Source organism: Tannerella forsythia (genome assembly GCF_003860135.1).
Classification (GTDB): Bacteria; Bacteroidota; Bacteroidia; order Bacteroidales; family Tannerellaceae; genus Tannerella; species Tannerella forsythia_A.
On record NZ_RQYN01000008.1, the window covers coordinates 1 to 57,671 of the forward strand.

At 50.5% G+C, this 57,671-nt stretch carries 49 protein-coding genes and 2 pseudogenes (1 of these 51 running past the window's edge); 20 read left to right on the top strand and 31 right to left on the bottom strand.

What is annotated here, in order from left to right:
- Positions 1-139 precede the first annotated feature (139 nt).
- Positions 140-931: a M48 family metallopeptidase gene (locus EII41_RS03515; RefSeq protein ID WP_124789451.1), complete on the bottom strand. Its 792-nt coding sequence runs from the start codon at positions 929-931 to the stop codon at positions 140-142.
- A 472-nt stretch (positions 932-1,403) separates the two neighbouring features.
- On the opposite strand from EII41_RS03515, the gene EII41_RS03520 reads away from it, so the two are divergent.
- From EII41_RS03520 to EII41_RS03530, 3 genes are read left to right on the top strand one after another with little or no spacing between them, the layout of a single operon-like run.
- Complete coding sequence (locus EII41_RS03520; protein ID WP_124789452.1) at positions 1,404-1,796, top strand: acyl-CoA thioesterase; 393 nt, start codon at positions 1,404-1,406, stop codon at positions 1,794-1,796.
- 22 nt (positions 1,797-1,818) lie between these two features.
- Entirely contained in the window at positions 1,819-2,931 is a 1,113-nt protein-coding gene (gene dprA, locus EII41_RS03525; RefSeq protein ID WP_124789453.1) for a DNA-processing protein DprA, read from the top strand.
- 6 nt (positions 2,932-2,937) lie between these two features.
- Entirely contained in the window at positions 2,938-4,677 is a 1,740-nt protein-coding gene (locus EII41_RS03530; protein ID WP_124789454.1) for a sulfatase-like hydrolase/transferase, read from the top strand.
- Positions 4,678-4,891: 214 nt separating this feature from the next.
- On the opposite strand, the gene EII41_RS03535 is transcribed toward EII41_RS03530, so the two are convergent.
- The gene (locus EII41_RS03535) at positions 4,892-5,695 is read right to left on the bottom strand and encodes a LytR/AlgR family response regulator transcription factor (protein ID WP_124789455.1); all 804 of its coding nucleotides are present in this window, start codon (positions 5,693-5,695) and stop codon (positions 4,892-4,894) included.
- A gap of 3 nt (positions 5,696-5,698) precedes the next feature.
- Positions 5,699-6,391, bottom strand: coding sequence for a LiaF transmembrane domain-containing protein (locus EII41_RS03540; protein ID WP_124789456.1), 693 nt, complete (start codon positions 6,389-6,391; stop codon positions 5,699-5,701).
- A gap of 179 nt (positions 6,392-6,570) precedes the next feature.
- Between EII41_RS03540 and EII41_RS03545 the strand changes: the two genes are divergently transcribed.
- Together EII41_RS03545 and EII41_RS03555 are read left to right on the top strand one after the other, a co-directional pair.
- Complete coding sequence (locus EII41_RS03545; RefSeq protein ID WP_124750471.1) at positions 6,571-7,932, top strand: TrpB-like pyridoxal phosphate-dependent enzyme; 1,362 nt, start codon at positions 6,571-6,573, stop codon at positions 7,930-7,932.
- Positions 7,933-8,982: 1,050 nt separating this feature from the next.
- On the top strand, positions 8,983-10,521 hold the full coding sequence (locus tag EII41_RS03555) for a YifB family Mg chelatase-like AAA ATPase (RefSeq protein WP_124789458.1): 1,539 nt from the start codon (positions 8,983-8,985) through the stop codon (positions 10,519-10,521).
- Between the two features lie 9 nt (positions 10,522-10,530).
- Here the strand turns inward: EII41_RS03555 and EII41_RS03560 are convergent, their stop codons facing one another.
- Genes EII41_RS03560 through rsmA form a run of 3 tightly spaced genes read right to left on the bottom strand, consistent with a single transcriptional unit; the run spans position 10,531 to position 13,770 of the window.
- On the bottom strand, positions 10,531-11,982 hold the full coding sequence (locus EII41_RS03560; protein ID WP_124750469.1) for a potassium/proton antiporter: 1,452 nt from the start codon (positions 11,980-11,982) through the stop codon (positions 10,531-10,533).
- Between the two features lie 21 nt (positions 11,983-12,003).
- Entirely contained in the window at positions 12,004-12,951 is a 948-nt protein-coding gene (gene corA, locus EII41_RS03565) for a magnesium/cobalt transporter CorA (protein ID WP_124789459.1), read from the bottom strand.
- A 3-nt stretch (positions 12,952-12,954) separates the two neighbouring features.
- The gene (gene rsmA, locus EII41_RS03570) at positions 12,955-13,770 is read right to left on the bottom strand and encodes a 16S rRNA (adenine(1518)-N(6)/adenine(1519)-N(6))-dimethyltransferase RsmA (RefSeq protein WP_124789460.1); all 816 of its coding nucleotides are present in this window, start codon (positions 13,768-13,770) and stop codon (positions 12,955-12,957) included.
- Between the two features lie 176 nt (positions 13,771-13,946).
- Between rsmA and EII41_RS03575 the strand changes: the two genes are divergently transcribed.
- Positions 13,947-14,963, top strand: a complete 1,017-nt coding sequence (locus tag EII41_RS03575; RefSeq protein WP_124789461.1) for a lysylphosphatidylglycerol synthase transmembrane domain-containing protein — start codon at positions 13,947-13,949, stop codon at positions 14,961-14,963.
- Between the two features lie 17 nt (positions 14,964-14,980).
- Here EII41_RS03575 and xerD read toward each other — a convergent pair whose 3' ends face one another.
- Positions 14,981-15,886 carry a site-specific tyrosine recombinase XerD gene (xerD, locus tag EII41_RS03580; protein WP_124789462.1) on the bottom strand — a complete coding sequence of 302 codons (906 nt, stop codon included), beginning with the start codon at positions 15,884-15,886 and terminating at the stop codon, positions 14,981-14,983.
- A 79-nt stretch (positions 15,887-15,965) separates the two neighbouring features.
- Between xerD and aroQ the strand changes: the two genes are divergently transcribed.
- The 9 genes and pseudogenes from aroQ (at position 15,966) to EII41_RS03620 (ending at position 25,092) form a co-directional block, all read left to right on the top strand.
- Positions 15,966-16,385, top strand: coding sequence for a type II 3-dehydroquinate dehydratase (gene aroQ / locus EII41_RS03585; protein ID WP_124789463.1), 420 nt, complete (start codon positions 15,966-15,968; stop codon positions 16,383-16,385).
- Entirely contained in the window at positions 16,382-17,827 is a 1,446-nt protein-coding gene (gene pyk, locus EII41_RS03590) for a pyruvate kinase (protein WP_124789464.1), read from the top strand. Before aroQ ends, pyk begins: the two co-directional genes overlap by 4 nt.
- A 17-nt stretch (positions 17,828-17,844) precedes the next feature.
- On the top strand, positions 17,845-18,474 hold the full coding sequence (locus tag EII41_RS03595) for an O-methyltransferase (RefSeq protein WP_124789465.1): 630 nt from the start codon (positions 17,845-17,847) through the stop codon (positions 18,472-18,474).
- A gap of 157 nt (positions 18,475-18,631) precedes the next feature.
- The gene (locus EII41_RS03600; protein ID WP_124789466.1) at positions 18,632-20,887 is read left to right on the top strand and encodes a S41 family peptidase; all 2,256 of its coding nucleotides are present in this window, start codon (positions 18,632-18,634) and stop codon (positions 20,885-20,887) included.
- A gap of 225 nt (positions 20,888-21,112) precedes the next feature.
- A complete protein-coding gene (rbfA, locus tag EII41_RS03605) occupies positions 21,113-21,448 on the top strand; it encodes a 30S ribosome-binding factor RbfA (protein WP_124789467.1) in 336 nt (111 codons plus the stop codon).
- A 7-nt stretch (positions 21,449-21,455) separates the two neighbouring features.
- Positions 21,456-22,673: pseudogene (locus EII41_RS14505) on the top strand (FtsX-like permease family protein); the annotation flags it as partial.
- A 99-nt stretch (positions 22,674-22,772) separates the two neighbouring features.
- Positions 22,773-23,555, top strand: a pseudogene (locus tag EII41_RS14510) (metal ABC transporter solute-binding protein, Zn/Mn family); the annotation flags it as partial.
- Between the two features lie 12 nt (positions 23,556-23,567).
- Positions 23,568-24,323, top strand: coding sequence for a metal ABC transporter ATP-binding protein (locus tag EII41_RS03615; RefSeq protein WP_124789469.1), 756 nt, complete (start codon positions 23,568-23,570; stop codon positions 24,321-24,323).
- Positions 24,324-24,723: 400 nt separating this feature from the next.
- Complete coding sequence (locus EII41_RS03620; protein WP_124750818.1) at positions 24,724-25,092, top strand: YccF domain-containing protein; 369 nt, start codon at positions 24,724-24,726, stop codon at positions 25,090-25,092.
- 9 nt (positions 25,093-25,101) lie between these two features.
- Here the strand turns inward: EII41_RS03620 and EII41_RS03625 are convergent, their stop codons facing one another.
- The 9 genes from EII41_RS03625 to ribD form a co-directional block, all read right to left on the bottom strand.
- Complete coding sequence (locus EII41_RS03625; RefSeq protein ID WP_260425466.1) at positions 25,102-25,782, bottom strand: M15 family metallopeptidase; 681 nt, start codon at positions 25,780-25,782, stop codon at positions 25,102-25,104.
- 15 nt (positions 25,783-25,797) lie between these two features.
- Complete coding sequence (murI, locus tag EII41_RS03630) at positions 25,798-26,625, bottom strand: glutamate racemase (RefSeq protein WP_124789470.1); 828 nt, start codon at positions 26,623-26,625, stop codon at positions 25,798-25,800.
- Positions 26,626-26,705: 80 nt separating this feature from the next.
- Entirely contained in the window at positions 26,706-27,200 is a 495-nt protein-coding gene (locus tag EII41_RS03635) for an OmpH family outer membrane protein (RefSeq protein WP_124789471.1), read from the bottom strand.
- Between the two features lie 65 nt (positions 27,201-27,265).
- Complete coding sequence (locus tag EII41_RS03640; RefSeq protein ID WP_124750821.1) at positions 27,266-27,784, bottom strand: OmpH family outer membrane protein; 519 nt, start codon at positions 27,782-27,784, stop codon at positions 27,266-27,268.
- A 79-nt stretch (positions 27,785-27,863) separates the two neighbouring features.
- Positions 27,864-30,527 carry an outer membrane protein assembly factor BamA gene (gene bamA, locus EII41_RS03645; RefSeq protein ID WP_411292574.1) on the bottom strand — a complete coding sequence of 888 codons (2,664 nt, stop codon included), beginning with the start codon at positions 30,525-30,527 and terminating at the stop codon, positions 27,864-27,866.
- A 54-nt stretch (positions 30,528-30,581) separates the two neighbouring features.
- Positions 30,582-31,328, bottom strand: coding sequence for an isoprenyl transferase (locus EII41_RS03650; RefSeq protein ID WP_124789472.1), 747 nt, complete (start codon positions 31,326-31,328; stop codon positions 30,582-30,584).
- 15 nt (positions 31,329-31,343) lie between these two features.
- Positions 31,344-32,063: a DUF6089 family protein gene (locus EII41_RS03655; protein ID WP_124750824.1), complete on the bottom strand. Its 720-nt coding sequence runs from the start codon at positions 32,061-32,063 to the stop codon at positions 31,344-31,346.
- A 69-nt stretch (positions 32,064-32,132) separates the two neighbouring features.
- Positions 32,133-33,491, bottom strand: coding sequence for a DUF6242 domain-containing protein (locus EII41_RS03660; protein ID WP_124789473.1), 1,359 nt, complete (start codon positions 33,489-33,491; stop codon positions 32,133-32,135).
- A 112-nt stretch (positions 33,492-33,603) separates the two neighbouring features.
- Positions 33,604-34,677: a bifunctional diaminohydroxyphosphoribosylaminopyrimidine deaminase/5-amino-6-(5-phosphoribosylamino)uracil reductase RibD gene (ribD, locus tag EII41_RS03665; protein ID WP_124789474.1), complete on the bottom strand. Its 1,074-nt coding sequence runs from the start codon at positions 34,675-34,677 to the stop codon at positions 33,604-33,606.
- 47 nt (positions 34,678-34,724) lie between these two features.
- On the opposite strand from ribD, the gene prmC reads away from it, so the two are divergent.
- The 3 genes from prmC to EII41_RS03680 are packed head-to-tail and all read left to right on the top strand — an operon-like array spanning position 34,725 to position 36,746.
- Positions 34,725-35,576: a peptide chain release factor N(5)-glutamine methyltransferase gene (gene prmC / locus EII41_RS03670; protein ID WP_124789475.1), complete on the top strand. Its 852-nt coding sequence runs from the start codon at positions 34,725-34,727 to the stop codon at positions 35,574-35,576.
- Positions 35,561-36,076, top strand: coding sequence for a regulatory protein RecX (locus EII41_RS03675; protein WP_260425467.1), 516 nt, complete (start codon positions 35,561-35,563; stop codon positions 36,074-36,076). Before prmC ends, EII41_RS03675 begins: the two co-directional genes overlap by 16 nt.
- Positions 36,057-36,746 carry a ComF family protein gene (locus EII41_RS03680; protein WP_124789476.1) on the top strand — a complete coding sequence of 230 codons (690 nt, stop codon included), beginning with the start codon at positions 36,057-36,059 and terminating at the stop codon, positions 36,744-36,746. The genes EII41_RS03675 and EII41_RS03680 overlap by 20 nt, the downstream gene beginning before the upstream one ends.
- Positions 36,747-37,038: 292 nt before the next feature.
- Here the strand turns inward: EII41_RS03680 and EII41_RS03685 are convergent, their stop codons facing one another.
- The 15 genes from EII41_RS03685 to EII41_RS03755 form a co-directional block, all read right to left on the bottom strand.
- A complete protein-coding gene (locus EII41_RS03685; RefSeq protein ID WP_124789477.1) occupies positions 37,039-39,993 on the bottom strand; it encodes an Ig-like domain-containing protein in 2,955 nt (984 codons plus the stop codon).
- Positions 39,994-40,331: 338 nt separating this feature from the next.
- Complete coding sequence (gene pruA / locus EII41_RS03690; RefSeq protein ID WP_124789478.1) at positions 40,332-41,963, bottom strand: L-glutamate gamma-semialdehyde dehydrogenase; 1,632 nt, start codon at positions 41,961-41,963, stop codon at positions 40,332-40,334.
- 230 nt (positions 41,964-42,193) lie between these two features.
- Positions 42,194-43,069, bottom strand: a complete 876-nt coding sequence (locus EII41_RS03695) for a nucleoside phosphorylase (protein ID WP_124789501.1) — start codon at positions 43,067-43,069, stop codon at positions 42,194-42,196.
- A 12-nt stretch (positions 43,070-43,081) separates the two neighbouring features.
- The gene (locus EII41_RS03700) at positions 43,082-44,509 is read right to left on the bottom strand and encodes a tetratricopeptide repeat protein (RefSeq protein WP_260425468.1); all 1,428 of its coding nucleotides are present in this window, start codon (positions 44,507-44,509) and stop codon (positions 43,082-43,084) included.
- A gap of 86 nt (positions 44,510-44,595) precedes the next feature.
- The gene (miaA, locus tag EII41_RS03705) at positions 44,596-45,495 is read right to left on the bottom strand and encodes a tRNA (adenosine(37)-N6)-dimethylallyltransferase MiaA (RefSeq protein WP_124789480.1); all 900 of its coding nucleotides are present in this window, start codon (positions 45,493-45,495) and stop codon (positions 44,596-44,598) included.
- Between the two features lie 3 nt (positions 45,496-45,498).
- Positions 45,499-46,062, bottom strand: a complete 564-nt coding sequence (locus tag EII41_RS03710) for an IS1096 element passenger TnpR family protein (protein ID WP_124789481.1) — start codon at positions 46,060-46,062, stop codon at positions 45,499-45,501.
- A gap of 18 nt (positions 46,063-46,080) precedes the next feature.
- Complete coding sequence (gene lpxA, locus EII41_RS03715; protein WP_124789482.1) at positions 46,081-46,863, bottom strand: acyl-ACP--UDP-N-acetylglucosamine O-acyltransferase; 783 nt, start codon at positions 46,861-46,863, stop codon at positions 46,081-46,083.
- 1 nt (position 46,864) lies between these two features.
- Positions 46,865-48,250, bottom strand: coding sequence for a bifunctional UDP-3-O-[3-hydroxymyristoyl] N-acetylglucosamine deacetylase/3-hydroxyacyl-ACP dehydratase (locus tag EII41_RS03720; protein ID WP_124750835.1), 1,386 nt, complete (start codon positions 48,248-48,250; stop codon positions 46,865-46,867).
- Between the two features lie 15 nt (positions 48,251-48,265).
- Positions 48,266-49,300, bottom strand: a complete 1,035-nt coding sequence (gene lpxD, locus EII41_RS03725; protein ID WP_124750836.1) for a UDP-3-O-(3-hydroxymyristoyl)glucosamine N-acyltransferase — start codon at positions 49,298-49,300, stop codon at positions 48,266-48,268.
- Between the two features lie 172 nt (positions 49,301-49,472).
- Positions 49,473-50,261, bottom strand: a complete 789-nt coding sequence (locus EII41_RS03730) for a hypothetical protein (RefSeq protein ID WP_124789483.1) — start codon at positions 50,259-50,261, stop codon at positions 49,473-49,475.
- Between the two features lie 57 nt (positions 50,262-50,318).
- Complete coding sequence (pyrF, locus tag EII41_RS03735; RefSeq protein WP_124789502.1) at positions 50,319-51,143, bottom strand: orotidine-5'-phosphate decarboxylase; 825 nt, start codon at positions 51,141-51,143, stop codon at positions 50,319-50,321.
- 419 nt (positions 51,144-51,562) lie between these two features.
- Positions 51,563-52,675, bottom strand: coding sequence for a peptide chain release factor 1 (gene prfA, locus EII41_RS03740; protein WP_124789484.1), 1,113 nt, complete (start codon positions 52,673-52,675; stop codon positions 51,563-51,565).
- A gap of 54 nt (positions 52,676-52,729) precedes the next feature.
- A complete protein-coding gene (locus tag EII41_RS03745) occupies positions 52,730-53,896 on the bottom strand; it encodes an AIR synthase related protein (RefSeq protein WP_124789485.1) in 1,167 nt (388 codons plus the stop codon).
- Entirely contained in the window at positions 53,893-54,657 is a 765-nt protein-coding gene (locus EII41_RS03750) for a glycoside hydrolase family 73 protein (RefSeq protein ID WP_124789486.1), read from the bottom strand. The genes EII41_RS03745 and EII41_RS03750 overlap by 4 nt, the downstream gene beginning before the upstream one ends.
- A gap of 7 nt (positions 54,658-54,664) precedes the next feature.
- Positions 54,665-55,636, bottom strand: coding sequence for a glucosaminidase domain-containing protein (locus EII41_RS03755; RefSeq protein WP_124789487.1), 972 nt, complete (start codon positions 55,634-55,636; stop codon positions 54,665-54,667).
- A 56-nt stretch (positions 55,637-55,692) separates the two neighbouring features.
- On the opposite strand from EII41_RS03755, the gene EII41_RS03760 reads away from it, so the two are divergent.
- Together EII41_RS03760 and EII41_RS03765 are read left to right on the top strand one after the other, a co-directional pair.
- Positions 55,693-55,884 (top strand): hypothetical protein, encoded by a 192-nt coding sequence (locus EII41_RS03760; RefSeq protein WP_124789488.1) that lies wholly within the window; start codon positions 55,693-55,695, stop codon positions 55,882-55,884.
- 193 nt (positions 55,885-56,077) lie between these two features.
- Positions 56,078-57,671, top strand: the 5' portion of a protein-coding gene (locus EII41_RS03765; RefSeq protein WP_124789489.1) for a protein-disulfide reductase DsbD family protein. Its footprint extends 488 nt past the window's final position; the window shows 1,594 of its 2,082 coding nt (coding positions 1-1,594); the start codon lies at positions 56,078-56,080; its stop codon lies beyond the right edge, outside the window.

The following is a 57,671-nucleotide window of genomic DNA, read 5'->3' on the forward strand; positions in this document are numbered from 1 at the left end:
TCATGAACAGGCACAAAAAAAAATCGCTAAATTATTTGATGAGAATTTTTGGGTGACACGATGACGAAGTCAGGAAAAAGGGCAAGCCTGTCCGGCCCGCCCCTTCTGTATAATCCCATTTCATCAAGACGTCGATGAGTTACGGATTTTGTGCCACGTACTTATCGGCTTTTTCTTTCATACGTTTCGCACGTTTTTCGCTGTCGGGGTGCGAAGAGAACATCTGTTGTACGGTCGATGCCTTAGCTCCCTGCGACAGTTCGACGAGTTTGTTCAGAGCGTTAGCCATGCCGTAGGGGCTGAAGCCGTTTTCGATGCATGTTTTAAAACCGTACTCGTCTGCCGCATACTCTTGTTTTTGCGAGAACTGTGCGCCCATGAACGATTTCGTGATTTCGCCCAGTTCTGTGTTCGAGAGTCTGGACACCGTATTGCTTGCTGCACCGGCGGCGTTGATGGCTGCCGATGTCAGGTAAGCGTTTCGGATGGCATCTTTCACATCCGTGCCTGCCACGTGTCCGATCTCATGGCCGATGATCGCCATCAGCTCGTCGTCGTCCATAATATCCATCAGCGAGCTGAACACGCGAATGCTCCCGTCGGCACAGGCGAAGGCATTGATATCTATCACGTGATACACTTTGAAATTGAGCGGGATTCCGTTTACCTCCGTCAGGTTTTCCGTCAGCCGTGCCAGCCGTGCACCGTATTCGGTCGATTCGTCGGCGATCGGGTTGTTTTCATCCATCCATTCCACCGATTTTCTACACAGCTCCATCACTTCAGCATCGCTCAACGTGACAGCTTTCACTACTTCTTTCGTCGCTTTTTCGGCTTTGTGGATATTGATACTTTTTCCGCCGATTCTCACTTGCGCCTGCACACTCCATACCATTGCGGCAAACGCTAAAAACATCATCATCTTTTTCATTATCGTTTCGATTAAATATTATTTTTAGAAACACAAAAGTACGAAATTTTGTTCAAGGATAATTTTTAGTTGGTGATCGGCATTCAGCTCTCAACTGTCTGCATTCGTCTTGCCGAAGGTTCTCTTTTTTCTTGTTTGGTGATGAGATTGGGATAGATATCAGATTGTTGGTAATAAAACATAAAGAACTGGTTTACTTTTCCTGTAAATTTGAAAGACTCTTATCTTACATTAATAATATATCCATGTTTTTTGGATGTTTTTCCTTCTTTGAGAAGGCGCAAAAACTTTCGGATATTATCATGGGGAGAAACACGACGAGTCATCGGTATTTAAAAGCCGGAAAACGATATTTTGATATCTGATACAAATAGAAACGCAATGTATAAAATGATTAAAATCAAATGGAAGGCGTTTGTATGTTCACATAATATATCTACCTTTGCCCGTCCGTAAGATAATAAATAAGGACATGAAGGAATATATTTTTAAGCTGGAGATGAAGGTGCGTGACTACGAATGCGACCTGCAGGGCGTGGTAAACAATGCCAATTATCAGCACTATATGGAGCATACGCGTCATGAATATCTGGAATCGCTTGGCGAAAACTTCGGAGAGATGCACGAAAAAGGATTCGATGCGTTCGTGGCGAAAGTAGAAATCAAATACAAACATTCCTTGCGCAGCGGCGACTATTTCGTGTCGTGCGTAAATCTCAAACGCGAAGGTGTCAAACTTGTTTTCGAACAGGATATTTACCGGAAATCCGACGGGATTCTGGCCGCTTCGGGACGAGTGGAGACCGTGATGGTACAGGACGGCAAGCTGACGCGCGGCGAGTATTTTGACCGTCTGATTCGTTAAAACCTGTTTGTTTTTCCTCCCCATGGCAGCCGAGCACACAGCCCTGATTGCTCTGACGATGCTTCAAGGTGTCGGCGATGTGTTGGCGCGTGCGTTGTTGCAGTATTTCGGAACGGCCGAGGAGGTCTTTACGTCGCATCGGCGGATATTGGAGAAGATACCGGGCATCGGCGAATATACGGCCCGGCGCATCGACGAGGGAAAAAACGAAGCCTTAAAACAGGCGGAGAAAGAAGTCGCTTTTATCGAAAAAAAGGATCTTCGGGTCTACGCCATCACGGAGAATTATTATCCGAAGCGTTTGCGCGAATGTCAGGACGCTCCCGTCGTTTTCTATTACAAGGGCAAGGCAGACCTGAACGCAAAGAAAATCGTCAGCATCGTCGGGACGAGACGTGCCACCGATTACGGCCGGATGCTGACCGAACGGCTGGTCAGAGAGCTGGCCGAAGCGTGTCCCGATTTGGTTGTTGTCAGCGGATTGGCGTATGGCATCGATGTCTGTTCGCATCGCAGTGCCTTAAAGAATGGCTTACCTACTGTCGCTGTTCTGGCACACGGGTTAGACCGGATTTATCCTGCCGAACATCGAAATACGGCGGCCGAAATGCTTGAACGAGGCGGATTGCTGACCGATTTTCCCAGTGAAACGAACCCTGACCGCGAAAACTTTCTGAAACGAAACCGATTGATTGCCGGTTTGTCGGATGCTACGGTGGTAGTGGAATCGGCCGAGAAGGGCGGAGCGCTTGTGACCGCCGATATCGCGTTTTCATACGGCCGGGATGTTTACACTTTTCCGGGACGGACGACCGACGAATGTTCGGCCGGATGCAACCGGATGGTCCAAACGAACAAAGCCGGCCTGATTACTTCGGGACAGGATCTGATCCGCGCCCTTTGTTGGGACGTCGGCGGTACGAATCCAAGTGTCGGAGAACAGTTGAAGCTGAAGCTCGAAAGGCTGGATCATCCTCTCGTGAACATATTGGCTGATCAGGGGCAAATGCAGATCAATGATTTGGCCGTAGCCGCAGACTTGCCTGTGCATAAAGTCGCCTCGATGCTTTTCGAACTTGAACTTGCCGGACATGTCACCGCTCTGCCGGGGGGAATATATAAATTAACAGATTAAAGACAGATGAAAAAGTTTTATCAGACGATCAAGGAACGTAAGTTGCAGATATTCTTTTTAATGTATATCCTGCTGCTCGTTCCGTCCATGAGCCTGATTGCTCAAAATATACCGGCCAAAACGCTGATCTCCGGTTTTCTTGTGAGTTTCGGACTGTTGGCCGTTGTCTTCATCCTTTCTTCGTTCATGACGACGAAAGGCATCCGCATATTCTATTCCATTCTATTGGCGATTACGATCATACCGAGTACGATTCTGCTCAGCTACCTACTGATTGCGAACGTGCTGCTTTCGGGCGGAACGATCACTTCGCTTTTCGAAACGAATCCGGACGAAGCCAAGGAATTTATCACCTATGTAAACCCGTGGATCGTCATGGGGGTCGCGTTATATGTACTTCTTCCCATCGTGATGATTTTTAAGATGAAACAAGTCGTTTTTCATCGTGTGGGAAAGCATAAAAACGCCTTTTTTGCCTGTGTACTGCTGTTGTTGTTGTTTCTGGCTATCGAGCCGGTTGCACAGCGCATTTATTTCGTCGACTTCTATCGTGTCTTCACCGACTATAAACGGCAGAGAGTGCGTGAGGAGAAAGAGATCGCAGAGCGTCAGGCACTCCCTTTCGAGGTAAAAATGCTCCCTGAAAAAGCGCCTCAGACGTTAGTCGTTGTGATCGGCGAATCGCATACCCGGCATCACATGTCGCTCTACGGCTACGGCAGGGAGACAAACCCGCTGCTTTCGGAGCAGAGAAGCGGGCTGAAAGTCTATCGTGATGTCGTTTCGCCGCAAGTACATACTATTCCCGTTTTGCGAGCCGCGCTGACCTTTGCCGATCATGAGCATCCCGAGAAATTGACGGAGCAACCGTCGCTCTTCGAATTATTCAACCGTGCCGGATACGAAACGTACCTGATCAGCAACCAGCCTTTCGAGAACTCGTCCTCCAGCTACGAATCTCTGCTGAGGCTGGCACAACATACGACCGACCTTTCACGACTGAATCAGCCGGACGGCGTTGTGCTCGAATCCTTGAAGCAAGCATTACGCGAACAAACGGGCAAGCCCAAACTTATCGTGCTGCACCTGATGGGAAGTCATATCGCGTACAAATATCGCTATCCCGAGACTTTCGAGCATTTCAACCATTCGCGTCACCCCATTGGGCGTCGTGACATACAACTCACTGCCGATGCCAAGACGGTCATCGACCAGTACGATAATTCGGTACGTTATAACGACTATTTGCTCGCATCGATGATCGACATGCTCTCGAATGAGAAGAAGACATCGGCCATGCTCTATTTCTCCGATCATGGCGAAGAAGTATATGATTTGCGCGAATTCGCCGGTCACGCTTATGAAAAAGTCTCCTCTTACATGTGTGAGATACCGTTCATCTTATGGATGTCGGACGAGTATAGGCGACAGAGAAACGATCTGGTCTTCGATACGAAGCGTCCCTATTCGACCGTAGACGTCTTGTACAGCCTTTCGGATTTGGGAGGATTACGTTATCAGGGATACGACACAAGCCGGAGTATTTTTTCCACGCAATTCGCGTCCCGTCCGCGCATAGTCGGTCAGATACCGTACGAATCGGTGGTCGATATGACCCGTGAGATTCGGGAAAAACATAGCCGGACCAGCGCTTCGAATACGTTCTTCGACAGTCTGAATAAAGAATGGAAACAGATTAAGAACTTATCCGATAAGGTGCTCTCTTCTCCTCGGGCAGAAAAATGAAGCGGATATAAAAAATTAAAGGCTATCTCACGACAGCCTCTAACCCACTTTGTTAACCTTAAATCTAATACTATTATGAAAAAACCACGATGCAAAGATACAGTCATACCTCTCATTTGTCAAGAGCGAGCAAGTTAAATAATCATAATACAAGCGAAGACAAAGCATAAAAAATGTTTATGCTTATATGAGAGATAATCGCCTCGCCCATCTATCATAACTGTAACTGTTTCTTTAATACTTTATAACCGCTTAAACTTACTTTTAATGGCGTTCCGTTTTTCAGTTTGACCTGATAATGCTCTTTGCCGAAAAAATCGATCCGCGTGATGTATTCCGTATTCACGATACAGGAGCGATGAATCCGTACGAACCGGCTGGCGGGTAAATGTTCGTCGAAATATTTCATAGTTTGCTCTTTCAGATACTCCCCCGAAGCGGTAAAAATCGAAACATAGTCACCACAGGCCTGAATATGTGAGATTTCGTCGACCGGGATCAGGTGAATGCGTGTGCCGTTTTTCACGGAGATACGTTCCAGCCCATCTTTGGCAGGAGGAGAAGGGGCTGCAGTTTCGACGGTTTCTTGGGCTTTTTCTTCTTCGGCTTCGGTCGCAAGGCGCACAAAGCGCAGTTTGTCATACCACATCAACAGGATTACCCAGCAGAGGGTACCGAACAGAACGCGAAACGGAATCGTTGCCTGAAAAGCGGGAACAAACCATTCGTTTCGCCACAGAGCGCTGAGAACCGACACGACTCCAACGGTAACTACCTGTACGCAAGTCACCCAGAGCAGTGCCGGAACAAGCTGCCTGCAACCGGTCATATACCATGTGGCAAATCCCGCAGCCACCCCGATCGATACGGATAACAACGCGTCCGCGACGGCTTCGGCGGAGCTATATCCCACTGTCCAAACGAGCAGCGAAGCTTGCAGGACGATGTGGAGCAGGCATAACGTCAGTGCTGCGACCTTATTCGTGACGGATGTGAAGATCGGATGTCCCGTATCCATCGGTTAGCTTTTGATCTCAACTCCGCCAAACAGCACCGAGCCCCGTAATACGACAGTATGTTCGCGATCTGTGTCCGGACTGAAATGCGGCCGTTCGTCTTCGCACGAACCGAACATGGTACTCACTTGCAACTGAACGTTCCACGAGTCGGGTACATATAAGGTGATCCCGCCGAAAGAACAATCGATATCGATGAACGTCTCCCGCGCTTCGAGGCGCGTACGGCGCAGATCGATTTCTATCCCGCCGAACACGTTGCGCAAGTCGCCTCCGCGGAATACGGGATCGAGCATCACGGTCTTCGCTCCGCTAAAAAGAATGTTCGAACGCACGAAACCGTCGGAGATGCTCGCATCTTTCACGCGGTCTCTTCGGTACGGCTCGTCTTTTCTGCGTTGCCGGAGCAGCAGGCTTATGCCGATCACAATCAAAATCACAGGCCAGAACATGTGCAGTTGCGAGAAGCCGATTACTCCGAGGCGAGGCAACAGCAGCACGCCTCCGATCAGCATCAGGATGACTCCCCGCACATATTCACGGTGAAAGAGCTGGATCATTCCCAGCGCGATGAGGATCATTTGCCAGGAGGCAATGAATTGAAAAATGCCGTGATTGATCACTCCTGTGTTCTTTCCTAAAAAAACGAGACCGGCCAGGATCAATAACACCGGTACTCCCCAATTTTTTCTTTTCATTATTTCAAACGATTGATAAACGATGACAAAGATACGGATAAGAGGCGTTTATCGGCAAGTCTTTCCCGACGGATTACGCTCCCCAATCGACGAATACCGACGGGATACCGACGAAATTTGAACATATCAACCTTTTTTTGTTCCTTTGTCATCTCAGAACAAATCAGAAACAGAAGCTCATGAATCCGAAGAAATTTTTATTGCAGGAGAAAGACATTCCCACCGCGTGGTACAATATCGTAGCCGATATGAAGACGAAGCCGATGCCGATCCTCAACCCGGTCACCCGGGAACCGATGACGGCCGAGGATCTCTATCCGCTCTTCGCCACCGGACTGGCGCAACAGGAGATGAACCGGACAGATGCGTGGATCGAAATCCCCGACGAAGTCCGCAGCCTGTATCAACACTGGCGTCCCACGCCGCTGGTACGAGCCTACGCGCTGGAGCGGGCGCTGGATACTCCGGCACATATCTATTTCAAGAATGAGAGTGTGAGTCCCATCGGTTCGCACAAGCTCAACTCCGCCCTTGCGCAGGCTTACTTCTGCCGGAAAGACGGCGTTACGAACGTCACGACCGAGACGGGCGCCGGGCAATGGGGCGCGGCCATGTCGTACGCGGCCAAGGCCTTCGGGCTGGAGCTGGCCGTGTATATGGTCAAGGTCAGTTATAATCAGAAGCCTTATCGTCGTTCGGTGATGCAGACATTTGGGGCACAGGTCATCGCTTCGCCGAGTATGAGCACGAAGGTGGGACGTACCATCATCACCGAGCGCCCCCAATATCAGGGGAGTCTTGGTACGGCGATCTCCGAAGCCGTAGAGCTGGCCATGCAGACACCGAACTGCAAGTATGTGCTGGGCAGCGTGATGAATCATGTGCTCCTGCATCAGACGGTGATCGGGCTCGAAGCCGAGAAACAGATGGAGATGACGGGCGAATACCCCGATGTGGTCATTGCCTGCTTCGGCGGAGGATCGAATTTCGCGGGTCTTTCGTTCCCCTTCCTGCGGCATAAGCTGACAGAAGGCAAGGACGTACGCGTGCTGGCCGCCGAACCGGCATCATGCCCGCGACTTACACGCGGCACTTTCCAGTACGATTTTGGCGACGAGGCCGGACATACGCCCCTGATCCCCATGTACACGCTCGGACATACGTTCACACCGGCGAATATTCACGCGGGAGGGCTGCGTTACCACGGCGCCGGAGCGATTGTCAGTCAACTGAAGAAAGACGAATGGATCGATTCCGTCGCGATCCCTCAGTTAGAGACGTTCCGTGCCGCCACGTTGTTTGCCAAGGCCGAAGGGATTATTCCCGCACCGGAGTCGTCGCATGCCATCGCTGCCGCGATTCGCGAGGCCGAACAAGCCAAAGTAGAAGGCAAGCCGAGGACTATCCTCTTTAACCTCTCCGGACACGGACTGATCGATATGGCCGCCTATGATCTCTATCTGGCCGGCGACCTGACCAACTACGAACTGCCCGACGAGGAACTGAAGAAATCGACCCAAGACCTCGAACGGATCATTTAATTCATTACGAATTACGATGTCCGAACGCAAATGACGCGAATAACCGCAAATGAACGCAAATTTAAAAAAGTAGCAAAGTAGTCAAAGGTAGTCAGCAAGTAGTCAGAGTTACGCTGAATGCTGATGACTGAATGCTGAATAACAACTGACAATTGACTATTAAATTTGCGTTCGGACATTTGTCATTCAGAGCGCCAGCGATGAATCTCGTTCTTTTTCGGGGTGAGATTCCTCACTATGTTCGGAATGACATATTAATTGTTATTCTTTACTACTCTGACTACCTTTGACTACTTTGCTCCATTTTTCACTTTTCACTTACTTCTTTTGTCATTCAGAGCGTCGAGCGATGAATCTTTCCTTTCTTTTTTAAGGCGGTATTCCTCCCCGCGTTCGGAATGACAGAGGTGAGCCGTTGGGAAAGTACCCTTCCCCGTGCAGGGAAAGCATCGTTCCCAGTATTGGGAAAGCATGGTTCCTCAAATAGCGGTTATCTGACCGTCGACGGACACTCGAACACACTTCATGACTACTTTAACTACTATTTATGTCAGGCTTTCAGCCCTCCGCCGAGAGGGTGCCTTTTTCCCCAACGCTTCGCTCCGCATTGGGCTGAATTTATCCGCCCTTTCAGGGCTGTTTTTCAATTGTCAATGGTTTATGGTTATTTTCCGGGTATATGGTTCGGCGGGTACCGGGTATTCCCCCTTTGAAGGGGGGGGAGGGGGGATGTTCATCGGCAAACAACTCAACAAATCCCTCCCCCGCAGGGCATACAAAGGCTGAAAGCCCGTTTTATTTCAGCCCCATCCCGTCAGGGTGGGGTATTTATACCCATTCCTTGTTTAGGAGGGCTGAAAGCCTGAATTATAATTGTCAATGGTTATTCTTTACTACTCTGCTACCTTCACTACCCCAGACTACTCTGACTACTTGCTGACTACCTTTGACTACTTTGCTACTTTTTTAAATTTGCGTTCATTTGCGGTTATTTTCTTATAGCTTTGCATATGTGATTTGTATATTGCAGTTAACGAAATAAATACGCCTATGTTAGTCAAAACGTATGCCGCTGCCGTACATGGGATATCGGCCACGCTGATCACCATCGAGGTCAATTGTACGAAAGGGATTCAGTTCTTTCTGGTCGGTCTGCCCGACGTGGCCGTGCGCGAGAGCCATGAACGCATCGTCTCGGCCTTACAGGTAAACGGTTATGCTTTTCCGCGCAGCCGTGTGGTGATCAACATGGCACCGGCCGACATCCGGAAGGAAGGCTCTGCCTACGATCTTCCGCTGGCTGTAGGGATTCTTGCCGCGGCAGGCACCTTGAACCACGAGCGCCTGAGCCGGTATATGCTGATGGGCGAGCTTTCGCTCGACGGTAGCCTGCAACCCATCAAAGGGGCGCTGCCCATTGCGCTCAAAGCTTCTGAAGAAGGCTTCAAAGGGTTGATCTTGCCCAAACAAAACGCGTGTGAGGCCGCTGTGACCGACGGGCTGGAAGTCTATGGCGTAAGCAATATCCGCGAGGTGATCGAATTCTTCAGCGGGCAGCGTGAGCTGGAGCGAACAACGGTCGATCTGTACGATGACTTTTTTCGCCGGCAGCAAGATGAAGGAATGGACTTTTCGGATGTGCGCGGGCAGGAGAATGTCAAGCGTGCTCTTGAGGTAGCCGCGGCAGGCGGACATAACCTGATGATGATCGGCCCGCCGGGTAGCGGAAAGTCAATGCTTGCCAAGCGGCTGCCTACCATTCTTCCGCCTCTCACATTGCAAGAAGCGTTGGAGACGACGAAGATTCATTCCGTGGCCGGAAAAATGGGTACGAACACGGGACTGCTGGCACGGCGTCCGTTTCGGGCACCCCATCATACCATCTCCGACGTCGCCATGGTGGGTGGCGGCACTTTCCCGCAGCCCGGTGAGATCAGTCTGGCGCACAACGGCGTGCTTTTTCTCGACGAGTTGCCCGAGTTTAACCGTAGCGTCCTCGAAGTGCTTCGCCAGCCGCTCGAAGATCGGCATATCAGTATTTCGCGTGCACGTTTCGCCGTCGATTATCCCGCCAGCTTTATGCTCGTAGCCTCGATGAACCCTTGTCCATGTGGCTACTATAATCATCCGTCGCGGCCGTGTGTCTGCTCACCGGGGGCTGTACAAAAATATATGAACCGAATCTCCGGCCCGCTACTCGACCGCATCGATATACAGGTAGAGATCGTGCCTGTGCCGTTCGAAAAAATATCGGAGCAGCGGCCGTCGGAGTCGAGTGAGGCCGTGCGCGGCCGTGTCATCAAAGCGTGCGAAATACAGAAACAACGCTTTGCCGGACATCAGGGCATTTATTGCAATGCACAGATGGGTACGAAAGATTTACATCGGTATGCTGTGCCCGACGCCGAAAGCCTTGCTCTTCTGAAAAACGCGATGCAACGGCTCAACCTTTCGGCACGGGCGTACGACCGTATCCTCAAAGTGTCGCGTACCATCGCCGACCTCGAAGGAGCGGATCGTATAGGGGCTCACCATATTGCCGAAGCCATCGGATATCGTAACTTAGACCGCGAGACGTGGGGGGCATAGAAGGAGCCTCTATTTTTTCCCTTCCGAAATCAGTAAGAGCTTATCGCCCTCGTGCAAGCGAAGCGTGCCGTTGGGAATCAGAAATTCGTCGTTGCGTTTGACGATCATTACCAATGTACCGGTCGGCAGATTCATATCGCGGAGTGTGTCAGCCTCCTCAAGCATTTCGCTCGTGACAGTTACTTCCGAGAGGTCGGAACCAATCTCTTCGGGCAGCTCCACTCCGAACTCATTGCCCGTCTTTTCGAGCGGAGCGGAGAGCTTCAGAAAACGAGCCGCTTGCGAAAGTGTAGTGCCCTGAACAACAAGCGAGATGATCGTAATAAAGAAAACGATATTGAAAATCAGATCGGAGCCTTCGATACCCGCTACAACAGGATAAGTAGCGAAGATAATCGGTACGGCGCCGCGCAAACCTACCCACGAGATGAACAGCCTCGACCGCATGGTGATGTGGCGGAAAGGGAGAAGGCAAAACATAACGCTCAGCGGGCGTCCGACGAAGATCATAAACAACCCGATGAGCAGTGCGACGAGCGCCACGTCGAGCATCTCGTGCGGATTGACAAGCAGACCAAGCATGATAAACATGATGATCTGAAAAAGCCATGTAAGTCCGTCCATAAACGTAGCGATCTCGCGGCGATGCGGGATACGGTTGTTTCCGATGATGATTCCGGTGATGTAGACGGCCAGATAGCCATTGCCTCCTATTAAATCAGTGACTGAAAGAGTGAAAAACGCCACGGCGATGAGCAGAATCGGATAAAGCGACTGGTTGTCGATGTTCAGCCGGTTTAACATTTTCACAGCGATCCATCCGAGCATATACCCAACGGCTCCACCAACCAGAAACTGCACGACAAACATTTGTATGATACCGGAGAAACTTGCTCCGGAACCTGCCTGAGTCAGTTGTATCAATACGATGGTCAGCATATAAGCCATGGGATCGTTGCTGCCGCTCTCCAGTTCGAGCATGGGGCGCAGGTTGTTCTTGAGATGCATCTTCTGCGACCGCAGAATGGCAAATACCGAAGCCGAATCGGTCGATGACATCATGGCGGCCAGCAACAACGACGGCACGAAAGCGAAATGAATGTTTGTCCAACTCATTCCCGAGAGCCACCAGACAAATGTGCCGGTAAGCAAGGCAGTGAGCAGGACCCCCGCCGTAGAGAGTACCGTACCCGGACCAAGCACAGGCCGAATGTCGGCAAATCGCGTATCCATGCCGCCCGAAAACAGAATGATGCTCAACGCCACCATCCCGATAAACTGCGCTGCGTGCATATTGTTAAATTGAATGCCCAACCCGTCGCTGCCGAAAAGCATTCCTACGAGCAGGAACAGCAGCAAGGCAGGCACACCGAATTTATAACCGGTCTTGCCCATCAGAATGCTTACGAAAAGCAGGATGGAACCGATGAAAAGAAAATTGTCCGATGTAATATATTCCATGAGTTGTTCGTCAGTTGTCCGTTACAGCCACTTCTTTCGTTTGAAGAACCAGAGAATCCCCACGACGCAAAGCACCATCAGGCTGAGCGAAAAACCGTAGCCGTAGCGCCAGTCGAGTTCGGGCATCGTCCTGAAGTTCATCCCGTAGATACTTGCAATCAGCGTGGGGGGCATAAAGATGACGGACACGATCGTAAAGATCTTGATAATCTTATTTTGTTGAATGTTAACCAAACCGAGGAAAGTATCCTGCATATATTCCAGACGCTCGAAGCTGAACCGGATATGCTCGAACAGGGAGTTGATGTCTTTGATCAGAATACTCATTTTCGCTTTTGCATCGGGAGGGAAGAGTACACTTTTGATCATATTCGAGCAAACGCGCTGCTTGTCCACGATGTTCTCGCGGATAATCATCGTTCTTTCCTGCAAATTCTTGATGGAGATCAGGATTTCGTTGTCTACATCCTCTTCCGATTTCAGCTGGCCGCTGAGCTCGGCAATCTCGCGTGTCAGTTCCTCGATCAGGTCGGCATCGTAATCCACACGCGTTTCGAGGAGCGTCGTCATGATGTGATAACCGGTGGGGTAATTACGCGAGTTAGCAAAAATCTTACGCGTCGTTTCGTTGAACGAAGGCAAATCCTGACTGCGAACCGAGACAAGGATGTTATTCTTCACAATGAAGGAGACAATCTCTTCATCGTAATCTTTCAACAAAAAGCGCGAGTTAGCCACGAGCGAGTTTTCCGTCTCCATGTACCGGGAACTGATCTCGATCTCTTCCATCTCTTCCTCTTCCTGAATGTAGATTTTGAGGAACTGTTCAAGGCGACTCTCCGTCTCTTCAGGCATATCGTTCAAGTCGATCCACAGTAAATGGTCCATTGAAACCTCTTTCAGGACTTCGATATCTTTCGACATTTTCAGTCGGTTCTCCTCGCGATAAAAAATACGAATTTCCGCCATGATCTAATGGTTTAAAGTTTGTTCTACATTGCCTTCCTTACTTGTCAGGTACGCATCCGTCATCTTCGTGAGCCGGACGAAGTCGTCAATGCTAAGCTGCTCCGGCCGCTTGTCGAAGATCACATCGGCATAGCCCGGATAATCTTTGCCCAGCAAAGGCTTCATGGAGTTGCGCAGCGTTTTGCGCCGCTGATTGAACGACGTTTTTACGACTTTTTTATATAGCGCTTCATCGCATCCTAAATCCGTGCGGCTATTCCGCGTCATTCGTATGACAGCGCTCTTGACCTTGGGGGGGGGATCGAAGACCTGCTCGCTCACAGTGAAGAGATATTCCACATCGTACCACGGTTGAATCAGCGCGCTCAGTATGCCGTATGTCTTACGTCCGGGCGAAGCCGCCAGCCTCTCGGCCACCTCTTTCTGAATCATTCCCGAACAGCATACCACACGGTCGCGATGCTCTAAGACCTTGAAAAAGATCTGGCTCGAAATATAGTAAGGATAGTTGCCGATGACGCAGAAGGACGAATCGTAAAGACGTTCGAGGTGCATCGTGAGGAAATCCTCGTCGATAATGCGTCCGTTAAGTGCCGGAAAATGCGTGCGTAGGTAATCGATCGAGGCGTGATCGATCTCAACGACTGTCAGGTCATGCCCCGCGCCCAGCAGGAACTGTGTGAGCACGCCCGTCCCCGGCCCTACCTCCAGAACGGGTAAGCCGCGATATGCTGCCAGCGTCTCTGCGATACGCTGCGCAATCCCAAGGTCTTTGAGGAAATGTTGCCCCAAAGACTTTTTCGGCCGGATAATCGTCATCTGTTCCCAATTTGTTTTGTTTTTTTATGAAGTCGCGGCAAAGATACGAAAAAAAACGGATCGTTTTTTCTTCAAAGGTAAAAAAACAGGGTTGTGCCTCGCGTCCTTTTCGGAAGATATGTTTTGACGAACTCCCCGAATTGCACTATCTTTGCCCTCTGAAAGAAAGATTTTTTATGGATTTCAGGGCAGTCATCAACAAAACAGTCAAAATCATATTGCCGCTTACGTTGGGGATCTTGTTGTTCTGGTATCTCTATCGGGAACAGGATTTCGGAGAGATGATGGAAGTGATCAGGCAGGGCGTGCGTTACGATATTCTTTTATTTTCATTAATCTTCGGTTTGGGAGCTAACGTAGTGCGCGGTTTCCGATGGGGCATGCTTATCGATTCGTTGGGTAAACGCGTGCGACGCCGCAATGTGGTCTTTGCCGTGCTGGGAAACTATGCCGTCAATATGGTGCTGCCGCGTGTCGGTGAAATATGGCGTTGCGGCGTGACGGCGAGATACGAAAAAGTTCAATTTACAAAGCTGCTCGGTACTCTACTGGTCGATCGCGTGATGGATACGCTCATGGTGGGGCTGTTGACACTTTGCCTGTGTGTCTTTAATATCGGCTTTTTCCGTCATTTCTTTGCCGAGAATCCTCCGACGATGATTGCCACGCTCTACCTGCTGATCCGTTCACCTTGGACGTATGTCGGGTTGATCGGCTTTATCGCTGTCTTTTGGTTTGTTTTCGTCAAGATGAAACACTTGACCGTTGTGCGCAAAGTGAGGGAGATGATCGGGAATGTCTGGGAAGGCATCCGAAGTCTTTGGACAATGGAGCATAAGGTTCGGTTTATGATTCAGACATTTGCCATCTGGGGAGGCTACTTTCTGTATTTCTACATTACTTTTTTTGCGTTCGACTTTACGCGTGATCTGGGTGTTCGCATCGGTCTGATCGCTTTTGCCATGAGCAGTCTCGGCGTGGCTGTGCCGGTGCAGGGAGGAATCGGCGTGTGGCATTTCATGGTGATCTCTACGCTTGTTGCCTTCGGAGTAGGCGAGACGGATGCCGCCGCATTCGCATTAGTCGTCTTTACCGTGCAGTCGGTTTGGGTGGTTCTTACCGGGCTGTTCGGAATCTTCGCCTTGCCCCTTGCGAATCATGAGGATAAATCGCCGGAGACGTTTCCCGAATAACGGCACGACTCCTTTTCTTACTTTCTATTTCGGGGGTGATGGTTGATGATCTCACGGCGCAGCGCTTCACGGTCGATGTGCGTATATAGTTCGGTCGTCGTGATTTTTTCGTGCCCCAGCATCAATTGAATCGCACGTAGATTGGCTCCTCCTTCGAGCAGGTGGGTAGCGAACGAATGGCGGAACGTATGAGGACTGATCGTTTTATGAATGCCGGCCGCTTCGGCCTGCGTCCGGATGATATGGAAAACCATCATGCGGGTCAGTCGGGCACCGCGCCGATTCAGAAACAAGGTATCTTCGTATCCTTTCTTGACGGTCATCTCGTTGCGGTCGTAGAGGTATTTCCGGATTTCGTTCAAAGCTGTCTCCGAGATGGGTACGAGGCGTTGCTTGCTGCCTTTTCCTTCTACCCGGATAAATTGTTCGTCGAAATAAACATCCGAATAATTCAGTCCGATCAGCTCCGAGACACGCAGCCCGCAACTGTAGAGCACTTCGAGCATGGCACGGTTGCGTTGTCCGGTAGGAGTGGACAGGTCGATGGAATCGAGCAGCCGGTTGATTTCGCCGAGCGTGAGGGTCTCCGGGAGCTTCATCCCGATTTTGGGTGCTTCGAGCAACTCGGTCGGGTCACTGCGCAAGTAGTCTTCGAGCACGAGAAAGCGGTAGAACGATTTGATGCCGGAAATGATGCGTGCCTGTGAGCGTGCCGAGATACCGAGGTCGTAAAGTTGCGCTACGAACTGCTGTAAATCGGCATACCCGATCTGTAGAATCGGCCGCTGCTCTTCGTCCGCGAACCGAAACAGTTTCTTCAGGTCGTCCAGATACGCTTCTACCGTGTTCTCCGACAGCCCTCTTTCAAGACGCAAATAAGTCTTGTATTTCTCAACCGGGTCGTTTTTCCGATGATGGTTCATATTGAGAATCTCAAAAAAAAGCACTACTTTTGTGCGTTGAAGAACGACAAAGATAGCATATTTTAATAAAAAACGAGGTGTGAAAAAGATTCAAATCATCAACGGGCCTAATCTGAATCTACTGGGCAAACGGGAGCCGGGAATCTACGGCGACGTCTCGTTCGAAGATTATCTGGAAGAATTGAGGGCTGCTTATCCGCAATGTGAGATTGCCTATTTCCAGAGTAATAGCGAAGGCGAACTGCTTGATAAGATTCATGAAACGGGCTTTGTGTGTGACGGTATTGTCCTTAATGCGGGCGCATATACGCACACGTCGATCGCGTTGCACGACGCGGTGAAGGCCATAACGGCTCCGGTTGTTGAGGTGCATATCTCGAATGTTTACGCGCGTGAGGAGTTTAGGCATCGCTCGTTCCTCTCGTCCGTATGCAAAGGGGTTATTCTCGGATTTGGAATGGATTCGTACCGATTAGCGGTGGAGGCGCTTAACAAATGATTAAACATACGAAAATAGTAGCGACGATCTCAGACCAGCGCTGTGACGTCGAGTTTATCCGTTCGCTCTACAAGGCGGGGATGAATGTGGTGCGGCTGAATACGGCGCACATGGATGAAGAAGGGTTGAATCGCGTGGTGATGAACACACGCATGGTCTCCGGGCGGATCGGGATTCTGATCGACACGAAAGGGCCGGAGATACGTACCACAAAAACGTTTGCTCCGATCGAGTTCAAAGCGGGCGAACAAGTGATGATGAAGGGATGTCCCGATACGGAGACAACGCACGATTGCATTTGCGTTTCGTATCCCGATTTCGTCAAAGACTTGTTGATCGGCAGCGGCATCCTGATCGACGATGGCGACTTGGAGTTAAAGGTGATTAAGAAAGAGGCCGACCGGCTTGTCTGTGAAGTGCAGAACAATGCGATATTGGGTAGCCGCAAGAGCATTAACGTGCCGGGGGTACGGATCAATCTTCCCTCGCTCACGGAAAGAGACAAAAAGAATATCGAATGGGCGATTGCCAATAAGCTTGATTTTATTGCCCATTCGTTTGTTCGGAATAAGAAAGACGTGTTGGCTGTGCAGCGTATTCTGGACGCCCACAAAAGTGGAATCAAGATTATTGCCAAGATCGAGAACCAGGAAGGCGTCGACAATATCGGCGAGATCCTTCAGGTAGCCTATGGCGTGATGATTGCGCGAGGCGATCTGGGTATCGAAGTGCCGGCCGAACGGATACCGGGCATCCAGCGGATGCTGATCCGTAAATGTGTGGAGGCGAGACGGCCGGTGATCGTGGCTACGCAGATGTTACACTCGATGATTAACAATCCGAGGCCGACGCGTGCCGAAGTGACCGACATCGCCAATGCGATTTATTACCGTACGGATGCGTTAATGCTCAGCGGAGAAACAGCCTATGGCAAGTATCCTGTCGAAGCGGTGCGGATGATGGCCAAAGTAGCGCGTGAAGCGGAAAAAACGAAACTTGCGGAAAACGATATCCGCATCCCGATCGAAGGAACCGAGATGGATGTGACGTCATTCCTTGCCGAGCAGGCAGTGAAATCGTCGGCCAAACTGGGAGTGCGTGCGATTATTTCAGACAGTTATACGGGTCGTACGGCACGTTATCTGGCTGCTTTTCGCGGACGTGCGGCCGTTTTTGCCATCTGTTACCGGCAGGAGGTGATGCGGATGCTTTCGCTCTCGTATGGTGTTTGGGCTGTATTCCAACCGTGGCAACCGAGCCGGCGCCAGTATTATTACGATGCCTTGAACCAGTTGATTACGAGCAGCATGCTTACTGAACAGGATAAGGTGGCTTACCTGAGTGGCAGCTTCGGAGAAGGTGGCGGTACGACCTTTCTCGAGATTAACGACGTGCACAAGGTACTTCAGGGAGGAGAGGAATACCAGCTACCGACGTTTTAATATCCGATACTACGGACGTGAGCATTGAAGATTATATTCTTGAACATAGCGACGCCGAGCCTCCCATGTTGGCGAGGCTCAACCGCGACGCTCATGTCAAACTGCTTCGTCCGCGGATGATCGCGGGGCCGTTGCAGGGCCGCGTATTGAAAATGTTTTGCCGCATGCTCCGTCCCAAACGAATCTTGGAGATCGGAACATACACGGGATATGCCACATTTTGTATGGCCGAAGGGATAGACGAGGATGCGGTCATTCATACGGTCGAGATCAACGATGAGATGGAACCGTTCTTCCGGCCCTATTTCGAGCAGTCGCCTGATAAAGAAAAGATACGTCCTCATTGGGGCGATATACGCGAAGTGCTTCCGATACTCGACGATACTTTCGACATGGTGTATATCGATGCCGATAAGCGCGACTATTGCATGTATTACGATATGGTTTTTCCTCTGGTGCGTTCGGGCGGACTGATTCTTGCCGATAATACGCTCTGGTCGGGTAAGGTCGTGGAGGAGAGGGCAACTTCGTCCGATACCCAGACTCAGGGGATTTTAGCCTTTAACGAAAAAATAAAGGCCGACGAGCGAGTTGAAAAAGTAATCCTCCCCCTGCGCGACGGCTTGACACTGATCTGGAAAAAATAATGGCTGGATGCTTACGAGTGTTATTCCTCAATCATGTTGGATAACAGAGGTATCGGTTGGTCTTGGAGTTGCGCAAATACAGTTGTTTTTTTGTAGGGTGGGTAATTTGTTAATTGAATTTCAAATGCTCATCTTTGCAAGATAAAAATCGAAAATTATGAGATTCATACACTTTACATTTTTGTTATTGCTCCTAACATGCGTTTACGGCCAAGCTCAGCAGACGAATTCATACAATCTGGATTTTGAAAAAGTCGAAGCCGGATTTCCTCAAGGTTGGTCCGGCTATGGCAGAGGCAAACCTTCCAACTACAAAATTTCCTTGGATTCCCTCCATACGAGATCGGGGAAGTATGCCGTTTCCATCGAATATGCTGGAGATAACCCGGATTCAGAAGTAGGAATCCTGTTTTTTGTACCGAATACTTATCAGGGAAAAAAGATCACATTGTCGGGATATATCAAAAACAAAGAGGTAACAGATGGATTTTCTTCTTTATGGATGGGCATTGATCATCCGGATGGGAAAAACTTTGTTGCGTCCGGCACTGTAAAAAATGTAAGCGAAACATCCGACTGGCAAAAATATGAACTCACGTTGGACATGAATCCGGCCAACACCCGACAGTTTATACTAAGCGTCTCTTTATCGGGTACCGGAAAGGTATGGTTCGATGATTTGAAGTTGACTGTAGACGGGAAGGACATAGAGGAGCTTACCCCTTACGAAATACCTCCTTTTGCCGCCGAAAGCGATGAGGAGTTCGACAAAGGCTCCATGATCGACTTTTCCGATCTCAATCAACAGAAGACAGACGACTTGGTTCTCTTGGGGAAAATATGGGGATTTCTGAAATATCATCATCCCGCCATCGCAAAAGGCGAATATAATTGGGACTACGAGCTCTTTCGTTTTCTCCCCGATTATTTACAAGCGGCTGATAACAAACAACGAGACCGTTTGATATCCGAGTGGATTGATAAACTCGGTTTTGTCCCGTTAAATACAATCGACCGCCCGGTTTTAGGGGAGGTATTTATAAAGCCCGATTTAACATGGGTCGAAAACAGCGATATGGACAACGGCTTGAAAGAGAAACTTCGGTATATCTATCAAAACAGGCATTACGGACATCATTATTACGTGCTGATCGAACATTTCGGAAGTCCGCTGTTTTTGCACGAAAACAAGTATGAGCAAATGTCCGTTCCCGATGCCGGATTCCGACTCTTGGCTTTGTATCGCTATTGGAATATGGTGCATTATTTTTATCCTTCCAAATATCTGACGGATAAAAATTGGGATGAAGTACTTGCTGAGTACATCCTATACTTTATGGATATAAACGATCGATTAGGATACGAACGGACTGTTTTGCGGATGATTGCGGAGATACGCGATTCGCATGCGGCTAACTTGCTCGAAGGAGGCGATGAAATATGGCGCTCAAGGGGCCGGTGGTATTCTCCGATAAAAGTCCGTTTTGCGGAAGACAAATTAGTCGCTTCGGGATATCGGGCGTTGAGAGACACGGTACTGACTACCGAAGCGGCGGATAGCGTGATGGGGCTGAAAAAGGGAGATATCATTACTCATATTGACGGAAAGCCGGTTCAGGCCATCGTCGACAGTTTACGCATGTATTTTCCGGCATCGAACGAGCCGACCCGATTGAAAAATATGGAGTTTGAGATGCTTCGATCCAATCGGTCTGTTATTCGATTAAACTATCTCTCATCGGGAGAAAGCCGGAAAAAAGGCATTCGTTTGCTGCATCCTTACTATATCGAATTTTATCCCAGCGATACGATTCGTCATGGATTGATAGGCAAAAGAAAAGACATCGGATTTATTCGGGATGAGATTTTAAGAGAGGAGGATGTTCCCGTCATCCGGAAGGTGTTTGCACATACGAAAGGGATTGTAATCGATCTTCGGTGTCGCCCGGCTACTCTTGCTGGTCGAACGTTAAGTTCATGGTTTGTCTCGTCTGAAACACCTTTCAGAAAATGCACGCGAGGAAATCCGAATCATCCCGGAGAGTTCTATTTCACGCCGTGCGATACGGTCTATCCGTTCAAAGGGCCTTCTTATAAAGGAAAAGTCGTTGTTCTTATCGATGAAAATACATTAAGTGAAGGAGAAGGTCAGGCTATGATGTTTCGAGCCGGGCAAAACACGGTGATCCTCGGTTGCCAAACGTCCGGAGCAGATGGTAGAGTATCGGATATTTTTCTTCCCGGTGGAATAAAAACATGGATTTCAGGCTATGGCGTTTATTATCCTGACGGAAGTCAGACCCAGCGTATCGGTATTGTTCCGGACATTGAAGTCAAGCCCACTGTAAAAGGACTTGCCGAAGGACGTGACGAACTGCTCGAAAAAGCGATTGAGGTGATTGAGAAGGAATAGGGCTTCGCGGTCTTGCGGTGTGGCATGGCTTTCGGGAAGCAATATCTGAGACGAGAATATCCGTTCTTGCCGGATGAGTTGAAATTTCTTTTTTTATCGTACCTTTGTCAGGTACTTCATAAGTAAGAGGGGGATCTGAACTTGGTTTTTGTGATTACAGGGGCGATGAGTGCTCTCTTTTAGGAACAAACAAGTCGTGATATATTTCATTTAAAAAGACAAGACATGGAAGGAACAAGGTTAAATAAAATCGGGAGGTTGCTGCAGAAAGAACTGGGCGACCTGTTTCAGAAACAGACGAAAGGGATGCCGGGCGCCCTCGTTTCGGTGAGTGCCGTGCGGGTAAGCGCGGATTTGAGCGTAGCTAAGGTGTTCCTGAGCATTTTCCCTTCGGAGAAGAGCCAGGCGCTGATGGAAGCCATCGAGGCAAATAAGAAGACGATCCGTTACGACCTCGGGCAGCGGGTGCGTCTCCAACTGCGGAGGATTCCGGAGCTCATTTTCTTCCTCGATGATTCGCTCGATTATGTGGATAACATCGACCATCTTTTAAAAAAATAGTTATCCGTTGAATCTTCCGTTTTTTATCGCTCGCCGTTATTTATTTGCGAAGAAGTCGCACAATGCCATCAACATCATCTCGATGATTTCGGTGTGCAGTGTGGCGGTCGCTACCGTTGCGCTTGTCTGTGTGCTGTCGGTCTATAACGGATTTAACGATTTGGTTGCGTCGATGTTCGGCAACTTTGATCCGGAGCTGAAAATTACACCGACAGAGGGAAAAGTGTTCGATCCCGACACGCCGGCGGTACGTCAAGTCAGGGAGTTGAAAGAGGTGGCGATGTGTACCGGGGTGTTGCAGGACCATGTGCTGGTACGCTATCAAGACCGTCAACAGGTTGCCGTGGCGAAAGGAGTAGAGGAAGTGTTTCACCGCATGGTCTCGATCGATACGGTGTTAGTCGACGGACGTTTCGTCTTGCAGGAAGGCGAGACATCGTACGGGGTGATGGGGATTGGTTTGGCTTCTTCGTTAGGAGTCAATGCCGCGTTTACGTCGCCGATGGAAATCTACGCTCCCAAGCGTGATGAACGGGTGAACATGGCTAATCCGGCCACCTCGTTTCAGATCGAATATGCGTTCATCGGTGGTGTCTTCTGCCTCAATCAGCCTTCGTACGACGAAAATTACCTGATTCTCCCCATCGGACTGATGCGTTCGATGCTTCGCTATGAGAAGGAGGTGTCGGCGTTAGAGTTAAAACTTGCCTCACAGGCCGACACGAAAGCCGTGCAGCAGGAGATTCGCACGATACTCGGCGACGGGTTCCGGGTGCAGAACCGCTATGAACAACAGGAAGCATCGTTTAAGATGATGCAGGTGGAGAAATGGATGACGTTCCTGATTCTGGCGTTTATCTTGACGATTGCTTTGTTTAACGTCGTCAGCTCGTTATCGATGCTGATGATCGAGAAAGAAGATGATGTGCGGATGCTGCGCAGTATGGGCGCGAACGACGGTCTGATACGTCGTATTTTCTTGACCGAAGGCTGCATGATCCCTGTACTGGGCGCGTTGGCGGGTATCGTGATCGGGGTGTTGCTTTGCCTGATTCAGCAACATTACGGCGTCATCAAGTTAGGTACTGCGGGGGCTTTTGTCAGCGACAATTACCCGGTACGGATTGCGCCGTGGGATATTTTGGCCATCTTCGTTACGGTGTTTGTGATAGGCGGCTTGTCGTCGTGGTATCCGGTGCGTTACCTTGGTGGCAAATGGTTGAAAAAAGGCACTTTGGCCTCATTCATTGCGCCGCTGTTGCTGTTGACGGCCTGCGGAGGACAAGGTACATCGCACGAACAGCGCCTGACGGTGACGATGGAGCCGCAGCGCTATTTCGTCGAACGCATTGCCGGTGATCACTGGGAGGTACATACGGTCGTGCCGCCCGGTCAAAGTCCGGAAACGTACGAACCGACGCCGCGCGAGATGATCGCCGTAGCCGAGAGCAAGGCGTATCTGCGTATCGGACGTATCGGTTTCGAGATGGCATGGATGCCGACGATTCAGGAGAATAATCCGCACTTGCGCGTTTTCGATTTGTCCGAAGGCGTTACATGGATAGAAGGTCAATGTGCTCACCATGACCATACACATGATCACGATCATGATCACCATCATCATGGTGGCATCGACCCGCATATCTGGAATGCTACACGAACGGCGCAGATCATTGCTCGTAATACGCTGGCAGCCTTGTGTGCGATGGATCCGGCACACGTGTCGGACTACGAAGCGAATTATCGTGCGTTATCGGCCGAAATCGATTCCACCGGGCGTATCTTGCACGCTATGCTCGATACGTTGTCGCATCGCGCATTCGTGATCTATCATCCGGCGCTGACTTATTTTGCCGATGAGTACGGGCTGACGCAGCTCTCGATCGAGGCTGACGGCAAAGAGCCCTCGGCCGCTTCGATGAAGGAACTTGTCGACGAGGCACGTGAAGCCGGTGTGCGAGTCGTGTTCGTGCAGCAGGAGTTCGACCGCAAGCATGCCGAGTCGTTGGCTGCTGAAATCGGGGCACGCATCGTAACCATCAATCCGTTGTCGGCCGATTGGAAGACGGAGATGCTTCGTATCGCGCAATCACTCGCAACCCCTTAACGGATACTACGTATGAACAAGTTACTTACCCTCGAACATATTACGGCTGCTTACGATACGAAAGTCGTCTTGCGCGATGTGGGGCTGACGGTATGGGAAAACGATTTCTTAGGCATCATCGGCCCGAACGGAGGCGGGAAAACAACCCTGCTCAAAGTCATCTTGCGACTGCTGAAGCCGGTAACGGGAACCGTTGCTTTTTATCGCGACGGCCAGCCCGTAGCGTCGTTGAACATCGGCTATCTTCCGCAGATCAACAAAATCGACAAGCGTTTTCCGATTTCAGTACGTGAAGTGATCGCTTCGGGGCTGATGGCACGGACGAGAGGTGTGCGTCGTCTTTCGACATCGCAGCGACAACGCATAGCTGAAGTGACTGCACAGATGGGATTAGAGGCTTTGAGCAAACGAGCGATCGGTGAACTGTCCGGTGGCGAATTGCAGCGGGTGATGTTGGGACGTGCCATCGTTTCGCGGCCTCAGATGCTAATCCTCGACGAACCGAATACGTACGTTGATCAGCAATTCGAGTCTAAGTTGTATGACTTGTTGCGCGAGATCAATCAAGATACGGCTGTCGTTCTCGTCTCGCACGATGTAGGCACGGTGCTCTCGCTGGTAAAGAACGTGGCTTGCGTGAACGAATCGCTGCATTATCATTCCGGTGCCGATGTCTCGGAAGAATGGATGGATGAAGTGTACCGTTGTCCGATCGAGCTGGTGGGGCATGGCGAATTGCCGCACCGTATTCTGAAGAGGCACGACTGAATCTTTTTGAAGCAATGATAACGGTCGGATGTCTCCGTGAACTTCGTGAAGATGTTTGATCACTGTCGAAAGCTTCTGCAAACTTCGTGAGGATGTTTGATCGCCATCAAAAGTTCCCACGTACTTCGTGAGGATATTTGATCGCCGTCGAAAGTTCCCGCGAACTTCGTGAGGATGTTTGATCGCCGTCGAAAGTCTCCGTGAACTTCGTGAGGATGTTTGATCGTCGTCGAAAGTTCCCACATACTTCGCGAAGATGTTTGATCGTCGTCGAAAGCCCCTGCAAACTTCGTGAGGATGTTTGATCGCCGTCGGACGTGCCGCAGCCGATGGAGGGTGCATACGGATTATCTGTTTTTTATTATCTTTGTCTGTCATTGACATAAACGGATAGAATAAAATGAAAACATTGGGCAATCTGATCTGGCTGATTTGCGGAGGCCTTCTCGCAGCCATCGAATACCTGCTTGCGAGCCTCCTGATGATGATCACGATTATCGGCATTCCATTTGGATTGCAAACACTTAAACTGGCCGGACTCATGTTGTGGCCGTTCGGGCGACGGGTGGTCGATCACGGCGGTTCGAGCGGTTGTCTGTCGGTCATCATGAATATCCTCTGGCTTTTTTTCGGCGGGTTAAGTATTTGCTTGACCCATCTGTTCTTTGGGATTCTGCTTTGCCTTACCCTGATCGGCATTCCTTTCGGGAAGCAGCATTTTAAGCTGGCCGGATTGGCATTGACCCCGTTCGGCAAGCACGTGGTATGATTTCCGTTTTTATTCGATCAGCCGGTAGCGGCCGCGTGCCGTCTCACGCGAGCACGCGTTGAAATGCCACCATTCGCTTTTAATGGTACGAAAGCCGGCCTCTTTCATGACTCGTCGCAGTAACCGACGATTTTCCAGCTCGCTTCGGGTGATTTTACCCGTCTGCACAAGCGCTTCTTCGTTGTCGGTATGAGCTTCCGATCCGAAGAAATCGTAAGGTGTACCCATGGGCAGCGGCTTCCCCGAAGCATCGACAATGGTCAGGTCGACGGCCATGCCGTAGTTGTGCAAGCCGCCTCCCTTGGCCGGATTAGACACGTAATAGGTCTTGTTTGTGCCGCGCACGAGGTTCCACATGATGCGTTGTACCGACATCGGGCGCGCGGCATCGTATACGAGTAACGCATAGCCCGGTTTTTCGCGTTGCAGGATCTGGTGCGCGCGGTGTAGCTTCTGTGCCGCGTCGGAGTGCAGCCATGCTTTGGTCATTCCTTGATAGACGCTGCGACCCATGAAATTATCGGATGTTGCATATTTGAGTTGTACACGGATAGCCGGAACACTTTCGCGTACATCGATGTATCCCGCCGCTTTTAGTCGAGCATCCAACGATTGGGCATGCAGGCTTGCCGGAAGCAGGGCGGATATTACCCATATAATGCGTAGAAGGAGAGAACGTCTATACATCATGATGATCGGATCGGTTTATCCCGGCAGAGCGACTTGCTCTACCGCATCGATGGTTTGTTTTAGGAAGAAGGAGGCCATACTCAAAAATCGTTCGGCCGATTCGGTAGTCTGAAATCGGCAGTGTGCTCCCCTACTCAGTCGCGCATCCATTTCGGGATGACGTGTCAGGTAATCTTTCAGACTCGCGGCTACATACTCTCCTTGCGGAAGAAGCGTGATGCCGGCCGGCAGATAATGGCGTATCTTATCGAGCAGCAACGGGTAGTGCGTGCAACCAAGAATGATCGTATCGATCTGTTCGTCTTTTGCCAGCAGACGGTCGATATGCTGCTTGACAAAGTAATCCGCTCCGGGCGAATCGAACTCGTTATTCTCGACTAACGGCACCCACATGGGGCACGCTTCGCCGACGACTGTGACGGACGGAAACAGCTTGGCCAGTTCTAACGCATACGATCGCGAAGCAATCGTGCCGGACGTTCCCAACACCCCGATATGTTTCGTCCGGCTGAGGCTTTCTACCACTTCCACCGTCGGCCGGATGACGCCGAGTACACGCCGTGTCGGTTCCTCCCACTGGGGCAGGTCGCGCTGTTGAATCGTTCGCAGGGCCTTGGCCGATGCCGTGTTGCATGCCAAAATAACGAGCGGACAGCCTTCATCAAACAGATGTTTCACCGCTTCGCGCGTGAACTGATAAACGACTTCGAACGAGCGAGGACCGTATGGCGCCCGCGCGTTATCGCCCAAATAAATGTAATCGTATTCGGGAAGCTCTTTCCGGATTTTCTCGAAGATGGTCAGGCCGCCGTAACCCGAATCAAAAATACCGATTGCTTTCATTCTTCTTATGAAAAAGGATGCCGTCCGCGCTACGGGCGAAGGCATCCTTTCCAATCTTATGATATGCTAACCTTAAAACCTTATTTAATTCCGAGTTTTGCTTTCACAAAATCGGTCGCGTCAATCGCGTTACTACCCTTGTAAAGTAATACTTGCGGGTTCAGGATGTAGGTGTATCCTTTTTCGTCGCCCACGGCCTTGATGGCGTCCTGCATCTTCTGCTGGATCGGAGCGTACAGTTCCTGTTGTTTCTTCTGCATTTCCTGCTGAGCTACCGGAACAAAGTTCTGAATACGTGTTTCCAAATCCTGAATTTCCTGCTGACGACGCAGCTTGATGTTTTCCGTCAACGAATCCTGCTGCGACATATATTCCGAATACTTCTTCGTGTATTCATCCTTCATCGTCGCAAATTCCTTTTCATACTGTTCGTTGAGTGTTGCCAGTTGTTTTTCGACTGCAGAAACTTCCGGCATGACATTGAAAATGTCGGCCGTGTTCACAATCGCGATTTTGTCCTGTGCGAATACTCCTAACGGAAGGAGCATAAAAATCAGCACTACTAACTTCTTCATTTCTCTATGATCTTTATAAAATTAAATATTTCGTTTTTCTCTAACAAGCGTCCAAAGGTACGGATTTATTTCGAATAACCCAATTTCATCAACACCTCGTTACTGATGTCGATTTTGGGCGAAGCGAAGATCACACTGCCGGCCGAAGCACGGTCAACGACCATCTGGTAGCCTTTGTCCGAAGCGATCTCTTTGACCGCATTGTAAATCTCGTCCTGAATCGGTTTCATCAGGCTCTCGCGTTTTTTATACAACTCGCCGTCGGCACCGAAATATTTCCGCTTCAGCTCTTGCGCCTGCTGCTCTTTTTTTACGATCTCTTCTTCGCGCTTCGTCTTCATCTCGGCCGAGAGGAAAACCAGATCGCTCTGATACGTCTTGTACATGTTCTGAGCCTCTTGCTGAATGGTCTCGATTTCGTTCTGCCACTTCTTCGAAAGCTGCGATAACTGTTCGTTCGTCATTTCATACGCCGGAATATTTTTCAGGATATATTCCATATCGACGAGTGCGAACTTTTGCGCCATCGATGCTACCGAGCATAACAGCGCCATGCTTATGAGCAAAATACTTTTTCTTTTCATAATCCTTATCCTTAAAAATGATCTGTTCCTATTGACTCTAAAACTTGTGGATGGTTTGATTCGTACGTTCTAAATTACGTTAAAATTCCTGCCCTAAGACAAAGTGGAAATGACTTCCGCCGGTTTTAGGATACCCGTAAGGCTTGTCGAATCCGTAAGCCCAGTCGATTCCCATCATCCCGATCATCGGGAGGAAGATACGTACACCGACACCGGCCGAGCGTTTCAGATCGAACGGATGGAAGTCTTTCACCGTGCCCCATGCGTTTCCGGCCTCCACAAAAGCCAGTCCGTAAATCGTCGACGACGGTTCCAGAATAAACGGATAACGCAACTCCATCGACAGGCGTGAATAAGCATAGCCATGAAGAACGTGTTCGTTTTGCCCGGCCAACGACATGTTGTCGTATCCGCGCAAGCCGATCATTTCTGTCGCATAATAGTTCGAATAACCGGTCATCCCGTCGCCACCAACCTGAAATGTTTCGAACGGCGAAATCTTGTTCTTGTTATAATAACCCAGAAAGCCGTATTCTACGCGCGACATCAAAACGGGCGTACGTTTCGGGCCGTTGTTATGCGGCAGCGGAGTGAGCGGGAAGAAGACCTTGCCTTGAAATTTCCATTTGTGATATTCGATGAGTTTATGCTTTTCGGCAGGATCGGCGATCTTCGCATAATCCTTACCGTCGAGAAGCGAATAAGGCGGAGTCAGCGATACGGAAGCCACGAACTGCGAACCATGACGCGTATAGAGTGGATTGTCGATAGAGCTGCGTTGCAGGCTCAGATCCACACTGACTTTGTGGGAAACGCCGTTTGTGATAAGAAAGGAACGATCCCAGTTTTTCAGGCTGTACAACTGATAATTCAATGTCAGCATCGCGTAGAAATAATCGTCCGGCCAGTTCAGGCGCTTTCCAAATCCGAAATTCACCCCGACCATTTGCATATATTTATCGGGGTCATAAGCCGATTCATAGAAACCGGATCCGCCGTCGCCGTAATATCCCGAACGGCCGTAATACCCGCCACCCATCAGCAGTGGGTTATAACTTGAGATACGATCATTCAGGTAACGACTGTTGAAGTCGGTAAACTTCGAATAATAGGCACTCGCCGAGAACGTGTTGGGACGCTTGCCTCCAAACCACGGGTCGAGGAAAGAGATGCTGTACGACTGGAAATATTTACCGCTTGTCTGTCCGCTGATGGTGAACGTTTGTCCTTCGCCTTGCGGAATGATGCCGCGATAGGTGCCCGGATTGAACAGATTCTTCATCGAGAAGTTATTGAATTTCAAACTCAGTCTTCCCAGAAGCCCTGTCGGGCCCCATCCGGCCGAGAACTCGACCTGATCGTTTGCTTTCGAAACGAGGTTATAACGGATGTCTACCGTTCCGTTCTCCGCATTGGGAATCGGCTCGGGATTCATCTTTTCCGGATCAAAATGCTGCGTTTGCGCAAGCTCACGCACCGAACGCATCAGGTCTTCGCGGCTGAAGAGTTGTCCCGGCTTGGTGCGTAACTCACGGCGGATGTTATTCTCATACAGGCGGTCGTTTCCGTTGATGATGATCTTGTTGATCGTCGCCTGCGGCCCTTCCTGAATACGGATTTCGAGCGAAATGGAGTCGTTATCGACTTCTACTTCCACCGGGTCGGCATAGAAGAAGAGATAGCCGTTGTTATAATACACGTTCGAAACGGCGTCGTCGTCAGACTGCAAACGCTCTTGCAGTTTCTTTTGATTGTAGACGTCGCCGGCTTTCATGTTCAGCAGGGTAGCCAATTGCTCGGTCGGATATTTGGTGTTCCCTACAAACTGGATATCTTTGAGATAGTATTTGTTTCCTTCGTCGATCGTCAGATAAATGTCTACATGCTTATCGCTGATGGTCACAATACTGTCAGACACGATCGTTGCGTCGCGGTAGCCGAACTCATTATATTTGTCGATCAGGTTCTTTTTATCGTTTTCATATTCTTCGCTCGTGAATTTCTTCGTGCTGAAAAGTTCTATCCAGCTAAGCTTAAATCGCTTGGATAGATCGAACTTCTCGTTCGTTTTCTTCATGGCTTTCTTCAAGGTGAAATCCGAAACGGCATCGTTGCCTATGAGATGAATTTCCTGTATTTTCGTTTTTTGGTTCTTGTCGATATTGACTTCAAGTATGACTTCGCCTTCTTTCGACACATCGCTACGCTGTACCATGTCGACCTCGATGTTTTTGAAGCCCTTGGCATCGAAGTATTTCTTGATGAGCGTCTCCGCGCGGTCCAAGACATTCGGCGTGATCTGGTGCCCTTTACGTAAGCCGAGTTTGACTTCCAGATCTTCACGCTCGCTTTTCTTCACGCCGTTGTAATGAATTTCGGCAATACGCGGACGCTGTTTCAGGCGAATCTCCAACCAAACTTTGTTATCCTCCACACGAGTGGCCAGAATTTTTACATCCGAGAACAGTCCGTGTTTCCAAAAGCGCTTAACGGCACCCGTTATTTCATCGCCCGGAATCGACACCTCGTCTCCGACAGACAAGCCGGAGAAGCCGATCAGCACGAAATCGTCATAGTTCCTCGCGCCCGTCACCTGAATGCCGGCAATCGTATAACGTTTCGGAGTGAGTGAATAAGAGATGGAAGGCACTTCACCCTGTGTTACGGTATCTTTCGCCTCCGACGGAATCAGATCCGAGAGTACGGTACCGTTTACTTGTGCCGTACCTCCCCAAACTGTCATGCCCAACAGGGCGGTCACTATCAAGCGTATTTTTTTATGCATACACATCATTCGTTATGATTGGTTTAATTGATCACTTGTCTTGCCAAAGCGCCGTTCGCGCTGTTGGTAAGACCGGATGGCCTGATATAATTCTTCTTCTCTGAAATCAGGCCAATATATATCGGTAAAATAAAGTTCGGCATACGATAATTGCCACAGCAGAAAATTGCTGATGCGTTGTTCTCCTCCCGTACGAATCAATAAATCCGGATCGGGTAGATCGCGTGTAGTCAGACGGCTTGCGAGAAGTTCTTCCGTCACCTCTTCGGCACGAAGTTGTCCGCGAGCGGCCTCTTCGGTCAGTGCTTTTACAGCGTGCAAAATCTCCCAGCGCGACGAATAGCTCAAGGCCAGTACTAAGGTGGTACCGGTATTGACCGACGTCTGAAGCAGACACTCATCGAGTGTTGTCCGTACCTCGTGGGGCAGACGATCCAAGTCGCCGATAGCCATCAAGCGCACGTTGTTCTTCATCAAGTCCGGTGTCTCCCGGTGAATGGCTGCTACCATGAGCCCCATCAGCGCATGCACTTCGGATTCGGGACGCTTCCAGTTTTCCGTAGAAAACGTGTAGACCGTCAGGTAGCGTAGTCCGAGGGTTGTCGCCGCTTCCACCACCTTACGCACGGATACGACCCCTTCGCGGTGGCCTTCGCTTCGGTCTTTCCCGCGCTCTTTCGCCCACCGGCCGTTCCCGTCCATAATAATTGCCACGTGCTGTGGCAAACGGTCTCTGTCGATCTGTTCTATCACTGACATCTTTTCTTTTTCCGTCTAATGTTTCGATAATCCCATCAGTGCATCAATGCCTTTGGCGCTGTTGCATTTCCGGTTGCGTGGACCGAAATCCCACGTTAAGAACAGGGTCATGAGTGTATACCAATCCTGATTCTTCATCACACTGCTCTCTATCTTGTAAGGAGCGTTCAGCTCCTTGTTGTCTAATCCGTCGCCGAACAACTTACGGACGGATATTTCCAGTCCGACGTTGACCCGGTTCTTCATTTTATATTTCACACCTGCGCCGATCGGGATGTTCAGGCTCGCGAACGTATCGCCGCTTCCGGTGGCAACCGTTCCACCCATACCGAATAGCAAATAAGGCGCGATCCGTTTCGTGTTTAAGTACGGAAACTTATCGCTGTAAGGAAAGAAATTGAACTCGAACTGACCTCCCAGATCGAGTACGTTCCGTGAGAATGACGTCTGTAATCCGTTCGGAAAGACGTTGTCGAGTCCGTTCGTACTACCGGATAGCTGCGCCCAAGTCAGGTTCCCTTTGAAAGCGACTCGAAAATTCGCGTTATACCGGAACATCATTCCGATCGACGGATTGAGTCCTTTCAGCACGGTATTTTTATTGGCGTCGCCCATATAAAACGCGCCACCACCCATCCCTCCGATTTCGTATCTGTATTCCTGTGCATACAACGTCGCTATCGGAACGGTGAGCAGAAAGACGGTTAGCCAGCGTCGAAAAAAAGTGATTGACATTTCTTTTATTATTACAGTCATTACCTTTCTTTCTAACGTGAGAAACCGTGCAAAATTATCTTTCGTACTTCATTCCTTGAAGCCTAAACGGTTTATACGTCCATGCCACAACTCGTCGAGCACAGCGCGATCATGCTTTTCTTTTCCGCCGAAAAGCAGCATGTAGTTATCTTTGTCTACCAGCAACGAAGCATAGCCTCGCGGTTGGAAAGTTTCAGGCAGTACGATCAGTTTATTGACCAGTGTCCACGACAAGCCTCTGTTTGTCGAACGGTAGATTTTCCGAGAGGCTGTCTTTGAGGCATTGAAACCGCCGATCAGGTAAATCTGATTGTCGTAGAACGTAACGGCCGCACCTTCGCATGCCTCCAAGCGTGCCGTGGCCGAATGGTTCAGGCTTACCCACGTCAGACCGTCGGTCGTCTCCCACGAGCGATTACTTAACTCGCCGTTTCGTTTTTTTCCGGCGATAACGAGCAGGTGCCGGTAGAAAACCGCCTCATAGCCGGCTATTCCGAATCCTTCAATCGGGAAATCTTCCGGCATCATCCGGCCGGTCGTCCACTTTCCTTTGGTATTCATCGACGCGAAATGCCACGAGTCTCCGTTCTTCACGATGGCAGCCAATGCAGACGGACGCGATGATTGCGCCACCGAATCGACAACGCCCAGCAAAGCTTTCACCTCCGGGGCACCGTTGACGACGGTCCAGTCCGTGCAGTTATCCGAGCGGTACAACAATCCATCTGAAGCCGGCGCGTAAAGAGTCTCTCCGTAGGCGGTTATTTGACTTAGAACAAGTGTTTTTCCGGAAAGGCCGTTCAGCGAGGAGGACACCCATGTCTTGGCGTCATCCGACTGATAGAGCTGGTAATCTCCGGACTTGCGAACAAACATCCGGTACTTGCCTTTCCACTCCAGCACGCGTTGTTCCTCTCTCTCTTCGCCCAGCAGTTTCTCCGTCCGCAACCATGTCATCGAGTCCGGTTTTTGCTGATGGATATTTAATTTGGCCGTATACGTTTTTACGGATTTACCGTTGTAAGAATAGACATCGAAGCGGACGGATTTCGAAAAGTCGAGTGAATCTCTTCCGTCCCAGTTCTTTCTTTCCTTGGTCGTTTCCTGATACACTTCGACGGCCGAAGGAGGTGGTCCGTCATATCCCACAGTGCAAACGACTTTGCGGTTAATGACGGTTCCGTAAGGCATGGAGTCCCGGTTGAAAATTTCGCCGTTCAGCTGGTCGATGGTAAAGACTACCTGTTCCAAGCCGCGAATGGAGTCGTTTTTCAACGAAAAAGAAGCGATCTGACAGTTGTCCTGCATCCAGTCGACTACTTCGAGTTCTTTATTATTCAAGCAAGAAGACAACAAAAGAGCCGCCATGCCTGCGGCTATTCCTGATTGTAACCTGTTCTTTTTCATTGATACAATATATTACGCTGTAAAATTAGAGCACAAAAGTAGAAATTTTTTTTCTTTGCCGCCTATATCGGGTCAGTTTTATATAATTTTAGTGTCCCTGTCAGGGATTTGTTTAGAAATGCTTATGCGTGAATATCGCCAGCGTATGGGGCATGCCATTACCCGAACGTATGGATTGTTCTGCTTTCCATACGGCACCGTCGGCCGTCCGGATATCGGCCGCCTTTACACCGCTTCCGAGCACGGCGGGCGTCGTTTCGATCCGTGCTTCGTCCCACAATCCCAGCTCCATAAAACGACGATGCAGCAAAGCGCCCCCTTCGACGAGCAAGGACTGAATGTGCTTCTCATGGAGCGACTGCAATATTTGCGGAATAATCGGTCCCGTCAGGTCGAGTGGCAGATATTCGGTTTGTCCTTCTACGCCGCTTTTTTTTGCGTTATAGAGGAACGTTCGCACGGAACCGTCGAACAAGGTAGCGGAGGTTGGGACGCGCAAGGTGCGGTCGGACAAGACACGGACGGGATGCTTTCCCGCCCAATGGCGTACGGTCAGCGAAGGATTGTCGAGGTAAGCCGTATGGGTACCGACCATGATGGCGTCGACCTCGGAGCGGAGCTTATGCACCATGCGTACCGTGGCCGCACACGACAGACGCGCAGCCGGTACGGAGGCGTCCGTCCGAAGACGGTCGAGGAATCCGTCGGCGCTTTGTGCCCATTTTAGAATGACATAGGGGCGACGTTGCGTCTGTGCAGTCATAAAAAAGCGGTTCAGGTAAAGGGCTTCGTTTTCCAGCACGCCTGTTTTTACGTCGACCCCTGCTTCTTTGAGTCTTCGGACACCTCGCCCCGAAACGGCCGGGAACGGATCGATGCAGGCGATGACCACGCGAGGAATCCGCTTGCGGATAATCAGTTCGGTGCAGGGTAGTGTTTTGCCGTGATGCGAGCAAGGCTCCAGATTGACGTAGAGCGTAGAGTCGCTCAGCAATGTCTCGTCGCGAACCGAAGCGATCGCATGTACTTCGGCGTGGGCTCCGCCGAACTGCCGGTGATACCCTTCGCCGATGATGCGTCCGCGGTGCACCACCACCGCGCCGACCATCGGATTCGGCGCTACCATACCTGCTCCGGCGGCTGCCAGCGTCAGGCAGCGTGCCATGTATTTCTCGTCTGTATCCATCGGATGTGTCAAAAATTCCGTACTTTTGTCATCTGTTTGATATGGTTATGCAAGCAACAACGGCCTACATCCGGGAGACCCTCAGCGGAACGTATTCAGCGGAAGAGATTCGGAATCTTACCCGCTGGCTTTTCGAACGTGTCTGCGGTCTGACGTTGGCCCGGCAAATCCTGTGCAAAGATAAGCAAATTGACGAGACGGAGAAAGAATCCATCCGGCGGGTGGTGGAGCGTTTGTCTCGCTCGGAGCCGATACAGTATATTTTCGGAGAATGCGAGTTCCACGGGCTTCGGTTCGAGGTGACTCCCTCGGTACTGATTCCTCGTCCCGAGACGAGTGAGCTGGTGGAACTGATCGTTCGTCGTCATCCCGAAACGGGGCCGAAGGTGCTCGATATCGGTACCGGAAGCGGATGTATCGCGGTCTCTCTGGCCAAGATGCTGCGTGAAGCGACGGTTACGGCCATCGATATTTGCGATGACGCACTGGCTGTCGCCCGACGCAATGCCGAGACCCATCAGGCCGATGTCCGGTTCTTACTGGCCGATATCCTTTCCGAATCGTCGTTGGACGAAGTGGCTCCGTCGGCATTCGACGTGATCGTCAGCAATCCGCCCTATGTAACGGAGTGTGAGAAAGCCGCCATGGACGCCCATGTGCTCATGTACGAACCCGCGCAGGCGTTGTTTGTTTCCGACGACGATCCGTTGTGCTTCTACCGGCATATTGCGGCGCGGGGGAGAAAATGGCTGTCGGAAGGCGGACGATTGTATTTCGAGATCAACGCGGCTTACGGAAAGGAGCTTGTGTCGCTGTTGAAGGAAATGGATTACCGCGAGGTAGAGACTGTCCGCGACATATCGGGCAAAGAACGGTTCATTCAATGTTCAAAAACCTGAGGGAGATGAAAGCGAAGAGCGAATCCGAAATGTTGCACCGCGCCGCGGCCTATTGTTCCACGGCCGAACGCTGTATTCACGATGTGCGTAAGAAGATCGCAAACGCCGGCCTTTCGCCCGAAGGTGAGGAGCGTATTATCGCCCGTCTGATCGAAGAGAAATTTATCGACGAAGCCCGTTTTTGCCGCAGCTTCGTCAACGATAAACTTCGCTTTAACGAATGGGGTCGGATCAAAACGAGCTATGAGTTGAGGCGGAAAGGTATTGCGCAGAGCGTGATAGACGAGGCATTGAGTCAGATCGATGAGGACGAATATCGATGTATCTTGACGGATTTGCTCCGACGTAAGAAACGTACAGCGCGAAGCGTTTCGGACGCAGATTTGTTTGTAAAACTCTGCCGTTTTGCAGCGAACAAGGGCTACGAACAATCGCTCGTTATCCAATGTGTCAGACAGCTGTGTCAGGGAAGTACTTTCGATGACGACGATCTGGAATGATTTGCTGAACCTGTTTGAGCCGCGTCTCTGTCAGCTCTGTAAAAAAGCGTTGCTGCCGGAAGAGCGAGCACTCTGCGTGCATTGCCTGTGCGACCTCCCGCGAACATACTATCATCGGCGCGATGACCATCCTCTTCTTCCGCTTTTTACCGGCATCTCTTCGTTTCGACATGTGACCGCCTTTCTTTTCTACAAAGAGGGAGGCCCCGTACAGTCGTTGATTCACTCGTTCAAATACAAAGGCAATAAACAATTGGCCGAGAGGTTAGGACGAATAGCCGCTCAGGAGTTGCAGGCCGACAGTTTTTTTCGCGACGTGGATGTGTGTATTCCCGTCCCTCTTCATCGACGTAGGCAACGGACGAGAGGATACAATCAAGCGGAATGGATCGCACTGGGGCTGGCGGAGGTGTATCATTTTCCTGTCGATACCCGGACGCTTGTCCGCGCGGTCGATACCGACACCCAAACGCATAAATCGGCTTACGAACGGCGTATGAACGTAGCCGAAGCCTTTCGTCTTTCCCGGCCGGAACAATTCGTCGACAAGCATGTGTTACTTGTCGACGATGTCCTCACTACGGGCGCGACCCTGCTTTCGTGTATCGACTGCCTGACGCGAATACCCCGTATCAGCATCAGTGTTTTTACACTGGCCTTTGCTTTATAGGCAGATCGTGTCACCTTTTAGGTTACTTGTGTTACCTTTTTGGTTACTCGTGTCACCTTTTAGGTTACTCATGTTACCTTATAGGTTACTCGTGTCACCTTTTAGGTTACTCATGTTACCTTTTAGGTTACTCATGTTACCTTTTAGGTTACTCGTGTCACCTTTTTGGTTACTCATGTCACCTTTTAGGTTACTCGTGTTACCTTTTAGGTTACTCATGTCACCTTTTTGGTTACTCATGTCACCTTTTAGGTTACTCATGTCACCTTTTTGCTTACTTTGCTTCCCTTTTTCACCTGTTACGAATGAGGATTTTATACGATTCTTTACGAATCTTCACCGCGTACGCTCCGGGAGGCAGCGGATGTACGTGTTCGCCGGCCCGTAGAATCAAGACATGTATTCTCAGCGCGTCTAAACTGAAAATGTAGGCCGTTTCGGGATATGGTAAGAAAATTCGGACAGCTCCCGGAACAGCATGAACTTGCGGAGTAAGTATTTCGGTGTTGCCTGTCGTTTCGTCCGTGACGGTTACTTGGCAGGTAGCCCTCAGACCGCCGTCGACCGTTTGGGCGCTAATCGTAGCCACTCCTGCGGCTACGGCTGTCACATGGCCGTTGTTCACGCTGGCGATACCGGGCGCGTTGCTCCTCCACGTCACGTTTTTGTTGCTTGCGTTGGCCGGTTCTACGATTGCCTTGAGGGTTGTCGTCTCATCTTTCGAGAGTTTCAGCGCTTGTCTGTCGAGCGTCAGCTTACTCACCTTTATATGTGTCGGGCGTGCCTTTTGGGTGAATGTTACCGTTTGGGTCAATCCTTCCGCGGTAATCGTTACCTTGCCCGTGCGAGGGTGTTTCTCCGAAGGATTCGGTGTGGCCGTGACGATGATCGATCCGCTGCCTGTGCCGGATGCTGCCGAGAGGGTAAGCCATCCGACCGACGAAGAGGCTTCCCATGGCCTGTTGCTCGTGATCTTTATTTTCTGCTTGTCTTTTTCCGGCTTGAGGCGGATGTTCGCGGGCGATACGGCGAGTTGGGCGGGTTCCGTAACCGTCACGGTACACGTTGCTTGTTTCTTGGGGTCTGCCTTCGATTTTACGGTGATGACAGCTACTCCTGCCGTTTTGGCAGTCACTCGCCCGGAAGCATCGACCGTGGCAATGGAGGACTTGTCGCTGCTCCACGTCACGTTTTTGTTGGTTGCGTTGGCCGGTTCTACGACGGCTTTGAGCGTTGCCGTCTCACCTTTCGAGAGTTTCAGCGTGTTTTTGTCGAGCGTCAGCTTTTTGACGGGAACGACTGCGGGAGACGTATTGCCTTTGATCGTTTTCCACTCACTCAAATCTTTGTTTAAAAACGTTGCCGAATCGGTCGATTTTTCGGGGATCAGCAGCACTTCGAAAGTCGCTCTCGTGCCGGCGGGAATCGTACATTCGAATCCGAGGAGTACGGCACCCTTGTTGACCGGGTCGTATGGTTTGCCGGTCGTGGTGCTCCACTGTTTCATCACTATTTTCGACGAAGTGTTGACTTTCAGCGTCAGCTTCTTTCCCTTGTGTCTCCAGTTTTCTTCGAGCACGCTGCTGGGGGTAAGTACGGCCGAATGATCGGAGATTTGGACGTCGCAATAGGTGAAAATCTTCCATCGGACGGTGGTTGGTTTCCCGTTATTCAGTGTCTCGATCTCGTCACGGATAACGACGTACTTTCCATCTTTGAGGGCCACGCCCCGCATGCCTTTTTTTACTTCTCCGTTATACGCATCCGTCAAGTCGGACAGGGCATACATGAATTCTTTATGGTCGCTGTATTCATCGATCTTGGCATACCCTTTCGGGTTCTGAAGCTGTCCGTTGATCGTGATCACATTGTGCGAATGGTTATTATAACGAAACACTTTCCAACGCTCCGTTTTGGGGTCTTTGGACGAAGTGTTCATCCCCATCGAATCCGTTTTGTAATAATTCTGCGTGCCCGGATCGGAAGCCCATCGGTAACCGTCGGCCTCCATGATGAAGGATCCGATGTCCATGTGCCCGTGTATCTCCGTGGGATTTCCTGCTTTAAAGCCGAGGTAGAGCGCGTTCGGATCAGTCCATGAGTTGCGCATGACGGCTATCGGATTGGGGCCTTGTCCTACCCAGAACTTTTCTTTGGGTTCGGTAATCTTATGCATAGGCGTGTTTCTTGCCCAAATCATGACAGCCGGTAGCTCACGCAGGTTTTCATATCCTCTGAATGTGGGATGTTCCAGAAATTTCTTTTCCGACCACAAAACAGACGGATCTCCTCTTTTTTGAGCCATCCAGAACATGGCGGGGTGGATGATGATCCATTCTCCCTGGTCAGACCAGTTAAAGTTTTTCCGTGCCGGAGTGATCGAGTGTTTGATAAAATCGGCCGATTGCAGGAATCCGGGCATGGCCGAGAGGCCTCTGTCGCTTCCCTGAATTTTTTCGATCGCGCTTAGAAAAAGTACGTTGTACGTTGTTCCGTACACCCAGTATCCGAATCCTTCGGGGTAAACGCCATCGGGCGCATACGTTTTCAGAGCGAAGGGTAACGAAGTGAAAGCTCGATCAACCAACTCCTGTGTCAGTTCGGGATAATCCTCCTGAACGGCCAGTGCACCCATACTGATGCCTGAATTACAAACCTGATTGGCGTTGCCTCCCACTTTAAGCCACCAGTTATAATTCTTCTGATCTTTCGAACGCAGTAATCCTTTATGTACAATAGCTTCTCGAATCTGTTTTCTCGAGTTCTCCGAAAGTTTTTCGAACAGCCAGTCATAACCGATTGCTAAGGCCATCGTCATTTCGGCAACATCGAGGAAGTGACTCGGGTTCCAGTCGGAGAATTTGGAAACCGTTAACATATCTCGTTCCACCTTGTGGAAATACTTCATATCGCCTGTCATACGATAGGCATACGACAGGTAAAACGATCGCTTCCACATCTCTCTCGATACTTTCAGCAACCTGATGCCCTCCATCTTACGCTCCAGATCGGGCTTCTTCAGCAGTACTTCGCATTCTTTGAGAATCAGTTCATGCATCTTTTTCCATGCCGGATCGGAGGCAATCAGCTGTTTGATTTCGTTTTCCTCACCTTTAAAAAGCAACAGACGAGGATGATCTCGCAGAGGTATAGTCGAAGATGTTGCCGGTGAGGCTTGACTGTAAAAAGCGGTGATGGACCATATCAAGATGATCCATGATAAAACGCAGGTCATGTTCTTTTTCATAGTTTTTCGATCGGGCTGCTGCCCCTTTTTAACAATTAAACGTATTCGGAGGTCTTTCCTCTGAGATATGATAACAAAAATGGGGCTTCTTATGTTTTACGTTTTGTCCTGTTTTTTTTTTTTGCGTGATGCGAGAAAAAACTACTTTTTCATGGGCGGTTTACTGGATCGTATGGTATCTTGGATGCGATATGGTTTGTTGTTTAACCCGTCCATAATAACCGAAGTAAAGCATAGATTTACAAGTCTAATAGAAAAAGGTGTGCCCAAACTTGCTGTTCTGACACACCCTTCTAATTATCTTACTTGCCTTGTCGGCCTGAAATGCGAATAAACGTCTATTCTTCGCCGAGGAACGGATAGCCGTATGTTACCGGTGGTACGAAAGTTTCTTTGATACAACGCGGATTCGTCCAGCGAATCAGGTTCAACGGGCCTCCGGCCTTGTCGTTCGTTCCCGAAGCGCGTGATCCGCCGAACGGTTGCTGAGCGATGACTGCCCCGGTAGGCTTGTCGTTGATGTAGAAATTGCCTGCGGCGTAACGCAGTTTATGGAACGCTTTGTCGATGGCGTAACGATCGCGTGAGAAGATCGAGCCGGTCAGCCCGTAAGGCGATGTGCGGTCGCACAGTTCGAGCGTTTCCTCGTATGCATGATCCTCGTACACGTAGATCGTAATGACAGGTCCGAAGATTTCTTCCGTCATCGTTTTGAACGCCGGATTCGTCGTCAGAATAACGGTCGGTTCCACAAAATAGCCGACCGACTTGTCTCCTTTTCCTCCGAAAAGGATTTCGGCATCCGGTGCCTGTTTGGCATGTTCGATATATCCCATGATGTTGTCGAACGACGCTTCATCGATCACGGCATTGACGAAGTTCGTGAAATCCTGCACGTCTCCCATCTTGATCTCTTTCAGCATGTCACCCACGCGCTCTTTGACTTCTTTCCAGAGCGAGGCGGGGATGTATGCGCGCGATCCGGCCGAACATTTCTGTCCCTGATATTCGAAAGCCCCGCGTACGATGGCTGTCGCTACATCATCGGCCGGTGCCGACGGATGCGCGAAGATAAAGTTCTTACCGCCCGTTTCGCCGACAATCCGCGGATATGATTTGTATGCGCCGAGGTTTTCGCCGATCTGACGCCATATGGTATTGAATGTCGCCGTAGACCCGGTGAAGTGGAAGCCTGCCAAGTCGGGATGCGAAACGACTACTTTGCCGATGACGCTGCCCTGACCGGGAATAAAGTTGACTACGCCATCCGGCAGTCCGGCTTCGCGGAAGACTTTCATCAGAAGATAGTTCGAATGAATGGCTGTGGTCGACGGCTTCCAGACCGCTACGTTACCCATCATGGCCGGAGCCATGTTCAGGTTCGACGCGATGGAGGTAAAGTTAAACGGAGTCAGCGAGAAAACAAAGCCTTCGAGTGCGCGGTATTCCATGCGGTTCAGTATGCCCGCGTCCGAATAAGGTTGTCCGGCGTAAACCTGTCCGGCATAGAATGCGCTGTAACGCAGAAAGTCGATCAGCTCGCACGGAGCGTCGATTTCGGCCTGAAAAGGATTCTTGCTTTGTCCCAGCATCACGGAGGCGTTCAACAGATAGCGGTATTTCGTTGTGAAGAGTTCGGCTACCCGGAGCATGACCGAGGCACGTTCTACCCAAGGTAACTCCGACCATTCTCGATGCGCTTTCATCGCGGCATCGACAGCCATCTGTACTTCTTTTTCGCCGGCCTTGTGGTAGGTGGCCAGCACGTGGCGGTGATCATGCGGCATGACGACCTTGCCGGTGTCACCCGTTCGTACTTCTTTTCCGCCAATAATCAAAGGAATATCCCATTCTTCGGTACTTAGCTGCTTTAGAGCTGCTTTCAACGCTGTTTTTTCACTTGTGCCGGGGGCGTATGTCTTTACCGGCTCATTGCCCGGGTTCGGAAACCTGAAAATTGCATTATCCATATCGGTGTTTTTTATGTGTTTTACTTTTGTTTCGGAGACAAAGATATATATTCGCTCGCGTTTCTTTGAAAGGAAAGGAATCTAAAAATGGCAAGTCTGCCGATTCTTGGTGTTTTACGTCCGGTTTTCGTCATTCCTTTACCTTTCGTTTCGTTGTTGTGCAGAAGTCAGTAATCAGCCATCTATTAGCGCTCGTTAACAACTGAAAACCGACCACTGAATGCTTTCTTTTAAATGCGTTCCAGCACTTTTTCGATCAGTTGAACCAGACTCGTTTTATAGTCCGTATTCATGTTTTTATCTACCCGTCCGGCGATGATGCAGCAGACCGTCAGGGCGCGATGTCCCATCAAGGCCGACAGTCCGGCCAATGCCGAGCTTTCCATTTCGAAGTTGGTGATACGTTGCCCTTCGAAATCAAAGGCTTCGATTTTCCGGTTCAGTTCCGGGTCGGTCAGAGAGAGGCGTAGCGAACGTCCCTGCGCCCCGTAGAAACCGTTTGCCGCAATGGTGATGCCGCGTTGAATATCGTCGTGTGTAATCTGTTCGAGCAGCGACGGATCGGCCGGCACGACGTAGGGGCGTAATCCGTCGATCTTCCAATCGAGTTGCCGAAGCAATTCTTTCTCGAACGTCGTGTCGCGTATCTGTTCGGTGCCATCGTAGAAATAGATAACTCCGTCGAAGCCGATAGCGCGCCCGGCTGCGACATACGTGCCGACGGGTACCGACGGTTGCAGCCCGCCGCTCGTACCGATGCGTACCATGGTCAGTTGCCGGAAGTCGGGTTTGACCGTACGTGTCGCGAGATCGATATTGGCCAGCGCGTCGAGCTCGTTCAGAACGATGTCGATATTGTCTCCCCCGATGCCGTGCGATACGATCGTGATGCGTTTGCCGCGATACCGGCCGGTGATGGTGTGAAATTCGCGGCTTTGTACGTCGCATTCCTTCTCGTCGAGATATTCTCCGATCATCGTCACGCGTGCCGGATCACCGACTAAGATGATGCGGTCGGCCAACTGTTCGGGTTTCAGATGCAGATGGAAAATACTTCCATCGTCGTTGATGATAAGTTCCGATGGCGGAATCATGGCTGTCTTCATACACATTTCTCCTTATTTTTTTAATGTATTATTTTCGGCATTACGTGCCTTTTTTTCCCATTCCTTCACTTGTTTGTGCAGCTCGTCAAGTTTCTGTTCATTGCCCAGAATCACTGGTTTTAATTTCGTGCGAACGGCTTGGTTTCCCTTCGTATAAGCCGTATAATCGTCGGATAACCGTTTTTCGAGTGCTCCGATTTGTTTCTTCAACTCCATTACTTTTTCGTAAAAGATTTTGGCATCGGCGCTGCGAATCTCGCTCCATCTATAATAGACGGTGCGGTCGTTCACGATAAACTCGATCTCTTTCTCTTCCTTCTTCTCGTGAGACAAGGGTTCTGTTCCGGCCGAAGTAATCTGTGCCGTGTAGTCGCGTCCTTCGATCCATGTATCCTTGATCGACATCAACGCGGCCAAGCGGCGGAGCTTTTCTGTCTCAATTTCTTCTGATACCCGCTTTCGCGCAGGGTCGGGGATAAACAGGTAAAGACAAACTTTTCCTTCGGGTTGGTGGCGGTCGGAGGCAAACCAACCTATCCCTTTGGCCTCGTCGACGACCATCATGTAATCGTTCGCCGGCGAGTTAAACGGCATACTCAGTTGTTCGGGCGAAAGGTAACTGCTTCCATCGATGCTGTAACGCGTGATAAACAAGTCGTATCCTCCGATCGATCCATTCCCTTTCGAAGCAAAGTAGAGTGTACGTCCGTCGCCCAGTACGAACGGGTAATTGTTGTCGGCCGAATCGTTCGGAAAGATCGGTTTCTCGTCAGCCCAGTCGTCCATCAGTTTGGATTGTGTGAAGAGGGCGAACGCTCCGTTCTTTTTTCGTCCGTAGTACGCTTGGTCACCTTTCGGACTGACGTAGACGGGCGATGCGTTTTCGCCCGACGCAGGAAATACGTTGTCGTAGGGCAATATTTGGCCATTGTCTTCGTGCAGGAAATAGGCTGAAAGCAGCTCTTCCTTGTCGACGACGATACTGTCGATGATCTGCACAAGCTCAGTATTATTCCTCATGCGAAGCATCCGTTCGGTCCTTTCCAAAAGTGTTTCGTATGGCTCGGTATCGGCTTTCTTTTTCGCAAGCAAGGCGATATAGTCCTCCCACATTGGTACGGCCTCGTCGAAGCGATATGTGTCGGTGTAAAGTAGGGCAAGATACCGGTACGACTCGGCTGCTTTCCGCTTGTTGGCAACGAGCAAGTGCTTTTCGGCCGTGCCGACGTCGCCCGTTTCATAGCAACATACGCCATACCATAGATTGTAAGACGAATTATTGGGCGACTGGGTGACCAGCCGTTCGAAGGCCGGTTTGGCCTCTTCGTATTGTCCGTCGTTATACAGTTTCTTGGCTTGATCAAGGCTCTGCGCATTCGCTCCCCATGCGACCCCGGCAAAGACGATCAATCGGGCTATTTTCCCGGTCAATGATTTCATACGAAAATAAGTTGCAAAATTGTTCGATTCCCCAAAGATAGCCATAAATTTTTATCTGCTGCTATCTCCGGGCGATTTTTCATTCCTCACAGTCCGTTTTCCGAGAGGAAAGCAAAGATCTCTTCCGTGTCGTCGGGGTGAAACCACCGGATGGATTCGTCGCGCTTGAACCACGTTATTTGTTTACGGGCATATACGCGGGTGTTGCGTTTGATTTTGGCGACAGCCTCATCGAGAGAGCAGAGGCCATCGAGGTAAGCGAACAGTTCTTTATAGCCCACGGTGTTCAGTGAGTTTAATGCTCGGTGCGGGTAGACTCGTCGCGCTTCGTCCGGAAGGCCGTCGGCCATCATTTGGTCGACTCGCCGGTTGATCCGCTCGAATAATTCCTCGCGGGGGCGCATCAGCCCGACTTTCAGGATACGGAAAGGGCGTTCTTTAATCGTGTTTGTACGGAAGGAAGAGTAAGGTTTCCCTGTCATGCGGCAAATTTCGACGGCATGGAGCACGCGCCGATGATTCTTCCGGTCTACCTCATCGTAATGCAGCGGATCGGATTGTTTCAGTTCGTCGAGCAGCGGAGCCAGCCCGCCTTGTTCATACTCGTTCCATACGGCCTGGCGGATATCGGGCGTGACGGTGGGGATGTCGTCGATTCCCTTGCATACGGCATCGATGTACATCATCGAGCCGCCGGTCATCAGTACAGCGTGATGTTGTTTGAAAAGGGTTTGCAGAAGCGACAGCGTATCCTCCTCAAAGCGGCTGGCGCTGTAATAGTCGGTCAGTTCGAGTAGACCTACCAGATAGTGAGTAACGGCAGCACGTTCGTCCGGCGTCGGTGCGGCCGTCCCGATCACGAGGTCTTTATAGAGCTGTCGGGAATCGGCCGATAAGATGGGCGATCCGATGCGTCGTGCGATGTGGAGACTGAGCGCCGTCTTACCGACACCGGTAGGGCCGAGCAAGACGACGAGTGTATTCATTGTTTAATAGCGTTCATCGTAAGGGTTGCCCATCGACTCTTCATCGAATCGTTCGGTGTCGCCGGGGTTATCCAGTTCGTCGTCGTTAAACTCGGCATCCCCATAGAAATCTTCACCCAGATCGAGGTTCTTCTCGATACTTTTCTCCAGTTCTTCGGGGGAAAGAATTTGTACGGGCGGTTTGCCGACAGCCAGCGAACAGACGGCTTCCTTGAGGTTCTGTCCGGTGATGATTTCGCTAAGTTCCATAAAGAAAGCCCGCTCCGTCATGTAATCGAAGACATACAGCAGTTTCTGGTGCTCGTCTTCAAGCAGTTCTTCGAGCAGAGTATCTTCCATCAGGTAGGTATCTACTTCGGCGGGAGCCCCCATATCGATCAGGGTGATTTCATTTTTCTTGCTCCAGTCGTCGTCGCAGATAAAGAACGAGCACATTTCGTCTTTTCTGAATTTTACGGCGTCTGCAATCGCATGGTGTAAGTCGAGGAAAGTCGCTTCCGAGCTGATCTTTATTTCGCGTCTGAAGTCATTGGCTTCGTCCGACAATAATAGAAAACGGTATACCATAATATGTTTAATAATCGTTTATTCGTCAATAGAACCTCTCACGATACCGCGTTTGGACGACTTGATAAAGTTGAGAATCAGGTCGCGTTCCTTGCTCGGTTCGTATTCTGTCTCGATGGCCAGCAGGGCGTCGGTATTATTCAGTCCGCGTGTATATAACGTTCGGTAAATATCCTGAATCAGGAAGACCTGCTGGTTGGTGAAGCCGCGCCGACGAAGCCCGACAATGTTGATGCCGCAGTAAGCGATCGGGTCGCGCCCGATAAGTGTATAGGGCGGAATGTCTTTGCCTACGCGCGAGCCTCCCTGTATCATCACATGTTGCGAGATGCGGGTGAACTGGTGGACGAGCACGCTGCCGCTGAGGATCGCGAAGTCGTCGATCTCTACCTCGCCGGCAATTTGCGAAGCATTGCCGATGATGACGTTGTTCTTCACTTCACAATCGTGTGCAATATGCGAATAAGCCATCAGTAAGCAATGGTTTCCCACGACGGTTTTGCCTTTGGCAACCGTTCCTCTGTTTACGGTCACGCATTCGCGAACAGTCGTGTAGTCGCCGATTTCGGCAGTTGTCTTTTCTCCGGCGAATTTCAGGTCTTGCGGAATCCCGGCGATCACGGCACCCGGAAATATTTTACATCCTTTCCCGATGCGTGAACCTTCGAGTATCACGGCGTGCGGGTAGATATGACAATCATCTCCGATGACTACGTCTTTCTCGATAAAGGCGAACGGTTCGATGGTTACATTCTGCCCTATTTGAGCTTCGGGATGTATAACGGCTAAGGGAGAATGCATGTTATTTGTTTTTAATAATTTGAGCCATAAACTCGGCTTCGCAAACGACCTTTTCGCCCACGAAGACGTAGCCTTTCATCGTTGAAACACCTCGACGTATCGGCGCCAGCAACTGGAGACGGAAGATGAGCGTATCTCCCGGCACGACTTTCTGGCGGAACTTTACGCCGTCGATTTTCATAAAATACGTAGAGTATCGCTCCGGCTCATCGACGGAGTTCAGCACGAGCAACCCTCCGGTCTGCGCCATGGCTTCGACAAGCAACACACCCGGCATAACCGGTTCTTGCGGGAAATGCCCCTGAAAGAACGGCTCGTTGACGGTCGCGTTTTTGATCCCTACGATATGATCGCCTCCGATTTCAATAATCTTATCGACCAGCAGGAACGGGTAGCGATGGGGAAGTAACTCGCGGATGCGGTTGATGTCCATCAAAGGCTCGCTGTTAGGGTCGTAGATCGGAGCTTGCACGCTGTTAAGCTTAATGTCTTTGCGAATCAGTTGAGCGAGCTGGTTATTGATCTTATGTCCCGGACGAGTGGCGATGATATGCCCTTTGATGGGTTTCCCGATGAGGGCCATATCGCCGATCACGTCGATCAGTTTGTGTCGTGCCGGTTCATTATCGCAGGTGAGCGGTTTATTGTTTATATAGCCCAGTTCCTGCACGTCTTTTCGAGGCAGACCCAGCTCGTCGGCGATACGGTCTAACTCTTCCTGAGGCATTTTCTGATCGTAAATTACGATGGCGTTATCGAGGTCACCCCCTTTAATCAGGCCGTTTTGGAAGAGCGTCTTGATTTCGCGCACAAAGACGAACGTGCGCGATGCGGCCAATTCGTCGGCGAAGCAGTTGAGGTCTGTCAGCGAAGCATATTGGTTGGAAAGTACGGGCGAATCGAAATTGATCAGCACGTTGACGCTGAACTTGTCGTCGGGAAGGATGACGAGAGACGCGCCTGTCGCTTCATCTTTTACTTCGATTTTGCGGCGTACGATGTAATAATCGCGCGGAGCATTCTGTTCGGTCAGTCCGACGTTCTTGATGCCTTCGGAGAAAGGGAGCGCGCTGCCGTCGAGAATAGGAAATTCGGGTGCATCGACTTCGATCAGGCAGTTATCGACTTCCCACGCGTAGAGGGCGGCCATCGCATGCTCGATGGTGCTGACCTGTACATCGTTTTTACCAATTACCGTGCCCCGTTGGGTATTGATCACGTTCTCGGCTAATGCATCAAGGACGGGTTGTCCTTCGAGGTCGGTACGTTTGATCTTGTATCCGTGATTTTCCGGGGCAGGCTTGAAGGTGATATGGATGTCCAATCCCGTGTGAAGCCCTTTTCCCTGCAAAGAAAATTCGGATGCGAGTGTCTTTTGCTTGTGCATTGTATTATCTGTTTATTATTTTTTCTGTTTCAGTTCTTCGATTTCTTTCTTCAGCCGGTTCAATTCGAGGTACATCTCCGGCAGTTTGCGGTAGATGACACCGGAACGGAAGAAGTTTTTGATCGGTATGGCAGGCGATCCCATGACACGCGAGCGAGCTTCGATATGACTGATGATACCGGACTGCGCGCCGATTTGCGTATCGTCGCCAATGTGGATATGTCCGCCGAGGCCTACTTGTCCGCCAATCATGCACCGGCTGCCTACCTTCGTAGAACCGGAGATGCCTACTTGAGCGGCCATGACGGTGTTTTCGCCTACTTGAACGTTGTGCGCGATCTGGACGAGGTTATCGAGCTTAACGCCTTTGCGGATAACGGTCGAATTCATCACCGCGCGATCGATGGTCGTATTGGCGCCTACTTCTACTTCGTCTTCGAGCACAACGTTACCGAGCTGCGGGATCTTTTTATACTCGCCATTTTCGGGGGCAAACCCGAAACCGTCGGAACCGATGACGGCTCCGGCGTGGAGAATACAGTTTTTGCCGATGACGCAGCCGTCGTAAATCGTGACGTGGGGATACACAATCGTATGATCGCCGATCGTCACATGGTCACCGATGTAAGCGTGCGGGAAGATACGGCATCCCTCGCCGATCGTCGTATTCTCGCCGATGTAGGCGAACTCTCCCACATAACCATCTTTCCCGACACTGGCCGACGCAGCGATAAAAGCCGACGCGGCAGTGCCTTTTTTCGGTTCGTTTCGCTGTTCTACCATGTTGAGCAACGTAGCCAGCGCGGCATACGCGTTGGGCACTCTGATGAGTGTCGCCGCGACGGGCGCCGAAGGGCTAAAATCATTGTTAACCAGAACGAGGCTGGCTTGGGTGCCGTAGATATAATGTTCGTATTTGGGATTGGCCAGAAAGGTGAGTGTACCCGGCTGTCCTTCTTCGATCTTCGAGAAATTATGTACCTTCACGGCCGAATCTCCCTCTATCGTCCCGTTTAGAAAATCAGCTATTTGTTGAGCCGTAAACTCCATTCGCTTTATCTGTTCTTTAGTAAATTAAAGTCCACAAAGATACTAAAAAATTGAAACCGCCTATATTTTGCATTGAATAATTGCTTTTTCGCGGCGGATATTTTCCGTCGTTACGGACATGGGGCATACGGCCGGTGTGCATGCTTCGCGGAGGCATACGGTGTATGGCGCCTTACGGGTCGAAGAAAAGTTCGACGGCATGGTCGTAATCGAGGTATTCTTCCGCGCCTTCGTCGTCGTTATATCCGGGAGAGTAAAAGTAGCATTTTCTTTCTTTGATGTCGTAAGAGAAAAAGCCGAAGGTTTGGATGGTGGGGGCATCGTCGTTGTCGAGAAAGAGGCGGGCGTTGTAGGTCGAACTTCCGTCGTCGGCCGGTGTACTGTCGAACATGATGCGTACATGCACTCCGGAAAAGTCTTTTTTCGCGTCGCGATACATTCGGGTCGAGAAGAGAAGGCACGAGACGATGTCTTCCTCGCTTTCCGGTTTGGCCATGAACGAAAATTCTTTCACTACACGGGCCTTGAGACGTTTGTTCGTGACATCGTCGCTCTCGCAGTAGATATACCATTCGTCCGATTCGTTTTTGCGGAAGTAAAGCAGGCCTTGTACGACGCTCTCTTTACCGTCCTGAATCGTTATTTTGGAGAACGACGAACGGTAAATCACGTCGGTGAGGCGTTCTACGTTGATGTCGCCGTCGATGCGTTGCGCGAATCCGGGATGATTCTTCAGATACCCTTTTTTCAGCCTGACGGCTCTCGCGGGCGAGACCATCGTCCCGTAGAGATGGAGGTGATTGGCGTAGAGCGGTTCCAGTTCGGCCAATCGGGCGGCCGTGTGCGCGTCGTTCCACGCGTGTGTCAGGGCGCGGAGCCGTTCTTCCGTATCATGCTGCCCCCGCATCGAAAGAGCGGTCAGCATGAACGTGATGAGCAAGAAGAAAATTCGATGTTTCATAGATATTGTGTATATTGGATAAATTGATTCGGTTATGTAAACGTTTCGCGTGTCGCCTTACAGGTATTCGTCGAGATAGCGGGCCATTTGCTCCTGTACGGCTTGTGCCTCGCCACGGGCGGCGTCGGCAAACGCTTCCGTCCGGTCGGCGTATAAAATAGCGCGGGAGGAGTTGACGATCAGTCCGCAGGTCTTGTTCATTCCGTAACGGCATACTTCTTCGAGCGATCCGCCCTGCGCGCCTACGCCGGGAACGAGCAGGAAATGATTCGGGGCGATGCGGCGAATGTCTTCGAACATCCGTCCCTGTGTGGCGCCGACAACGTACATCATCTGTTCGTCGTTGCCCCATTGTTGCGACTTGCGCAAAACGCGCTCGAAGAGCTTTTCGCCGCGAGCGTCGTCCGTCAATTGGAAATCGTGCGATCCTTTGTTCGACGTGAGGGCAAGCAGAATGACCCATTTGCCTGCGTAGCCGAGAAAAGGCGTAACACTGTCTTCGCCCATATACGGGGCGATGGTTAGCGCGTCCACCTCCGTTTCTTCGAAGAACGTACGGGCGTACATGGCCGATGTGTTTCCGATATCTCCCCGCTTGGCGTCGGCAATGATGAATTGATCGGGGTAATGCTCGCGCACGTAGCGCACCGTTTTTTCAAACGCCATCCAGCCTTTCACTCCGTAGCATTCGTAAAAAGCCAGATTGGGTTTATAAGCAATGCAGTACGGAGCCGTGGCATCGATCACGGCTTTGTTGAAGGCGAAGATCGGATCTTCTTCTTTCAACAGATGCGGAGGGATTTTTTGTAGATCCGTATCCAGCCCGACACAAAGAAAAGACGCCTTGCGCCGGATATTCTCAAATAATGTTTGTTTGGTCATAGTCATTTTGTCAGTTTATTCAATCTATATTCGGTTAGATGGATGGGCGAGGCTGCCGGAAGGTTCATTTCGCACGGGCGAGGTGCCGTCGCGTTCGCACAAAACACCATTACATTTTTGAAATGTACCATTGTGCTTGCACAATATGCCATTACACTTTTGAAATGCACCATTGTGCTTGCACAATATACGTTTACACTTTTGAAATACACCATTGTGCTCGCACAATATGCCATTACATTTTTGAAATGTACCATTGTGCTTGCACAATATACGTTTACACTTTTGAAATGCACCATTGTGCTCGCACAATATGCCATTACACTTTTGAAATGTTCCGTTGTGCTAACGCAATGCGCGTTCGCGTTTTTGAAATGTCCGGATATGCTCTTTCTCGCCGTCATGTTATTTCTTCTCTTTTACAGCTCGCTGTCTTTGATTCGCTCGGCATTTTCGGCAACGATGAGGCGGTCGATACAGTCCTGTATATCGCCGTTCATAAAAGCGGCGAGGTTGTAAATCGTATAATTGATACGATGGTCGGTGATGCGCCCTTGCGGGAAATTGTAGGTGCGGATTTTGGCAGACCGGTCGCCCGTCGAGACCATCGTCTTGCGACGCGAGGCAATATCGTCGATGTACTTCTGATGTTCCTTATCGTAAATGAAAGAACGCAGACGGGCGAGGGCGCGCTCCTTATTTTTCGGCTGGTCGCGCGTCTCGGTACATTCGATATGGATTTCTTCGACGATACCCGTCAGCGGGTTCTTCCAGTTGTAGTTCAGACGTACGCCGGATTCTACCTTGTTGACGTTCTGGCCGCCCGCGCCACTGCTGCGGAACGTATCCCAGCGGATTTCTCCCTCGTTGATCTCGACATCGAACTCATCGGCTTCGGGAAGCACGGCTACCGTAGCGGCCGATGTATGCACTCGTCCCTGTGTCTCGGTCTGAGGTACGCGCTGTACGCGATGCACGCCCGACTCGTACTTGAGAATACCGTATACCCCCTCGCCGGTGACGGTGAAGATGATTTCCTTAAAGCCGCCCGACGTCCCTTCGTTGCAGCTCGATACGGCAATTGTCCAGCCTTTCGTCTCGCAGTATTTCGAGTACATCCGAAACAAATCGCCGGCAAACAGGGCCGCTTCGTCGCCTCCCGTGCCGCCGCGAATCTCCACAATCGCGTTTTTCGCGTCTTCCGGATCGGCGGGAACGAGCATCAGCTTGATTTTCTCCTCGCATCGAGGAATTTTTTCTTCACACGCGGCCACTTCTTCACGAGCCATTTCTTTCAGGTCGGGATCGTTCTCGCTCATCAGGATGCGTTTGCCTTCGTCAAGGTTGCCCAACAGGTTTTCGTACTCCTTCTTAGCCGCGATAAGGTCTTCGAGATTTTTGTACTCTTTCGTCAAACGAACGAAACGCTTCTGATCGGCGATAACTTCCGGGTCGGTAATCAGCGTAGAGACCTCGTCGAAGCGTCCGGTAAGGCCTTCGAGTTTTTGAAGCAGGGAATGATGATCTGTCATCTGAATAAAACGTGTAATGATGATGAAAAACAAAACGTGACGGAAGCTCTCACTTTAATATATGAACTCTCCGAACTCGCTTCGAATGATTAACTCTTTCTTTTCTCCCGGCTCGACGTGTCCTACCACCTGCGCGTCAATGCCGAACGATTTGGATACGGCAATCACCTCGTCCGCTCTTTCGGGAGCGAGGTAAATCTCCAGTCGATGGCCCATGTTGAACACTTTATACATCTCTGCCCAGTCTGTTCCGCTCTGCTCACGGATGAGACGGAACAGCGGGGGTACGGGAAAGAGGTTATCTTTCACGACGCGTACCTGATCCACGAAGTGCAGGATCTTTGTCTGCGCGCCGCCCGAACAATGTACCATACCGTGTATCTCGCCACGCATCGTATCGAGCAGCTTTTTCACCACCGGCGCGTACGTGCGGGTGGGAGAGAGCACCAACTTACCGGCATCGAGGGGTACGCCGTCTATGACATCGGTCAGCCTCATGCCGCCCGAGTAGACCAGTTCGCGAGGTACCGCCGCGTCGTAACTTTCGGGGTATTTTTCGGCCAGATAGCGGGCAAAGACATCGTGCCGCGCGCTCGTCAGACCGTTGCTCCCCATCCCTCCGTTGTACTCCTTCTCGTACGTGGCTTTTCCGAACGATGCCAGCCCGACGATCACGTCGCCGGGACGTATGCGGGCATTATCGATCACATCGCTGCGACGCATGCGGCAGGTAACCGTGCTGTCGACGATGATGGTACGCACCAAATCGCCGACATCGGCCGTTTCGCCGCCGGTGGCGTAGACGCCTACACCCATGTCGCGCAGCTCGGCCAACAGCTCGTCCGTGCCGTTGATGATGGCTGAGACCACTTCGGCCGGGATGAGCATTTTATTTCTGCCGATCGTGCTTGATACAAGAATATTGTCGATCGCGCCTACGCAGAGCAGGTCGTCGATATTCATGATCAGCGCATCCTGCGCGATACCTTTCCACACGGACAAATCGCCCGTCTCCTTCCAATAGAGATAAGCCAGCGACGACTTGGTTCCGGCGCCGTCGGCGTGCATAATGTTGCAATACTCCGGATCTCCCCCCAATACGTCGGGGATAATCTTGCAAAAGGCTTTCGGGTAAAGCCCTTTGTCGATGTTTTTAATGGCGTTGTGTACATCTTCTTTCGATGCGCTTACGCCGCGTTGCATATATCGTTGGTCGCTCATAGTTTATGTTGTTTTTTAGAGGTCGATGTTTGTTTTGTCGCGCTTTGAACCGTTTTCTTCGTAGCTGTCGCAGTTGCCGGCTTCTTTGTCGCAGCCGATGCCTTCGCGGGCGTTCCTTTTTTCTTCGTGTCGGGAGCTTTCGAGGCTGCCGGTTTGTTCGCGTGACGCGCTTTCGATTGTTTCGGCGTCGCTTGCGGTTTCGTTTCTTTAACCGTATCGAAAGAATGCAACTTGTATTTCTCGATCAGCCCGATCAACTTACCCGCGTATTGCGGATCGGTCGCGTATCCGCACTTTTTCAGACCGTGCGCCCATGCTTTATAGTCCGTCGACTTTAACTTGAAAAGCGGTTTGTAATGGTCTCGCTCAGTGAGGAAACGGGAATGATCTTCGAACGATTCCTCAGCTCTCACGTACTTTCGAAACGGCTCCTGCTTCAAGTCGTCGTCCTTGTGGATGCAAGGTCCTTTCCAATCTTTGCACTTAATTCCGAAATGGTTGTTACCAGCCAGTGCCAGATAGCTCTGCCCCGCGCCCGACTCCAATAATCCCTGCGCCAAAATGATGCTCGCCGGGATCTTGTGCCTTTGCTGCTGCCGGATAGCCGTTTTATGATAAGTCCGGATATACTCTTCGCAGACCGACGGGCTAAGCTTGTCCGATGTCCGTGATGGTTGTGCACCGGCTCGGCAACATCCTGTCAGTGTGGCAAGAAACCCTACCACTACCGTATGACAATATGTGCGAAGACGATGCTGCATTTGTTTGTTATCTGAGTTTAAGCGTTTCTCCTTCTACCGGAACATAATCCGGTTCTTTGCGGTTGAGCTTGTAAAGACTCTTCACGCGTATGCCGTAATATTGCGAGATGCTGTGCATCGATTCGCCAATCTGTACTTGATGGAAAAGATTTGGCATGTCGGCCTTCTTCTTTTTCTTTTCCAGATAGATAATGTCGCCTTGACGAAGCGGAAAATCTTCGGGGACTTCGTTATATCGTGCCAGCTCTTTCGTCTTGAATCCCAGATCGTCGGCGATTTGTGCGAACGAATCGTCATACCGTGCGACGGTGTAAATCAATCCGTATGTTTTGTAAACATTTCGTGGAAGCAATCGCTTGCCATCGTTAGCAGGAGGCGTTTTCCTTTGTGGCGATCCCTTTTTGAGTTTCTTTTTCGATGCTTTCTTCTTCGCCGATGAGACTTTATTTCCGCTTTTCCCGCCCATGTCGTAAAGATACAGCTCGTAATCTTCGATCAGTTTGATGAGTTTGTTGGCGTATGCCCGATCGGTGGCATATCCGCACTGTTGAAGTCCCTTAGCCCATCCCCGGTAGTCTTTTTTGTTCAATGTAAACAGTTTGGCGTAACGCGGACGTTCGGACAGGAAACGGGAATGATCTTCATAGGAATCTTTGACGGAACCGTACCTGCGGAAGCATTCGTTTCTCAGATCGTCGTCGTGATATGCTTTTTTACCTTTCCAGTCTCGATGACATTTGATGCCGAAGTGATTATTCGCCTCTCTGGCCAGCCTTGCCCGACCGGCACCCGACTCAAGAATCGCCTGAGCCAGCTTGATGCTGGCCGGAATATTGTATTTCTTCTCTTGCTCTGCCGCTAGATGATTGTACTGATCGATGTACTGTTCGTACGATGCGATCTTACGCTGGCCCGAGGCTTGCCAAATAACCGTAAGCCCAATCAACAATACGAGCGTTTGTCGGGTATATTTGTTCATAGTCAATATACTTTCTTCGGAATTAAGGATGCAAAGGTAAAGAAATAAATCGGAATATGTTTTGTTGGGCTGCTCCCTCGTTCTCGTTGTCCGACGTGAAAAAAATCGTCTCGTTCGGAGCATATACGGCTTCGTTTATCGGAGCAGATCACCTTTCTCAGCCTGATGGAACAGCCTTCTTCGCCATCCGTAGCCGCAAAGTTATTGCGGCATGGAATACTGACCTGACCGGTCTTCAAACGATGTGACAATGACAACATATCCCCCTTATAACATCTCCATACAAAATTTGGATGGCAATATTCTGTTTTTTTAACATCATGCAAAAAAGAACTGTTTTCATGCTAAAATCCCTGAAAGCAGCGTAAGAGGGTTGCATAATTCTTGAAAACAACGTAGTTTTGCAACCCTAAAAAATTATTATGGTATAGAATAGAGCACATGAAAAAGAAATTCGTTTATTTGTTAGGACTTTTGGTAATGACTGTGGCCGTACAGGCACAGATCCTGACCCCTGTTAAATGGAAAATCCAACTGGAAGACTCTGAATCTGCAGAGAAGACTGTGACGTTCACGGCAACGGCCGATCAGGGCTGGCATGTCTACGATATGAACTTACCCAAAGGTGGACCGATTTCAACCTCGATCACGTATGAGACGCTCAAAGGTGCCGAGTTGGTTGGGAAACCTACCTCATCGGTAGCTCCCAGCGTTGTGCGCGACGAGCAGGCATATCCCGGCCTCGAACTGAGATGGTATTCGGGAACGGTGACGTTTACGCAGAAAATTAAAGTGACCGACCCGAAAGCATTTAAGATGGTCGGCGAAGTGGAATACATGGCTTGCAACGACGAATCCTGCCTGCCTCCCGAAACGGAATCGTTTGCGTTCGATCACAGGCACGTGAAAAAAACGACACAGGTGGCCGAAGCCAGTCCGTCCGATACGACGACCTCCGAAGAACTTACGGATGGAACGACGCAAGCAGACGGTGAGGATACCATGCAGGCGTTGGAACTTGCTCCGGCGATGCACAATGCTGCGAAAACAGCTGCCCCCGACGGTGTGCTTACGCTTAGACAGGAATTGTGGACACCGGTAATCGGCGACCTCAAATCGTTTGGCGACGCGACGATTTCGGCTACCGATACTTCGTGGCTCTATATCTTTCTGGCCGGATTTATCGGCGGGTTGATCGCTTTGCTGACGCCTTGCGTTTGGCCGATGATTCCGATGACGGTAAGTTTCTTCCTCAAACGTAACAAAAGTCGCCAGAAAGCGATCCGTGATGCGCTGATTTACGGTGTCTCCATCATCGTAATCTACCTCACGATGGGACTTCTTATTACCGGAATATTCGGAGCCAGCGCATTGAATGATCTTTCGACGAATGCCGTCTTCAATATTATATTCTTCCTGTTACTTGTACTGTTTGCCGTGTCGTTCTTCGGTGCGTTCGAGCTGGTGTTGCCGGCCTCATGGACGAACAAGATGGACAGCAAGGCCGATTCGACTTCCGGTATTCTGAGCATCTTCTTCATGGCTTTCACTTTGGCGCTCGTTTCGTTCTCGTGCACAGGCCCGATTATTGGAACGCTGCTTGTCGAAGCCGCTTCGCAGGGTACGAGTATCGCTCCGGCCATCGGAATGTTTGGCTTTGCACTGGCACTCGCCATTCCTTTTGCCTTATTCGCCGTGTTCCCGAACCTGCTTCAGAACATGCCGAAATCCGGCGGATGGCTGAACTCAGTAAAAGTCGTGCTGGGTTTCCTCGAACTTGCCCTCGCGCTCAAGTTCCTCTCCGTAGCAGACCTCGCATACGGTTGGCGAATCTTAGATCGCGAAGTATTCCTCGTGCTGTGGATTGTGATCTTTGTCTTGCTGGGTATCTATCTGCTCGGAAAGCTCAAACTCAAACACGACAGCGACCTGCCTTATGTTTCCGTGCCGCGCCTCTTTATGGCGATCATCTCGCTCGCGTTTGCCGTTTACATGGTTCCCGGATTATGGGGGGCACCGTTGAAAGCCATCAGCG

Bases quoted from the DNA above. Each gene is read 5' to 3' on its own strand.
- EII41_RS03560 (WP_124750469.1), bottom strand. From the start codon at position 11,982: ATGGAATATATTACATCGGACAATTTTCTTTTCATCGGTTCCATCCTG.
- EII41_RS03710 (WP_124789481.1), bottom strand. From the start codon at position 46,062: ATGGTATACCGTTTTCTATTATTGTCGGACGAAGCCAATGACTTCAGA.
- EII41_RS03655 (WP_124750824.1), bottom strand. From the start codon at position 32,063: ATGTCAATCACTTTTTTTCGACGCTGGCTAACCGTCTTTCTGCTCACC.
- EII41_RS03730 (WP_124789483.1), bottom strand. From the start codon at position 50,261: ATGAAACATCGAATTTTCTTCTTGCTCATCACGTTCATGCTGACCGCT.
- EII41_RS03615 (WP_124789469.1), top strand. From the start codon at position 23,568: ATGAACAAGTTACTTACCCTCGAACATATTACGGCTGCTTACGATACG.
- EII41_RS03620 (WP_124750818.1), top strand. From the start codon at position 24,724: ATGAAAACATTGGGCAATCTGATCTGGCTGATTTGCGGAGGCCTTCTC.
- EII41_RS03760 (WP_124789488.1), top strand. From the start codon at position 55,693: ATGTTTTGTTGGGCTGCTCCCTCGTTCTCGTTGTCCGACGTGAAAAAA.
- EII41_RS03755 (WP_124789487.1), bottom strand. From the start codon at position 55,636: ATGAACAAATATACCCGACAAACGCTCGTATTGTTGATTGGGCTTACG.
- EII41_RS03555 (WP_124789458.1), top strand. From the start codon at position 8,983: ATGTTAGTCAAAACGTATGCCGCTGCCGTACATGGGATATCGGCCACG.
- EII41_RS03520 (WP_124789452.1), top strand. From the start codon at position 1,404: ATGAAGGAATATATTTTTAAGCTGGAGATGAAGGTGCGTGACTACGAA.
- EII41_RS03720 (WP_124750835.1), bottom strand. From the start codon at position 48,250: ATGCACAAGCAAAAGACACTCGCATCCGAATTTTCTTTGCAGGGAAAA.
- lpxA (WP_124789482.1), bottom strand. From the start codon at position 46,863: ATGCATTCTCCCTTAGCCGTTATACATCCCGAAGCTCAAATAGGGCAG.
- miaA (WP_124789480.1), bottom strand. From the start codon at position 45,495: ATGAATACACTCGTCGTCTTGCTCGGCCCTACCGGTGTCGGTAAGACG.
- bamA (WP_411292574.1), bottom strand. From the start codon at position 30,527: ATGACAGTTTGGGGAGGTACGGCACAAGTAAACGGTACCGTACTCTCG.
- EII41_RS03640 (WP_124750821.1), bottom strand. From the start codon at position 27,784: ATGAAAAGAAAAAGTATTTTGCTCATAAGCATGGCGCTGTTATGCTCG.
- EII41_RS03685 (WP_124789477.1), bottom strand. From the start codon at position 39,993: ATGAAAAAGAACATGACCTGCGTTTTATCATGGATCATCTTGATATGG.
- pyk (WP_124789464.1), top strand. From the start codon at position 16,382: ATGATTAAACATACGAAAATAGTAGCGACGATCTCAGACCAGCGCTGT.
- dprA (WP_124789453.1), top strand. From the start codon at position 1,819: ATGGCAGCCGAGCACACAGCCCTGATTGCTCTGACGATGCTTCAAGGT.
- EII41_RS03625 (WP_260425466.1), bottom strand. From the start codon at position 25,782: ATGATGTATAGACGTTCTCTCCTTCTACGCATTATATGGGTAATATCC.
- prmC (WP_124789475.1), top strand. From the start codon at position 34,725: ATGCAAGCAACAACGGCCTACATCCGGGAGACCCTCAGCGGAACGTAT.
- EII41_RS03600 (WP_124789466.1), top strand. From the start codon at position 18,632: ATGAGATTCATACACTTTACATTTTTGTTATTGCTCCTAACATGCGTT.
- prfA (WP_124789484.1), bottom strand. From the start codon at position 52,675: ATGACAGATCATCATTCCCTGCTTCAAAAACTCGAAGGCCTTACCGGA.
- EII41_RS03540 (WP_124789456.1), bottom strand. From the start codon at position 6,391: ATGAAAAGAAAAAATTGGGGAGTACCGGTGTTATTGATCCTGGCCGGT.
- EII41_RS03535 (WP_124789455.1), bottom strand. From the start codon at position 5,695: ATGGATACGGGACATCCGATCTTCACATCCGTCACGAATAAGGTCGCA.
- EII41_RS03650 (WP_124789472.1), bottom strand. From the start codon at position 31,328: ATGTCAGTGATAGAACAGATCGACAGAGACCGTTTGCCACAGCACGTG.
- xerD (WP_124789462.1), bottom strand. From the start codon at position 15,886: ATGAACCATCATCGGAAAAACGACCCGGTTGAGAAATACAAGACTTAT.
- ribD (WP_124789474.1), bottom strand. From the start codon at position 34,677: ATGGATACAGACGAGAAATACATGGCACGCTGCCTGACGCTGGCAGCC.
- EII41_RS03575 (WP_124789461.1), top strand. From the start codon at position 13,947: ATGGATTTCAGGGCAGTCATCAACAAAACAGTCAAAATCATATTGCCG.
- EII41_RS03635 (WP_124789471.1), bottom strand. From the start codon at position 27,200: ATGAAGAAGTTAGTAGTGCTGATTTTTATGCTCCTTCCGTTAGGAGTA.
- rbfA (WP_124789467.1), top strand. From the start codon at position 21,113: ATGGAAGGAACAAGGTTAAATAAAATCGGGAGGTTGCTGCAGAAAGAA.
- EII41_RS03680 (WP_124789476.1), top strand. From the start codon at position 36,057: ATGACGACGATCTGGAATGATTTGCTGAACCTGTTTGAGCCGCGTCTC.
- EII41_RS03660 (WP_124789473.1), bottom strand. From the start codon at position 33,491: ATGAAAAAGAACAGGTTACAATCAGGAATAGCCGCAGGCATGGCGGCT.
- pruA (WP_124789478.1), bottom strand. From the start codon at position 41,963: ATGGATAATGCAATTTTCAGGTTTCCGAACCCGGGCAATGAGCCGGTA.
- EII41_RS03545 (WP_124750471.1), top strand. From the start codon at position 6,571: ATGAATCCGAAGAAATTTTTATTGCAGGAGAAAGACATTCCCACCGCG.
- EII41_RS03750 (WP_124789486.1), bottom strand. From the start codon at position 54,657: ATGCAGCATCGTCTTCGCACATATTGTCATACGGTAGTGGTAGGGTTT.
- corA (WP_124789459.1), bottom strand. From the start codon at position 12,951: ATGGCGGAAATTCGTATTTTTTATCGCGAGGAGAACCGACTGAAAATG.
- lpxD (WP_124750836.1), bottom strand. From the start codon at position 49,300: ATGGAGTTTACGGCTCAACAAATAGCTGATTTTCTAAACGGGACGATA.
- EII41_RS03695 (WP_124789501.1), bottom strand. From the start codon at position 43,069: ATGAAGACAGCCATGATTCCGCCATCGGAACTTATCATCAACGACGAT.
- EII41_RS03515 (WP_124789451.1), bottom strand. From the start codon at position 931: ATGAAAAAGATGATGATGTTTTTAGCGTTTGCCGCAATGGTATGGAGT.
- EII41_RS03745 (WP_124789485.1), bottom strand. From the start codon at position 53,896: ATGAGCGACCAACGATATATGCAACGCGGCGTAAGCGCATCGAAAGAA.
- EII41_RS03700 (WP_260425468.1), bottom strand. From the start codon at position 44,509: ATGAAATCATTGACCGGGAAAATAGCCCGATTGATCGTCTTTGCCGGG.
- EII41_RS03530 (WP_124789454.1), top strand. From the start codon at position 2,938: ATGAAAAAGTTTTATCAGACGATCAAGGAACGTAAGTTGCAGATATTC.
- rsmA (WP_124789460.1), bottom strand. From the start codon at position 13,770: ATGACGATTATCCGGCCGAAAAAGTCTTTGGGGCAACATTTCCTCAAA.
- murI (WP_124789470.1), bottom strand. From the start codon at position 26,625: ATGAAAGCAATCGGTATTTTTGATTCGGGTTACGGCGGCCTGACCATC.
- EII41_RS03675 (WP_260425467.1), top strand. From the start codon at position 35,561: ATGTTCAAAAACCTGAGGGAGATGAAAGCGAAGAGCGAATCCGAAATG.
- pyrF (WP_124789502.1), bottom strand. From the start codon at position 51,143: ATGACCAAACAAACATTATTTGAGAATATCCGGCGCAAGGCGTCTTTT.